The following is a 57671-nucleotide window of genomic DNA, read 5'->3' on the forward strand; positions in this document are numbered from 1 at the left end:
ATGAACGAAGGCGATGCCTTCAATCAGGTCATGGTGCAGCGCGCCAAGCGTCGTCTTGAGGCTCTGGATTTCTTCCAGACGGTCAATATCTCGACGGCTCCAGGCTCCGAGCCGGATCAGGTAATCCTGGTTGTTGATGTTGTGGAGAAGTCTACCGGTGAATTCTCCATCGGCGGCGGCTACACCACCGGCGGTGAAACGCCGGGGCCATCAGTAGAGGCAGCCGTTACGGAGCGCAATTTCCTTGGTCGTGGCCAATACGTCAAATTGAGCGCCGGCCTTGGTACTGACGACGTTCAAAATTACGGCCTGTCCTTTACCGAGCCTTATTTTCTAGGGTCGCGTATGTCGGTAGGCTTCGATGTCTTCCGTCGAACCTACACTGTAAACGATGATTATTACGTCGAACAGACAGGTGGCACCATCCGCGCTGGCTTGCCCATATCTGACAATCTTTCTCTGGGCTTGGCGTATAATCTTGTCCAGGACAAGTATGAATTTGACGACGATGTTGCTGATCCGTCAAGCTATTATGCTCCAGCAATCATTGACGCGGTGGAGAACAGCCCTTGGGTTCGCTCTTCTGTTAGCTATTCACTGACCTATAATTCCATTGATGATATGAAGAACCCCCATGATGGCCTTTATAGCAAGTTCATGCAGGAGTTTGCAGGTCTCGGTGGTGATGCCAAGTATGTAAAGACAACCTTCAAGGGCAACTACTACAAGACGCTTGCTCAGGAAGCCGACATCGTCGGTATGTTGGGTGTCGGTGGTGGCTACATCTATGATTATGATGGCGACGGCGTTCGCATTTTCGATCTCTTCAAGGGCAGCAGCGATATCATTCGCGGGTTCCAGTATAATGGGATTGGCGCCTATCAGGACTCAGCCAGTGGCGAGCGGTATTGGCTTGGCGGTACAACCTATTTCAGTGCCACGGCCGAAGTTCAGTTTCCGATGCCGGCTGTGCCGGAGAGCCTTGGTATTCGTGGGGCTTTCTTCGCCGATGCGGCAACACTTTATGGCAACGAAACGGCCGGCGCCCAGGGCGACGACAAAACGCTTCGAGCCTCCGTTGGCATCAGCCTGATGTGGGCTTCGCCGTTCGGCCCGCTACGTTTCGACTATGCATTCCCGGTCGCGAAAGCTGATAGCGATGAGGTTCAGAACTTCAATTTCGGCGTTTCAACCAAGTTCTAGAGCGCGTTTCAATTTGATTTGGAGATGCGCGCTAGAAGTGGCTCGAACAGACGAACGATCGAAATACAATGAACTCAGCAAGTTGAAAAAGACTCAAAAATATTTGAAATATGAATATAGATAACGCCACATTCAGACATAATTCATTACAATAATCCAATTGAATAGATTTAGAATATGTATATTTTTCTAAATTAGATCAGGCAATACTGATCTAATCAAAGAACAGGTCTTGAACTATGTACTCCCTCATCTGTGCATGGTTCATACGGGAGGCGTCTGGTATCCGAACCTTCGACGCCTCCCGTTTTCATTCCAAGCGGTAGTCCTTCCGGTCACGTGTTACGAATAACTTTTTGCCACCAAGCAAGATGGACTGCCTTGTTTTGTGATTGGCGGTCGTGGAAAATTGCCCACTCGCGACGGAAAAACATGATTTATGCAATCAAGTATAATGAATGTTCATGAACTCATAAAATAAAAAATATTCTCGATAGTCTTTATTTGGAATCGATTTGAGAAAATAATAAAGAAATATAAATGAAATAGAATTCATTTGAAATTTTGATATACTATAGTAATTATCCATCGATAATTTCAGAAAACGCAAATTGGAATGATTGTAAAATATCATTATTGACGTCTTGTTATTGCCATTTAAAGAAGACTCTTAATGTCAACTTTATGTGGAAATGATGATGGTCATCTATTCATCGCAGCGCCTTATGCGAAAGCAGCGCGAAGAGCAACGCTGGATATCGGCTTCCAAAGTTCTTCTAGCCAGTACTTGCTTTTCAACGGCTCTTATTGTGAGCGGTGCAGCTTCGATGGCCCAAACCATATCCGAACAGGAACAACAGGCCGAAGCGGATACGATCGTTCTTGACCAGATCGTCCTGACGGCGTCGTCGATTGCTACGACTTTGAAAGAGGCGCCGGCGAGTATCTCTGTCGTCGATCAGGATCAGCTTCAGCAGCGCGGTGCGCCGGACATTACTGAAGCTCTGCGCACCGTGCCGGGCGTCAATGTTGGATTTGACAGCAGCGGCACACGCGGTATCAGCATTCGCGGAATGGGCAGTGCTTATACACTCCTTATGGTAGACGGAAAGCGGATCAATGCGGGCCTGACCACGCTGCGCGATTATAATGGCGACCTCAGCTGGATTCCGGTTGATGCCATCGAGCGTATCGAAGTGGTGCGCGGTCCGATGTCCACGCTTTATGGTTCCGATGCGCTTGGCGGTGTGGTCAACATTATCACCAAGAAGTCGAGTGATAAGTGGTCCGGCTCGCTGACGACCGAGTGGATCCAGCCTGAAAGCGATGCGACTGGCGTTTCCAAGAAGGTCAGCGCCTATGTCAGCGGCCCGATTGTGCCAGATGAACTGACAATGACCATGTATGGCAGCATAGGCAGCAAGGACCCCGGCAATTCGGCAAAGCTCGGCGATATCACCGCGCCGACCGGCATCGATGATTACGATATCAATGCAAAACTCTCGTGGACGCCGGTCAAGGGTCAGCTTTTCGAGCTTGAAGGCGGCACCGGACGCGAAAAATACCACCCCTATCTGGCGGATGGCGAAATCGATACCAGCAACACCGAGATTACCAGAACGACCGGATCGCTGCGCCATGTCGGTGAATGGGAGTTCGGCACATCCACGATCACCGGCATGATCGAACATGCGGAGAATTTTCACACATCCGCAGACGCCAATGGTTTGCCCGATGACGGTACGTCAATCACTGTCGACACCTATATGCTTGACGGCAAAGTTTCCATGCCGCTGGATTTCTGGTTCGAGCAGAACCTGACGGTGGGCAGCGAGTTCCGTTATGAGGACATGAACGATCCCGAAAATCTCGGTATCGCCAATTCCGTCACCGGAACGACCGGCTCCACCCAAACGAGCATGTGGTCGGCCGCCGTCTTCATGGAAGACCAGATCAAGCTCCGGGACGATTTGAAGCTGACTGCCGGGCTGCGTATCGACCAGCATGAGGAATTCGGCACCCATGCCAGCCCGCGCCTCTACCTGAATTATGATTTGAACGACAATCTATCGTTTAAGGCGGGCTGGGCGCAGGCCTTCAAGGCGCCAAATCTGCGCCAGCTCAACCCGAACTGGGTCCAGACCTCGCGCGGTCAAGGCTGCGGCGCAGTGGGCGGCCCCTGCGAAATGGTCGGCAATCCGGATTTGCAGCCGGAAACCAGCAACAGCTTCGAAATCGGTACCGCCTATACACAGGATATCTGGGAAGCGGGACTGTCTTATTTCTATAACGACATCAAGGACAAGATCACCTCAGCGCGTGAGGCCTCGCTGATTCTGGATGATGGTACGAAATATGTTCAGCAGATCAATGTCGACCGCGCACGCACGCAAGGTTTTGAAGGCAATCTCAAGGTTCAGCTGCATCCGGATGTGACCTGGAGCAACTCCTTCACCTACTTGATCGAATCCATCAATCTGGAGACCGGCGAACCGCTTGCCGCCGATCCGGAATATTCCATCCATACGGAACTTGCCTGGCGGGTACGCGAGAATTTCAGCGTCATCGGTTCGATGGATTTCTATGGCAAGCAGGTGGACTACGTCATGGACGCAACCACAGTAACCGCTCAGAACGTATCAGCCTACAATATGGTCAATGCGTCGTTCAAATATGATCCGAGCGAGAATTTCACGCTGCGTGCTGGCGTGAACAACATCTTTGACGAGCAGCCTAAAGCCGAGTCCAGATATTCTGAAAATGGTAGAAGCTATTTCGTTTCGCTGACCTCGAAATTCTGACCAGAACCAATGCACATTCCGCAAACTGTGAAAGGTTTCGGAATGTGCCGGAGGAATTGAAACCTCATGTATCAAAAGAAATTCATCAGAAATCTGTTTGTACTGCCGTTGTTGAGCATTGCAATGGCGCCGACCTATGTTGCCGCACAAGAGACCGTCATTCATCATGCGCACGGCGAAACCAAACTTTCGACCGTGCCGCAGAAAGTGGCCGTCTTCGATCTGGCGGCTTTGGATATTCTGCATTCGCTGAGCGTTAAGGCCGTGGCAGGCGTTCCGAAGACCAAAGATAAGCCCGCGAATTTTCCCGCTTACCTTGCTGACTATGCGGGATCGTCTTACGCCGCGGTTGGCACCCTGTTTGAACCTGATGAGGCAGCGCTGCAAGCATTGAAGCCAGACCTGATTATCGTCGGGGGGCGTTCTCGCACCAAGTTCGATGCAGTAGCAAAAATCGCACCATCGATCGATATCACCGAGGGCGGAAATGATATCGCGCAAATCGCCATCGACAATACGGAGAAGCTGGCAAAGGTCTTTGGTGCGGAAGATGCAGCGGCCAAGCGCATTGAAACGCTGAAAGCCGCCCTGACGGATTTGAGGACTCAGGGCAAAGCGGCTGGCACCGGGCTTGTGCTGTTTTCGGCGGGCCGAAATGTTTCGGCGCAACCACCCGGCTCGCGCTTCGGCGTGGTCTATGATTTTGTCGGGATCAAATCCGTCCTGCCGCAATCCGATGCTTCGGAAGGCGGCCCGCGTCCGAAACCCGGCTCTCCTGAAGCCGAGGCGCGCCGCGTGGAGCAGGAAAAGCTGCTGCAGAATGCGCTCGCAGCCGGTCCCGACTGGTTGTTCATTCTCGACCGCAGTGCTGCGGTTGGCAGCGAGCCGAGCACTCTCGCTGCGCGTTTGGGTGCAATGCCGGAGGTGACGAAAACCCGGGCCTGGCAGCAGGGGCATGTCGTCTTTCTCAATCCCAAGCTGTGGTATCAGGTGGGAGCCGGCATCGATGCGCTCACCACCAGTGCGAATGAGTTGAGCGCAGCCTTGCGGTCGGCGAAATAAGTTCGCCACACAGTTTGAATGCGAAAAAGGCAGGGGTTTCAGTCTCTGCCTTTTTGATGAGAGCCTCGTGGCGTGGTGAGAGAATGAAGCGCGACAAGTCGGTACCTGACGGTAAAACTCGTGGCACTGTATTGCACTTTAAAACGCGCTAAGCTGATAGGGACCTGATCAGACGGATAACATCAGGGCCAGCGGTATGAAAACCCTGCATCAAAAAGGCCGAAGTGTGGAGTTTCATGAGAGTTTGAACCAGTTTTTCATTTTGTCTTATTCCCAATCCATCACTGATGCGAACGAATTTTCAGGAATTTAAACTCAGCTTGCCGGACCACGTCCCAAAGGAATAGGGAGTCAATTGGTGCCACAAATCAGCAATGAAACGTCTAAAAGCCCAGGGCGATACCATCCTTACGGCTGTCCGAACCACCCTCAAGTACACCGTTTTCGATTCTGATCGCCTGACTACCGCCGATCGGTCTGGTTGCAACTTTGAGAATGTGACCACGACTTTCAAGGTCCGCCCGGACTTCAAGCGGCATTGTTGGCTCAACTTCCAGTATTCCCCCAAAACCAAAATAACGTGGTTCGTCCATCGAAGCTTGTAAGCCGAGGCCGCGATCTATGACCCCTGACAAGAAAGCTGCATGTCCGGCAGCCTGATAATGCCCTCCCATGACGCCGAAGGGCATCAACGTCTTACCATTTTTGGTTACCATACCTGGAATTATCGTGTGCATGGGCCGCTTTCGAGGGCCAATCGCATTCGGATGCCCTTCGATGAGCCGGAATGATGCGCCTCGACTGTGAAACAATACCCCAGTGGCGGGATCAAGGTGGGTCGATCCAAACGCATGGAAGATCGAGTTGATGAACGATAGTGCATTTCCCTGGGCATCCACGACACAGAGATAGATGGTATCCTTGTGTTCCGGCTCATTCCACAAGACAGGTGGGTGCGCCCTCTTCATGTCGATACGTGCGCGCAAGATTGCGATGACCTCGTCCGACAAGAGTTGTTGGGCGACATGCGGGCAATGTTGGGGATCGGCAATCAGTTCGTCACGATGGTGATAGGCGATCTTGGTCGCCTCCGCCTGAAGGTGGATACGATCAGCTTCGCCAAGGGCAGCGACGTCAAACCCTTCAAGAATCTTTAAAATCAGAAGCGCAGCCAGGCCCTGACCATTGGGTGGACATTCGTGGACGTCATAGCCACGATAGCTGGCGCTAATTGGCTCAACCCAGTTCGCACCATTCGTGGCGGAAGAAAAGTCTTCCTCCGTGTGCAACCCTCCGAGCGAACGAAGATGTGCCACCATTTTCCGAGCGGTTTCACCTTCATAAAAGCCCACAGCACCTATTCTGGCAATTTCCTCCAGCCGACAAGCGAGAAGGGGCTGTTTGATAACCTGACCGGCTTTTGGTGCCTTGCCTCCGGGAAGGAAAATGTTAGCTGCATGCTCATCTCCGGAGACGATATTCGCGTTATTCGCCCAATCCATGGCAACGCGCGGGGTTACGGCAAAGCCGTCTTGGGCATAACCAATCGCCTTGATGAAAAGCCGTTCCATCGGGAGCGTACCGAAGTCCGCAAGAAGGCGGCACCATGCGGCGATTGCCCCGGGGACGGTTATCGCATGAGGGCTCGTCTGTGGTATTTCTCCAGAGAGGCCCCGTTCCGCTAACGCCGATACACTTGCAGCCTCCGGCGCTCGCCCGGAGCCGTTAAGGGCCTTAACCTTCCCACCTGCTGGCGCATAAAGCGCAAAACAATCACCGCCAATACCTGTCATCAACGGATCGACGACACATTGGACCGCTACAGCGGCAATGGCTGCGTCCACAGCATTGCCACCATCCTGAAGGATCTCCAATCCCGCTGCGGTCGAAAGTGGATGCGAGGTCGCTATCATCGCTTCGGTAGCAAAAGTTGAGGGACGGCGACCGGAGAAAAAATCAAAATGTGACATTCCGTACCTTTGAACCATTGAGAATTGAGAATTGAGAATGGATGATAGCGTACAACGGCGAGATGCTGTGTCTGGTCTATTGGTTCCGGTTGGTTTCAAGAGAGTTTGAACCAGTTCTTGATTTCGTCTTAACCTCACTCAATCACCAATAATGATGAATTTTCGAGAAGTTGAATACTGCTTGTTGTCTCGTCTTCGAATAAAACAGTGGTCGATACGTTCTACAAATCAACACATTCACGGTCTTAACGTTTGACAGAATGAGGATCGAGCGCATCACGGATGGCGTCTCCAATGTAGTCGACACTTAGAACGGTTAGAGAAATTGCCAGTCCGGGCCAAAAGACGCGTGACGGGGTGAGCTGGAGGAAGTTGGCGCCGTCGAATAGAAGGCGCCCCCAGGTGGGGAAATCGGAAGGGAAGCCAAGCCCAAGAAAGCTCAACGCGGATTCGGTGATGATTGCCGAGGCGATGCCCAATGTTGCGGACACCATGATGGATGACAGAACGTTCGGAAGAATGTGACGCATGATGATGCGATATTCGCGAGTGCCGCCGGATTTTGCCGCGAGCACAAACTCCTGACTTTTCACAGCCAACACGTCGCCGCGCACAATGCGAGCGGTGTGCATCCAGCTGGTGATGCCGATGACGAACACAACCAGAAGAAATATGCCGGTTTCCGGTCCGAAGGCCGAGCGTAACGTGTCACGGAAAAGCATGATGACGACAAGCAGCAACGGCAGCAATGGCAGGGCAAGAAAAAGATCGGCAAGGCGCATCAGTGGCCCATCCAGGCGCCGGAAATAGCCGGATAGCAGGCCGACTAAGGTGCCGACAAACAACGCTAGAAGCATAGCCGTAAAGCCGACTGCGAGCGAAATACGCCCGCCGGCGAGCACCTGCGCCAACATGTCCTTGCCGAGGTTATCCGTTCCAAATGGATGTGCCAGAGATGGCCATTGGTTCCTTGCACGTACGTTGATAGCGTTTGGTGCCACGGAATGGATGAGCGGACCAACATAAACAGCTAGCACGACGGTGGTGAAGACAGCCAATCCAATGACACCGCCTTTATGGGCACTAAATTGATGCCATATTTCTCCTATTGCGGATCGCGTTGCCTTGGGTGGTGCGACAACAAGAGTTGTGTCAGTCATAGCGGATCCTCGGATCAAGAATACCATAGAGAACGTCGGCAATCAGGTTGAAGAGCACGATCAGGACGGCGAAAATGAAGGTTAGGGTTTGTACGAGGGGCATGTCGGCGCCTTGCACAGCGGTGATCAGCAGTTGTCCCAATCCATTCACACGGAAAATCTGTTCTGTGATGATGGCACCGGAGAATACCGTTGGCACGCCGAGTGCGATCACGGTTACGACGGGGATCAGGCTGTTGCGCAACACGTGGATCAACAAAACGGATTTCTCCCGCACACCTTTGGCGCGGGCTGTTCGAACATAATCCTGATGCAGATTATCGAGCATCGAAGCTCGCACAAAACGGGTAATTTGCGATGCGTTATAGAGGGAGAGTACTGCCACCGGCAGAACCATTTGCTTTATCTGCGCCACAAAGCTTGAGAAATCCGTCACGCGGAGGTTGGTATCATAAATCGACGGAAACCATTGCAGATAGGACGAGAAAATAACGATGAGCAGTACGCCGGTAAAAAACGTCGGTACAGAGTAACCGACCATCGATATGAAAGTGCCGATCTGGTCGAAGATCGAATATTGACGATAGGCAGATATGACACCAATTGGAACCGCCAGTAAAATACCGAAGAGATAGGCAAGTCCGACGACCCAAAGTGTCTGTGGCAAACGCTGGACAATCAGATCAACAACCGGGCTGCGGGTAGCCCAGGAAAGAACACGCAGACGTTCTCCATCGCCGAACTGCCATCCTGTCAGGCTTTCCAGAATATTGAGCGGTTCGTTGACGAAGAACTGCTGCAGCCATTTGAGGTATCGAACAATAAAGGGTTGATCGAGACCCAGCGATGCGCGGATCTGTTCTCGCACTTCCGGCGGTATCGTCAATGGCAGATCGCCAGTTGGGTCATTTGGCGCGAGGTCAAGCAGCGCGAAAATCACAAAACTGATGATAAGCAGCGTTGGAATCGCGAACAATAGTCGTCGCAAAGTATATATGAACATCCACAGACTCCAGCCGTAAATCCACCGTATGGATCTACGGCGATGCGGCATTTGTAGCCGCTAAAGCTTCAACGAATACACCCGGGTTGAGGGTGCTCCAATCGTCCAAAGACGGTCATTTCTTGCGATGCCAGTCAGCAATGTTCCAGACCTGTGTATCCCAGGAATTCATCTTGATGCCATCGAGAGTGGCAGAAAATGCGGATTGGTCGCCGCGATATACGAGCGGTATATGTGCGCCTTCTTCAGTGAGCATGTCATTCAATTGTTTGGCAATTTCGGAGCGTTTTTCGAGTTCGGCAGTTTTTGACAAAGTACCGACCAGCCCATCGAATTCTGGATTGCAATAGCGTGGAATATTCTGGCCCTGCCAGCCATTTGCCGGGTTAGGCATCATGTCACATAACCATTCAGCGATATATTTTTCCGGATCTGTGCCGTCGAAGTTGTTCGTATACATTATCACGTCAGCATAGAATTTCTGAAAGGTGTCCGGGCTGGCTGGGTCACCACCAAAAAAAACTGCTGCGGAAGCATTTCTCAGTTCTGTATCGACGCCTATTTCTGCCCACATGGCCTTAACCAGTTCCTGCGTGGCCTGCCGTACGGAGTTAGTTGAGGTTGAGAAGAGGAAGGATAGCCTCACGCCATCCTTGGTACGGATGCCATCACTGCCCTTTTGCCAGCCGGCGTCGTCGAGCAATTTGTTTGCTCCTTCAATATCCTGTTTGAGGCACCAACTGTCGTTCTTGGTGGACGCAAAAGCTTCGGGACCTGGAACGATATTGCAGGTTGGCTTTCCTGATTGGCCGTACCCTGCTTCAACGAGGATGTCGCGGTCGATTGCCAACGACAGGGCGCGACGGACGGCGGGATCTTTCAATGCCGGATGCGGGCCAGCTTCCATTGTGGAGCGTTTGTCGCCCAGCGACGGATCAGGATTGGTCCAATTAAGATTGATACGTTCGACCTGAGTTCCGAATGACGTTTCCAACCGACCTCTGCCGGCAGCCATCATGGCATCCAGCACTTCGGGCTCAACCTGCACATTCCAGGCATAATCATATTCGCCGGTTTCGAGCACTGCACGTGCAGCAGAGGCAGCGTCACCGCCACCCTTTAGCGTGATTGAGGCGAAAGATGGCTTGGTCGCATCTCGGTAATATGGATTTGCTTCAAGCGTAACGACGTCATTCGGTTTGAAATCTTTGACGAAGAAGGCACCGGTTCCAACCGGTGAGAAATTCGCTGAGGTGCAACCGGGAGCTTTTGCACCGATGCAATCCTTGAATTGCGCCGCCTGAATGATCGGAGACTGCGCTCCCACGAAGGCGCTGTAGGGATAGGGCTTCATGTCACTAAAGGTAATCTTTACAGTATATGGATCGAGGGCCTCCACGTTCTTGACCCCCTCATACTGGGCACGTTGAGCGCAACCACCGTCCGGTGCCGTACAATACTTCCATGTGAAGACGACGTCATCCGCAGTGAAGGTAGTACCATCTGACCATTTGACGTCCGTTTTCAATTTCCACGTCATGGTTAACAGGTCTTTGGAAACGCCACCGTTTTCAATCGTAGGTATCTCACTCGCCAACCAAGGCACCAACTCGCCTTTTTCATTGTAACGAGCCAATGGTTCAATGACGATTGATGATGCGAATATCTCCTTGGTGCCGGCCGAGAGAAACGGGTTCATCGTCGAGACGGCTTGCCAAAACAGAATTTTCAGGTCGCCATCGGTGCCGCGTTCTGCATGGGCTGTACCGCTCATCAGAGCTTGTACCACAATCATTGTAGGTAGAAGTTTTTTATAAAATCTCATCTGCCATTCCCCTTTTATACTTTGTTTGATTTATATTCATGCCTTATTCTTCAAATTAAAATTTGGCTATATTTATATTAACGCATCGAATTCCAATTTTAACTAAACAAGAAAAATATACTTTGTTTGTGATGCGTGGCCATATAAGCCATTAATGACCTTGATTAATATTTGATCATAAAAATCGCAAGTTCATTTTTTGATCAAAAATCAAATTTGATGCTTGCAATGAAAAGCTGTTGCATCACATTATTGACGGAATCCGAAAGACAACATCGAAATTCTGAGGTGTGTGGAATGCCTGTAATAAATCGTGTTGCTGAAATGCAGGAAGCTGTTGCTGAATGGCGACGTTATCTTCACGAATATCCAGAACTACTGTACGATGTTCATCAGACCGCTGCTTTTGTTGCCCAAAAACTGCAATCCTTTGGCTGTGATGTTGTTGAAACCGGAATTGGAAGAACCGGCGTAGTGGGCATCATCAAAGGCAAGCTCACTGACGGTCCGGTGATCGGCTTGCGAGCAGATATGGACGCGCTTCCGATCTTTGAAACCAGTGGCAAGCCCTGGGCATCCAAAGTACCCGGCAAAGCCCACTCCTGTGGGCATGACGGTCACACAGCTATGCTTCTTGGCGCCTCACAATATCTGGCTGAAACCCGCAATTTCAATGGGTCTATAGCCTTGATCTTCCAACCGGCCGAGGAAGGTGGAGGCGGCGCCCTCGCCATGATCAATGACGGTTTCATGGACAAATACAGCATCAAAGAAGTCTATGGCATGCACAATGAGCCCAAATTGCCAATTGGCCAGTTTGCAATTCGCAAAGGTCCGGTTATGGCAGCGGCAGACAGTTTTGAGATTACGGTGCGGGGCCGCGGCGGTCACGCTGCACAGCCTCACCGTTCTGTTGACCCGGTTCTGGCGGCAGCACATATTGTTATCGCCTTGCAGTCCATCGTCTCCCGCGAAACTGATCCGCTAAACTCACTCGTCATAACGGTGGCGTCCACAAATGGTGGCGATGCGAACAATGTTATTCCTGATTTTGTGAAGATGACAGGCACCGTACGGACGCTTTTGCCGCAGATCCGTGATTTTGCCGAGAAGCGGTTGAACGAAGTCGCGCAGGCAACCGCAACTGCTCATAGTGCAACAGCGGAGGTTACTTACCAGCGTGGCTATCCTGTGACGTTCAATCACGATCTGGAAACAGACTTTGCCGAAGACATTGCTCGTAAAGTGGCTGGGGATAAAGCAGTCAATGCCAGCATGCCACCCCATATGGGAGCGGAAGATTTTTCGTATATGCTGGAAGAACGACCGGGCGCGTTTCTCTTCATAGGAAATGGTGACACGGCCAATCTGCACAATGCGGCCTATGATTTTAACGACGAAGCGCTTGGGTATGGCATCAGCTATTGGGTGACACTGGCCGAAACTGCACTGCCCATGGTGGTCAATCAGCCACAAGCTTCCGCATTGAACTGAGGGAGATCGGGATGCAGCCTTTGATGCCGGGCTCAAGCGGGAAAGAGCTGAGTTCACCCGTCCTTACAGTTGAGAATCTGACAACGTCTTTCCGAGCAGACGGTGCGTGGAAGCCGGTCATACGCAACATTAGTTTCGAAGTGGCTCCGTGCGAGACTGTGGCAATTGTGGGGGAGTCCGGGTCTGGCAAATCAGTCACTTCACTATCGATCATGAGGCTTCTGCCCAAGGCGACGAGCAATATTGAAGGCAGGATATTGCTGGGGGATAAAGAACTTTTGACATTGCCGGAAGAACAGATGCGACGCGTGCGCGGCAATGACATCGCTATGATCTTTCAGGACCCTTTTGCTTCGCTTAATCCTCGTATGAGCATCGGTTCAGCGGTGAGCAAGCCATTTCTTGAGCACAAACTAGGAACGAAAGCACAGGCGCGTGATAAAGCGGCGGACCTTTTAACCAAAGTTGGGCTATCGCCTGATATGATGCAACGATACCCGCACGAGTTCTCGGGTGGTCAGCGCCAACGGATCGCCATTGCCCGTGCGTTGATGCTGAATCCTAAAATCATTGTGGCCGACGAAGCGGTGTCGGCACTGGACGTGTCAATCAAAACGCAAGTCTGTAATCTGTTGCTGGATTTACAACAGAGCCTCAAGCTCGCGTTTCTGTTCATTTCACATGATATGGCGGTCGTGGAACGGGTAAGTCATCGTGTGGCAGTAATGCATCTTGGCGAGATCGTCGAAATCGGGCCAAGAGCGTCGGTGTTCGAGCACCCTCAGCATCCCTATACACAGAAGTTGATAGCTGCTGTTCCGGTGCCCGATCCTGCACGACGGTCGATCCGGCGCAACATCTCCATCGACGAGATCAAAAGCCCGATCCGTCCGGTCGATTATGTCGTGCCAGTGAGAAAGTACCATGAGGTTTCTGACGGGCATTTCGTGCAGGTTGCCTGAGCTTCAAATGGTTCACGGCGAGGGAACATATTGCTGTTGATAAGGGGTAGCCTCTGACACCTTGACTGGCAATCATGGTCACTAAAGTCGGTTTTATGTCTTCTTTTCGATCGTATGGGCCAACTTTTTTCCTAGCCGAAAGCAGACAGGGCATTCACATCGTGCTGCTCAACGTTGGCGATTGCAAGCTTGCCGATGACAATACCGAGCTGAGCGCAAGCAGCTTTGCAGATCGCCTCTTCCGTCACCAGGGACAGGGCTTTAAAGTCCTCTGTTAAAAGGCTGTCCAGCGATGTTGGGAGGAGCTAGGCGTGACGCTTCGATATCAGATTCTGGCACTGGCGATTGTGCCTTTGATTGTTGCTATCCTGACGGTCACGGCCTTTATCACGTGGCAGTCGGCCAATCTCGTGCAGAGCAGCATTGCGACCTTTGAAAAAAACATGCTGAAGGCGAAGGAGACCGAACTTCTGAACCTCACCAATCTGGCGCTGTCTGCAATCCAGAAAATCTATGATGAAGCCGATCCGAACGACACTGTTGCCATGCAGAAGGTGACGAGCATTCTCACCTCACTCGATTACGGGCGTGACGGCTATTTCTTCGTTTATGATTACGATGGCAATAATGTCGTCCATCCGCGCCAAACCTTTCGTCCCGGGCAGAACTGGCTCAATCTGGTCGATCCCGACGGGGATCATGTCATCGCCAATCTGATCGACAAGGCGAAACAGGGCGGGGGATTGCACCAGTATAAATGGGAAAAGCCGTCGAGTGGAGAGACGGCCGACAAGCTGTCCTTCGCGGTCGGGCTCGACAAATGGAAATGGATGCTCGGAACCGGCGTCTATCTGGATGATGTCTATGCCCAGACAGCGGCAGCCAACGCCGATTTTCGCGCCAATATCCGCAACACATTTCTGGTGGTTAGCCTCATCGCCGTGCCTGCGGTCATGCTGGTTTTTGCGACATGCATGTTGTTGAACCTGCGCGAGCGGCGCATGGCTGACAACAAGCTCAAGGAACTTGCTCAGCGCATCATCGATACGCAGGAGGAGGAACGGGCTCGTCTGGCGCGGGAGTTGCATGATGGCATTTCGCAGAATCTGGTCGGCGTGCGTTATGCTATCGATCTGGCCAGCCGCCAGGTGCATACGGGCAGCGACGGAGCGCCGAGAGCTATCGAGAAGGCCTCGGATGTGCTGAACGGCGCAATCAAGGAAGTGCGGCGACTATCGCATGATCTGCGACCCCGCATTCTTGACGATCTGGGCATGACGGTGGCGCTGAAAGCGCTTTTCGAGCATTTCGCGGAACGGACAGGCATCGAGACCCGTTTTGAAGCCGACACATTGCGGGTTAATTTGAAACCCGAGCCGAGCACGGCGCTTTACCGGGTTGCGCAGGAAGCGCTCACGAATATCGAGCGCCATTCGGGCGCCAGCGTGGTGAAGGTACGTCTTTGGGATGCGAACGCGCGTGTAACGATGACGGTGACCGACAATGGAAATGGTTTTGCCGGGCACGATCTGAAAGGTGCAACATCGGGGCTTGGCCTGCGAAATATGCAGGAACGCATGGCACATTTCGGCGGTGTGCTCTTGGTGGAAACCGGCAGTGATGGTACGCAGTTGACCGCGCGCCTGCCGCTTTCGGCAGTCGAAAGACCGATGACGAAGCCGCCAATGTTGAAGCCTCCACTATTCAACCCGGAAGTCGCATGACGAAAGAATGCAAGATACGCGTATTGCTGGTCGACAACCATCCTCTGGTACTCGACGGATTGCGCGCGGTGCTTGAAACCTATGACGATATTGAAATCGCGGGCGCTGCTTCGAATGCACGTCTGGCACTGGAAACGGCCCAGACGGTCAAGCCAGATGTCGTGCTGATGGATATCAATATGCCGCTGCTCAATGGCATCGACGCCATCGAGCTGTTCAAGCGACAATTGCCGGCTACGCGTATTTTGATGCTCTCCATGCATGACAGTCGCGAATATATTTCGACATCAATCATGCGGGGCGCTTCGGGCTATGTGCTGAAGGATGTTTCGACGAGTGAAATCGTCGCTGCCATCCATGCTGTCGCGTCAGGTGGAACTTATTTTTCGTCCGGCGTTTCGGAAGCACTTCTCGATAATGCCGAGAAGAAGGCGGAAGGCCTGTCTTCGCGGGAAAACGACGTTCTGGTTCTGGTTGCCGAAGGCAGCAGCAATCGTGAAATTGCTTCGACACTGGGTATATCGGAAGCAACGGTCGAGACTCACCGCAAGAATATTAAAAAGAAACTCGGTATTGCCAGCACCGCCGGCCTTACGCGCTATGCCATCGAAAATAGACTCAGTATAGATGGACAGTAAAATAGACCATGTTCTGGACATTTCGGCGGTGAATCGCCCCTTGATTACCCACTAGTGGGTAGCGTGTGCCGCTTGCGACTATCGTCTGCTTGCGGGTGAGTTTCCCCGCACCTATCCTTCAAGAAAACGGCTTGAGGAGGCCGAACAAGGAGGGGAGGAGCAATGTCGGTTTTGCTGGCGTTGTCGCGCGCTATCGACGCGGCCAATGATTTCATCGGAAAAGCAGTATCCTGGTTGATACTCGTGGCGGTGCTGATCAGCGCCATCAATGCGGTTTCGCGCAAGCTTTTCAATCTCAGTTCCAACGCATGGCTGGAAGCGCAGTGGTATCTGTTCTCGGCCGTTTTCCTGATCGCCGCGGGCTATACGCTGCTGCACAGCGAGCATGTGAAGGTCGATCTGCTTTACAGCCGCTACTCGCGGCGCACGCAGCTGCTGGTGGAGATTTTCGGCACGATCTTCTTCCTGTTGCCCTTCTGCTTCATCACGATCTATCTCTCCTGGCCTATCGTGGAAGCGAAGATCGCGAGCGGTGAAACCTCGAACAATACTGGCGGGCTGGTGCTCTGGCCGGTCTGGTTACTCATCCCCATCGGCTTCGGATTGCTCGCCTTGCAGGGCCTGTCCGAACTGATCAAGCGCATTGCCATTCTTCAGGGGCGGATACCCGATGCCGTCGCCACCGAAGATGCTGAAGCGCAAGCGCTCTGAGGGGGATGGATATGGTTGCTTTCTTCGCAGAAAATCTTGCGCCACTCATGTTTCTGTCGCTGGTCGTTGTGCTGTTGCTCGGCTATCCGGTGGCTTTTGCACTGGCTTTCGTCGGCTTTGCCTTCGGCTTTGTCGGCATCGAAATGGGGCTTCTCCCGGTCAACCTGTTCGGCGCTATTCCCGACCGCATATTCGGGCAGATGTCGAACGAAACGCTGCTAGCGATCCCCTTCTTCACCTTCATGGGGTTGATATTGGAACGAAGCGGCATGGCGGAAGATCTGCTCGACACGATCGGGCAGCTGTTCGGCCCCGTGCGCGGCGGTCTGGCCTTCGCGGTGATTATCGTCGGCGCGCTTCTGGCCGCCACCACCGGTGTGGTTGCCGCTTCGGTGATTTCGATGGGGCTCATTTCTTTGCCGATCATGCTGCGCTACGGCTATGATCGCAAGGTGGCGAGCGGCACGATTGCCGCATCCGGCACATTGGCGCAGATCATTCCGCCAAGCCTGGTTCTGATCGTTCTGGCCGACCAGCTCGGCCGGTCTGTCGGCGACATGTATAAGGGCGCGCTGGTGCCGGGTCTGATGCTGGTTGGCGTCTATTGCGCCTTCATCATCGGTATGTCGATCCTGCGGCCGGAAACCGTTCCGGCTCTGCCGCCACACGCCCGCACCTTGAAGGGTTGGAAGCTGGCGCAGCGCGTGGTGGTTTCGCTTGTTCCGCCGCTGGTGCTGATCTTCCTCGTGCTGGGCACCATCTTCATTGGCGTCGCCACGCCTACGGAAGGCGGCGCGATGGGCGCGGTTGGCGCCTTGTTGCTGGCCATCATCAACGGCCGCCTGAACATCAAGATGCTGACCTCGGCGCTTTACGCCACGGCGAAGCTTTCGTCCTTCGTCATCTTCATTCTGTTGGGCGCGCGCGTCTTCTCGCTCACCTTCTATGGCGTTAACGGCCACGTCTGGGTCGAGCATCTGATGACGTCCATTCCGGGTGGTGAAGTAGGCTTTCTGATCGTCGCCAATCTTCTCGTCTTCGTGCTGGCCTTCTTTCTCGATTATTTCGAGCTGGCCTTCATCATCATCCCGCTTCTGGCGCCGGTGGCCGACGCTCTCGGCATCGATCTCGTCTGGTTCGGTGTCATGCTGGCCATGAACATGCAGACATCGTTCATGCATCCGCCGTTCGGGTTTTCGCTGTTCTATTTGCGCTCAGTGGCGCCGTCGCGCGCCTATAAGGACAAGGTGACGGGCGCCACGATACAGCCAGTCACGTCCGGCCAGATCTATATGGGGTCGATCCCGTTCCTGCTGATCCAGCTGGTCATGGTCGCCATCATTATCGCCTTTCCGGGGATCGTTACCCATTATAAGTCGAGCCACCCGGTGGCTGACCCGTCTACGATCCAGATTAATGTTCCCATGCCAGATGCGGGCGGCGGCAACCCGTTCGGCAATGCGCCCGCCCCCTTCGGTGCGCCTTCACCGTCCACGGATCCGCTGCCCGCGCCATCGTTCGGGTCGTCGCCGCCAAGTTTCGGACAACCGGAAAAGCCTGCGCAGTGAGGATAGGGGAGACCAGTCACTGCGCGGGTCATTTATGATCAATCGTCTTAGAGGAGGAAGACATGAAACAGGAATTGAATCGCCGTACATTTCTGACCAAGGGCGCCGCCATTGGTGCCGCAGCCGCAACAAGCGGCGCGGCACTTGCTACGCCAGCCATTGCGGATGAACTGCCAACCTTGCGCTGGCGTCTGACATCGGGTTTTCCGAACAATCTCGACACGATCTATGGCGGCGCTGTCTACATGGCCAACGCCTTGTCGAAGATGACGGATGGCAAGTTCCAGATTCAGGTGTTTCAGGCAGGCGAACTGGTGCCCGGTCCGCAGGCAATCGACGCGGTGCAGGCCAATACGGTCGAAATTGCGCATACATGCGGCTATTATTTCACGGGCAAGAACCCGGCTTTCGCGATCGGCACGGCCATCCCCTTCGGCATGAATACGCGCCTGCAAAATGCATGGCTCTATCATGGCGGCGGCAATGAACTTTATAATGAATTCCTGTCCGATTACGGCGTTGTCGGCATCGTCGGAGGCAACACTGCTGCGCAGATGGGCGGCTGGTATCGCAAGGAAATCAAGAGCCTCGAAGACCTGAAAGGTCTGAAAATGCGCATTGCCGGCGTTGCCGGCGAGGTCATGTCTCGCCTTGGCGTCGTGCCGCAGCAGCTTCCGGGCGGCGACATCTATCCGTCGCTGGAGCGCGGAACCATTGATGCGGCCGAATGGGTCGGTCCCTATGATGATGAAAAGCTCGGCTTCTACCAGATCGCACCCTATTACTACTATCCGGCCTTCTGGGAGGGCGGCGCTTCGGTGCATTTCTTCGTTAACAAGCAGCAATATGAAAGCCTGCCGGAAGCTTACAAAGTGGCGCTGAACACCGCCGCTCAGGCCGCGACGCAGAACATGATTTCGCTCTATGACGTCAAAAATACTGCTGCAATTCGCTCGCTGGTTTCGAAGGGTGTGCAGTTGAAGCCTCTCCCGCGCGATGTGCTGGATGCGGCTTACAAGGTCACTTTCGATCTCTATGCCGAGTATAATGAGAAAAACCCGGCCTGGGCGAAGATCTATCCGAGCTGGAAGAAATTCCGTGACGAGGGCTTCGAGTGGTTCCGCGTTGCCGAATATACCTATGACAGTTATGTCTATGCTGCACAGGCGGCTGGGAAATAAGCAAAGTTGCTCCATACAGGATTACAGGAGGGGTCGGTTTCGGCTCCTTCTGTATATTGAGCACTGTCCAAGGCTTTTCGTGTTCACCCCTTGGATCGCGTGCGTGTCTGGGCTGACGATAATGGTTTCGTCAATCGTTCATTGGCTAGCCGCATATCGCGCCGTAATTGCCGCGAAGCTTTCGCTGAGGCCAGGGCTCACTCCGGGTGGGGCGATGTCATCGTATAAAGCGGACCGCGCTATATATTAGTATTGTGGCACCCCGCCGGTCACATCATGTATTTGTCCCAGAAACCGGCTTGCGGTTCGGTCTGTTCGACAACATCGATCCATAGGCCCGACGGGTCTTCAAATCCAAAACGGCGTTGGCCGAACGGCTCATTAGTGAGCGGGTAAGTAACGGGTAGTCCCCTGGCTATAAGTTCAGCGTGAGCGGCCGTTGCGTCGGCAACCTCCATCTCGAAGCACAGGCCAGTTCCGGTGAAGCTTTCGGGGCCAGGTGGTGACGAAGGATGATCTGGTGTCATGAAGGCAATCGAAGCACTGCCGTTCTCTGCTACAAGCAGGCAAAACCATTGACTATCAAAAGTCACGTCAAACTGTAGATACTTAAGCCAGAAGTCGCGAGCTTCGTCTTTTTTGGCGGTAACAATTATCGGGTAGCGATCGGAAAATCGCATGATCGGACTCCTTGCCAGATTTAAACAAACAGATTATCTGTATGTTATTTGAGCCTATAAACATACAGACTGTCTGTCAATCTCCTAAAGAAGGGCGATTATGAGCAAAAACGAACTGCGTACCATCCAAACAAAAGGGCGATTGGTTGCAGCTGCGCGGAGCTTATTTGCCCGCAATGGCTATGCCATGACCAGCACGGATGCGATTATAGCGGAGGCGGGAGTAACACGCGGCGCACTCTATCATCATTATCGCGATAAGGCCGACTTGTTTGAAGCTGTATGCCGCGACCTTGCTGCCGGGGCGGCAGAGGCGATCCAAATCGCAACGAAGGATGTGGTCAATTCTATTGAGGCGTTGGAAAAGGGCTCGATGGCGTGGATCGATTTTATGGTTCAACCGGAAAACCGCCGTATACTCGTTGTCGATGCACCAGGTGTACTCGGGCGAGAGCAGTGGGAAGCGCTTGATCGCGAGCTTTCTTTTGATCTTCTAAGGATCGGCGTGGAGGAGGCCATCAGCGAAGGTGCCATCCGCTTCTCGTCTGGCCCCACAGCACTGGCTGTGCTGCTCAACGGGGCAATGAACGAGATTGCATTGCGCGCGGAAGACGATGATGTCGCTGCATTGAAAGCTGGGTTACTGGAGCTGTTCCACGCTCTCAAGCCTTGATTGCAGCTGCATCTCCTAACAACTCCATCAATCAAAAGTATCCGATAAAGGTGACGAAGTGAATAGATTGGCATCTTCATCAGAATTCGTGTCACCGGTTCGTTTGAGGCCGTGCGCATAAACAATGCTGTGCATTAGAAGCAAAGGCAGGCTAGTCGGCACAATACAGAATAATAGCTCACCCCTATCGTCACTCTTCTGTATTAGAGATATTTAGGCTTCAGACGGAGCAGAACACAGCGCGTGCTCGAATGTTCCATTCGCGGGAACTTGAGCCACGGCTCGGCAACGGTCTATAGAAAACGCGATATCCGTATTCTTTCGTAATAACTGGCCCGAATGGCAAACAGAATCTTTGATGGCCGCTTTTCTCTCACAATACTGTTTCCAGAAGTGGAAGAAGGGCCGCACCGAGAGCGCTTGGAGCCTCCGTTACTTCGGCAACGACCAGACGAGGATTGGAGCGCGGCACGCCGTGCCGTGGCATATTGTTGAAGAGTGTCCTCTCAATCAACATGCGGGCGAGGGTGTGCGGCAGTTCGCCTCCAAGAACAATCATTTCCGGATCAAAAACAGCACAAAGCGCGTTGATTGCTCGATTATGGGCAGGCGTTACTCTTTCGATCCACTCACTAAGTCCTGTCCAGTCAGGGGTGATGGTCCGTACCAGTTCGCCAAGTGTGAGCTCTGGCCGACCTTGCAGGCGCATGGCTTGTAGGAGGAGGTGCAGAGCGGGTCGGCTATTGCTTTCCTCAAGTGTGAACATGGCCGATAGTTCACCAGCATTACCAAAGCCGCCGCGAAAAGGTCGGCCATCGACTATCAACGCACCGCCGTAACCGTAATTATGCGCAATATAGGCAAAGTTCTTCATATTGCGCCCAACGCCGAATACCGCCTCTGCAAGACCTGCCATATTGGCGCTGTTATCCACCCAGACAGGGTGTCGAAGCCGTTTGCTTATAAGAGGCGCAAGGTCGGTCAAAGCCCATCTGTAAAGCGGTTGAGGCGGATTGAACTGAGAGCCCGACATACGATATCCAGCAACGGCAAGGCCAATTCCGAGTATATCAAGGCGTGAGACTCGCCGTTTGGCCAGCATTTCGTCCACGGTTGCCTCGATCAACGTGATATCCGTGTCGAGATCCACGTCTTGTTCGGGAAGCTCACATATTTCAAGCAAACCACTGAAACCCATTAATGCGACACTGATCGAGCCGACATTGACCGAAATGCCGACCGTCAGACACCAATCTTGATTGGGAGCTAGGCCGGGGCTGCGTGGGCCTGAGCGACCAATACCGCCCTCCGTAAAGACGACCATGCCACGGTCATGTAGTTTCTCAACAATGCGGTGAAGCGATTGCTGAGTGAGACCAAAGGGTTCGGTCAGGGCGGAGCGTGTGATGCCTGGATTGTCCCATATCAGACGCAGCAAGTCTCGTTCGTTGCGTGAGGCAACACAGCGGTTACGGCCTTCACGCAGGAAGCGGTCAGCTATGTGATCGAAGGGGTCATATGTCATCGCGCTTTTCCGCCGTCACAAAATATATACACACAAAGTGTACATCAGAATTACGCACAAAGTGTACATATTGCCGCGGTGGCCAGCAAGCGGAAACGGCCTACCGCCACGTGTATCCAGAGAGGATATTCTGATGAAAGCCATTTTTGCATCTGCAATGATTTCGGCAGCGCTGATATCGCCGCAAGCGAATGCCGCAGAAATCGAGTTCTGGCATGGGGTGACGGGTGTCGCGGAGACGGCCATTGAGTCTGCCTGCAAGGCGTTTAATGAAAGCCAGTCCAATCATCACGTTAAATGTGTAAGCCAGGGTGAATATACGGTCGCCTCGCAAAAGATGATTGCTGCTGTTCGCGCAAAACAACATCCGGTTCTTCTGGCTTTTCCCGATGCGGGAACGCTGGACCTCATGCTCTCTGGTGCCGTTGTGCCAGTAGTCGAAGCCATGCCTGATGTGGACTGGAGTAACTATCTCGAGGGCGCGCGCTCTTTCTACGAAACTTCCAAAGGTGAGCTTTATTCACAGCCCTATAATTCGTCGACGCTTATTCTCTTCGGCAACAAAGAAATGCTCGCAAAAGCAGGCATCGACACACTTCCGCAAACCTATGAAGAACTAGCCGAGGATGCAAGAAAGCTTAAGGCAGTCGGTATTGCATGCCCTTATGTAACTGATGCTCATCCCTGGCGCGTGCTGGAACAAGTTGCGGCCCGTCATGGTGAACCGATTGCCAGCCGCGCAAATGGCTATGAAGGTCTCGATACCGAATATGTCTTCAACAAGGGCGTTATTGCGAAGCACATTGCCAATATTGTCGAATGGCAGAAGGAAGGCATCCTCAAGCTGGAGCGTGATACTAGAGCAGGCAAGTTTCCGGATGCCTTGAATTCTGGTGAATGCGCGATGACGGAGAATTCTACCGGTGGTTATGGTGCCTCCTACACGGCACTCGGTGACAAACTCATAGTTGGCATGGTGCCTGTCTATGATGGTTACAAGCGTTACAACACGCTGGTTGGTGGTGCCTCTATCTGGATCATGAAGGGTCATAACGAAGCGGAGATTACTGCGGCAAAGAAGTTTCTGAATTTTCTGCGTCAGCCTGGCCAGCAGATCGCCTTTACGCGTTCTACCGGCTATCTGCCAGTTACCAAGGATGTCCAGAAAATCATGCAGGACGCGGGCATGTTGAATGATGCGCCATTCGCGTCTTCGCGGGTCGGCACCGAGTCGCTCGGCATGCCGCAGAATGATAACAGCCGTGGTCTGCGCCTCGGTTTCAGCCTACAGTTTCGCGACATTTTCAAAGAAGAATTGGACAAGGCCTTTGCTGGTCAGCAAACGGCACAGGCTACGCTCGATAATGCTAAGTTGCGGGGTGACGCGTTGTTACGCCGCTTTGCGCAGACCTACAAAAATGCCAAGCTGCCATGATCTCTCTCATTCCGTCATCGGGGCTAACAGGTCTCTCATATAGCTCGTTCGATTTCCTTTTAAGAGAAAACCCATGTTTCCATCATTTTCAAGCCGATGGATGCCCTTCTGGCTTACCTTGCCAATGCTTATCATCGTCGTGATTTTTTTTACATTCCTGTCTATCTCTCCTTCTGGTGGTCATTCACGTTGGAACAACCTTTCGGGGGCGATGCGGAATTTGTCGGCTTGCAGAATTACGCGCGGGTACTCTCTGACCCGGTCTTCTGGGATGCGTCCGTAAGGACACTGGTCTTTATGCTCTTCGGCTCTAGTCTGGCGATCATCGTGCCTCTCATTCTTGCGCTTGCGGCGGACCGCAAGGTGAGGCTTTCGGTATCCGCACGAAATATCCTGATCTGGCCGAAGGGGATAGCTGGGGCTTCTATCGGCGTCGTCTTTGCCTTTATCTTCAATCCATTTGTCGGTGTTTTCTCGCCGATCAATGCCGTATTCCCTGGCCTATGGAACCCTGGCGTGAACGGAACGGATGCATTCATCATGCTTCTGGTTGCGCATGTGTGGAATGGCATTCCTTTCAATTTTGTTATCTTGCTGGCTGGTCTTCAAGCCGTACCGCGTAGCATGATGCAAGCTGCCGCCATTGATGGTGCTTCGCCTTGGCGGCGCATTTGGGATGTGCAATTGCCAATGCTGGCACCACAGCTGTTTCTGACATTCGTGCTGGAATTCACTGAATCTGTCGTTTCCGCTTTCAGTCTTATTGATACAATGACCCAAGGCGGACCAGGCGGAGCAACAAGGCTGCTTGTCTACAAGATCTACCAGGATGGATTTCTGGGCTTTGATCTGTCGGGAGCTGCGACGCAATCCACTATCCTCATGGCTTTTGTCGTTTGTCTTGCGGCATTCCAATTCTTCATTCTTGAAAAGAGAGTGCGCTATGAACGGTGATATCGTTGAAGACACGAAGGGCATCGATCATGTTGCAAACACAGTGCTTGCCGTAGGAATGATCTTCATTCTGGGCCCGTTAGTCTTACCGATACTGACGGCAAGTGTGAGCTACGAAGATTTCGTTCGTAACGGTGTTTCGTTGGTTCCTGGTAGCGCTCTGTTGGACAATATTGGTCGCGTCTTTACGACCACCAAACTTCCTGGCCAGTTGTTCAACAGTTTCATCGTTGCGCTGGCTGTGGCTGGGCTGAAATGTTTGTTCGCTTTTCTGGCAGCTTTCGGGCTGGTGTTCTTCCGGGTGCGGTACGCGCCGATTTTGTTCGGCATAATCATGGCCAGTATCATGCTGCCGCTGGATCTGCGAATTGTCACAACCTACCAGATTGTTGCCAATATCGCCTTGCCACTCAATACTTTTTTGAATGTGTCGGGGCTGAATGAACTGATCGAACGAGTGTTTGGAGCTCCAGCGACACTGGAAATAAACTTACTCGATACCTATGCGGGTTTGATACTGCCAGCGCTTGCCACCGGTACCGGTGTTTTTCTTATGCGACAGTTCTTTCGCACTATTCCATCTGATATCGTTAAGGCAGCGCAGATGGATGGAGCGGACTGGTTCCGCTTCATGATAGATATTGCGCTACCTCTAGCTCGCACCAACCTAATAGCGCTCTTCATTTTGATGTTTCTCGGCGGCTGGACCATGTATCTATGGCCACTTCTTGCCTCGTCAACATCCGAAATGCAGACCGCTGTCGTTGGCCTGGCCAAACTCAATAACGCTTCAAGCGGTGATGTTCCTAATTTTCCATTGATCATGGCCGGCACACTGGCCGTATCCATCTTGCCCTTAGTCATGATTGCCTTCTTGCAACGCTTTATCGTTCGCGGGCTGACTCTGACGGAGAAGTAAAATGAGCGCAGAAATCCGTTTGGATGCAGTAAACAAATTCTATGGCGATACCCATGTCATCCAGGAAATGAATGCTCGTTTCGAGGCTGGCGCATTTACGGTTATTCTCGGCCCCTCAGGTTGTGGAAAGTCGACACTTCTCAACATGATTGCCGGGTTGGAGCATGTCAGCAGCGGCCGCATTCTGATGGATGCTCGTGCAGTTCAAGACTTGCCACCTAAAGAACGAAATCTTGCAATGGTGTTTCAGAACTATGCGCTCTATCCGCATATGACGGTGGCTGAGAATATAGGTTATGCGCTCAAGATCGCCGGTGTTGGTAAAAAAGAACGTGTAGCACGGATCACCGATGCTGCCCGTGCGGTGGCGCTGGATGATTATCTCCACCGGCGGCCGGGAGAGCTTTCCGGTGGTCAGCGCCAGCGCGTCGCGATCGCTCGTGCAATCGTTCGCGAGCCGTCAGTGCTGTTATTTGATGAACCGCTCTCCAACCTTGATGCGCAATTGCGCCATGGCACACGCATGGAACTTGCCCAGTTGCACCGCCGTATCGGAGCGACCAGCATATTCGTGACCCATGATCAGGTTGAGGCTATGACACTCGCGGATCGGATCATGATCCTCAACAAAGGTAAAATCGAACAATACGATACGCCCGATGTAATCTATCGCCGCCCCGCTACACGCTTTGTTGCCGAATTCATTGGAATGCCGCCGATGAACCTTCTTAATGCGAATATCACCGAGGGACGGATCATCTTAGATGGGTTCGGTTTGGCCGAAACCACAAGAGAACCGGGCGCGACGGCACTTGGCATTCGCCCGGAAGCAATCCGGATAAAAGCCAACGGTATCCCTGTTAGGGTAGATTATGTGGAGGATCTTGGTGGCCATTATGTCCTCGTCACCAGCCTTTCTGACGGGCAGCGGCTACAAATTTCAGCTGTGCTCAATCAGCGCCCTGTAAGTGGCGAAACATTGTCTGTCGAGCTTCCAGCCGACGCCCTTCATCTCTTCGATGCAATTTCTGGCAAGCGGATCGACTGTGAAATCTGTTCTCTTGCGAAGGCAAAGCATGAAACCCTATATTGAATTTCTAAGAGATTTGAAGCAGCCTCCCGCAATCGTTGCGCATCGTGGTGCTTGGCGACAGCAGGCGGAAAACTCCGTTCCCGGGCTTCTCGCAGCTGCTGATATGGGGTGCGAAATCGGCGAGATCGATGTCCAGCTTTCCGCTGATGGGCATCTTTTTCTTTTGCATGACGACGATCTTGCGCGCATGACGGGACACTCGGCCACAGCCCAGGAACTACCAATTTCCGAGATTGTCGGGCGGCGTTTGCGCCATGGCATGGGAGAGGGAAAGGACAGCATCGGCTTCAGCGATGCTGTTCTGCCGCGTTTCGAAGAGCTTCTGGAGGCTGTTCGTGGGCGGATCTATCTAGATGTGGATGTCAAGCATGGTCGCAATCTCGCGGCGGTGGCAGAAGCGATTTCCGAGGCCGGAATGAGCAGCCAGGCAGCGATAAAAACTGATGTCACGAATGAACAAGATGCGATTCATCTCCAAATGCTGCGCGATGAACATTGCCTTTTGGTCATGCCAAAGATCTATTTTGAAGAACACAATACCGACGATCTTCTTGGTATATTGGCGGGACTTCAGGTGCCTGTTTGCGAAACCAAGTTTGACCAGCTGGAGACCATAACAAGTCGTCGTGAGCAATTTGAACGCCTGGGTATTGCGGTGTGGGTCAATACGCTCGATATCGTGGAATGCTGCGGCTTTAAAGATAGTATAGCCGTTGAATATCCTGACGAAATCTGGGGAGTTCTTGTAGAAGGCGGGGTCTCATTGATACAAACGGACTACCCCGAGAAGCTCCACGCTTGGCGGCAGCGGAAGGCAAAGATCTGACTGCAAAGCAACACTTCGGTGTAAGCCTATATGACGTTGGTTGGTCTCTGATCGGTTCCGGAAAACCTCGGCGTTCTGTTCGAAAACGCAGGTACGACTGTGGCCATTTGCAAGCGTAGGTAACCCGTCATTTCCATATGAGAGCTGCTCCTATGCTAGGATGCTGGGTCAGTGTTGTCACGGTAACAGCTTGTTGGGACCCGCTGGGATAGACGCAGGCGTATGAAGAGCTTGCCCATCTGCTACAAACGCTACCGTTTTCCGCCAAGATCATCACCGAGGCGGTGTGGCTCTACTTTCGCTGTCCGCTGAGCCTGCGCGTGGTCGAGGAAATGCTGCTGAAGCGTGGTATTGTCGTTTCGTATGAGACCATCCGTCGATGAGGACTGAAATTCGGCCCGGACTATGCCCGTCGGCTCCAAAGGAAGCGTCCCGGCCCAAACCATATCTGGCATCTGGATGAAGTCGTCGTCAGCATCGCTGGTAAGAAATATTGGCTTTGGCAAGCCGTCGATCAGGACGGATACGTCCTTCATGAGATAGTCCAGAACCGCCGCAGCACCAAGGCCGTCAAGCGATTGCTGATACGCCTATTGAAGAAACAGTACGTCGCGCCAAAGCGCATGATTACAGACAAGCTGCGATCCTATGGAGCAGCCCGGCGGAAAGTGATGCCGGCAATCGAGCGCCGGTCGCACAAGGGCTCAACAATCGAGCTGCGAAAGCGGGAAAGGACGATGCAAGGTTTCCGATCACCAAGAAGCCTCCAACACTTTATTTCGATCTTCTCGGCTGTTCGCAATCTGTTTGTCCCGCTCCTCAAGACAGTGTATATGCGGTGTCGGGGTCTGTCGGCTTCTTATACGCAGACTTGACCGTTCCGCTTTGCGTTCGAACACAGATCGCTGTCTCTTCCTTTGATACGTCCAGACCAACAAAAAGCGGTTCTATTTTGCTCTCCTGTGTTTAACGTGGCCATAGTAGCGGCGGGAGAGCGCTGACGATCAATTACTCCGAGTCTCGTCAACGCGCCAGGACCTGGGCGTGGGTCGTTTGTGTATCTGGGCTTGTGCGGCGATCTGAGGATAGTAGCGAACAACCCATCGGTTCAAAGTCGCATGATCGACTGTTGTGTCCCGCTCAGCCACAATTTCCTGAAGCTCGCGATAGGAGACGGGGTAGTGCACGTAAAGGAAGACGGCATGCAGGATGGCGCTTTTGGGAAAATAAGCCACTTTGAAATCGACCGTCGTCCGCTTTCGCCTCAATCAATGACAGACACAGACTGGGACATAACCTGACAGGAGTAAAATGTCTGCGACAGAACCGAAATCGCAGCATAGTTGCGTTCAGAGATAAGGCTGCTTTTTGACCAGCTAAAGCTTTGGATATAATTCCGTCGTTATTCATCCTCCCTCACACAGGGATTCCTTTCCACTGAAGCACCAGACTTTGGAATGGCTGCCTTTGATACTTTACTAAAACCATAGACAATATGCTCTACAAGGAGTGGTTCTATGAAGGTTTTAGGCATCTATGGCAGCGTCAAGCGACCGTCACGCACGGCGCGGCTAGTCGATTCAATTCTCGCAGGCATCGTGCGCGGCGCTGATGTTGAGATTGACAGGATCGATCTGGTCGATGCCGCACCGGTTCTGTTCCGGGCGCTGCGCGCAGATCAACTGGATGCGGCCGGTCGAGCCATTGTCGATGCCGTAGAAGCGGCGGATGTCCTCGTGGTTGGTTCGCCCGTCTATCGTGCGTCCTATACCGGCGCGCTGAAACATCTCTTCGATCTTGTTGATTTCCGCGCCTTGCAAGGAAGGAGCGTTGTTCTTGCCGCGACGGGCGGCTCGGCCTTGCATGGCCTCATGCTCGAACACCAGTTTCGCCCATTATTCGGTTTTTTTGGTGCGGTTACCATTCCAACGACGGTCTACGCAGTGGAAGCGGACTTCACGGAATATACCTTGTCCAATCCAGCCGTTGAGGCGCGTATCGAGCGCGCCGTTTTGGAGCTGTTCGATCTTTTGCCCGCCATTTCCCGTATCGATGCGACCGCTGGTGTCGGCGAGCGGGCTTTTCGCATCATATCCGACGAAGCCACGACCAATTGATGATTACCTAAGGAGTTGAGCCATGACAGAACACAGCAAAAATCCCGTGAAATTCGCCTATTGGGTCCCGAATGTTTCTGGCGGCCTCGTTATCTCGAATATTGAACAGCGCACCAGCTGGACGATTGACTATAACCGCAAGCTCGCGCAGATCGCTGAGGCGAACGGCTTCGAATATGCGCTGAGCCAGATTCGTTTCACGGCGGGTTACGGTGCAGAGTTCCAGCATGAATCGGTGTCATTCAGCCATGCCCTTCTCGAATCCACCAAAACGCTGAAGGTGATCGCCGCCATTCTGCCTGGACCTTGGAACCCGGCGCTTGCCGCAAAGCAGATTGCCACGATTAATCATCTCACCAATGGCCGTGTGGCGGTCAATATTGTCAGCGGCTGGTTCCGTGGCGAATTCCATGCCATTGGCGAGCCGTGGTACGACCATGACGAGCGCTATCGCCGTTCGGAAGAATTCATCCGCGCGCTGCGGGGTATCTGGACTGAGGAAAGCTACACGTTCCATGGTGATTTTTATCGCTTCAACAACTATTCCCTGAAGCCCAAGCCACTCGATCCGCAGCCGGAAATCTTTCAGGGCGGTTCGTCGCGCGCGGCGCGCGACATGGCATCGCGCGTGTCCGACTGGTATTTCACCAATGGCAATACCCCGGAGGAAATTGCCAAGCAGGTTGACGATATCCAGACCAAGGCAAGAGAAAATAATCATTCGGTTCGCGTTGGCGTGAACGCCTTTGCCATTGTGCGCGACACGGAAGAAGAGGCCAAGGCTGTTTTGGCCGAGATCATTGAGAAGGCCAATCCCGAAGCGGTCAATGCCTTTGGTCACGAAGTGAAGAATGCAGGCAAATCCTCACCGGAAGGCGAAGGCAACTGGGCGAAGTCCAGCTTCGACGATCTTGTACAGTACAATGATGGCTTCCGTTCCAACCTCATCGGTACGCCGCAGCAGGTGGCAGAACGTGTCGTCAAGCTGAAGCGGGCTGGCGCTGATCTTATTCTGCTTGGCTTCCTGCATTTCCAGGAAGAGGTCGAATATTTCGGCAAGCATGTCATCCCGCTGGTGCGCGAGCTGGAAGAAGCGGAAGACAATGCGGCGCTAGCCGCCGAATAAAGCAGCAGATTTAGGGAGCGGCGTTGATCGCCGCTCCAGCCCAACGCGGACACAATCGTGTTTGCGAAAGGATTGTTGTGTCCATTCGACTACCGGAATGCCCCTATTGAATTCGAGTAAACACGGAACGAACAATGTCGGCATTGCATTTCCTGATCGCAGATTTTGATGCGGAAACGGCTGCGCACCAACAGGCGGCAACCGAGATCCCTGCTACGCGCCCGCAGTCTGATCTGGCGCTTGACTTGCGCGGCATTGGTCTGTCGTTCGGTGGCGTCGTTGCCTTGCAGGATGTGGATCTCGGTGTCCAGCATGGAGAAATTCGTGCGATTATCGGACCGAATGGTGCCGGTAAAAGTTCGCTCATCAATGTGATTTCCGGGGTTTATCGGCCAAGTCATGGTCAGGTCGCTATTGGCGGCAAGAGCTACGATCCGGTGCCGACGCAGAAGTTGGCGCATCTCGGTGTTGCGCGGACCTTTCAAAACCTTGCCCTTTTCAAGGGCCTGAGCGTTCTCGACAATGTCGCGGCGGGGCGGGCTTTTGCAAACCGCTCGAATTTTCTGAGCCAGATTGTCGGGTTGCCGCAGGCTCGTCGTGCACAGGCGGATGCCCGCGATCGCGCAAGCCGCGTCATCGATTTTCTGCATCTGTCGCACTATGCTGACCGGTTGGCGGGCACTCTGCCCTATGGTCTGCAAAAGCGGGTAGAACTTGCCCGTGCTTTGGCGGCTGCACCGCGCATTCTCCTCCTTGATGAACCGATGGCGGGCATGACTGCCACCGAGAAGAACGAGCTTGCCGATTATGTTCGGCTGGCACGGGACGAATACGACATCACGGTTGTTCTGATTGAGCACGATATCGGCGTGGTGATGGGCCTTTCTGACCGCATCGCGGTGTTGGATTACGGGCGCAAGATTGCCGATGGCACGCCACAGGACATTTTGTCTGATCAGCGTGTCATTGATGCCTATCTCGGTGTGGCGCCGGAAAATGAAGATGGGGAGGGCATCTGATGGGTGATTTTGATTGGATGTTCTTCACGGAAGTGCTGATCGGCGGACTCTTGTCGGGCGTGATGTATTCCCTCGTCGCAATCGGCTTTGTGCTTATCTACAAAACATCAGGCGTGCTGAACTTCTCGCAAGGGGCGTTATTGCTTTTTGCTGCCCTGACTTTTGTAAGCCTCACGGAGCGGGGCGTGCCGTTCTGGGCTGCCTTCGCCATTACATTTGCAGCCATGGTGATCATCGGGATCGCCATTGAACGTAGTGTATTGCGGCCACTGACCAACAAGCCGCCGATCACCCTCTTCATGGCGACGCTCGGCCTATCCTATATCATTGAGGGCGCAGCCCAGCTTCTATGGGGCACGCAGGTTCATGCTCTTGATCTCGGGATCGAAGATGTGCCCTTCGATGTCGGTGGCATCTTCATCAGCCAGTTCGATATTTTTGCCGCTGTTGTTGCGGCGGGCATGGTGGCGCTGCTGTCTGTATTCTTCCGCTATACGCGGATCGGTCTCGGCTTTCGTGCGGTCGCTGATGATCAGTTTGCCGCCCTTGCCGTTGGACTGAGGCTGCCGTGGATATGGGCCAGTGTCTGGGCCGCTGCAGGTCTGGTCGCACTGGTTGCTGGCCTCTTATGGGGTGCGCGCCTCGGCGTGCAATTCTCGCTGTCGCTGGTCGTGTTGAAAGCCTTGCCGGTTCTGGTGCTCGGGGGCTTCGATTCCATACTTGGCGCGATTGTCGGTGGATTGTTGGTCGGTGCGTCGGAGAAGCTCGCCGAGGTTTATATCGGCGAGTATTTCGGCGGCGGCATTGAGAGCTGGTTTGCCTATGTGGTGGCGCTCACTTTTCTCCTCATCCGCCCGTCTGGCCTGTTCGGTCAGAAGCTTGTGGAAAGGGTATGACCATGTCCGCTATAGCCGTCAGTCCTTCCGGTCACAATACACTGCCGCGTTATGCTGCTCCACTTGCGGTGCTGGTGGTGGCCTATCTCATCATTCCCTTTATCGGCACGAGCTATCTCTTTGAGGCTATTCTTCTGCCGTTTCTGGCCTTGAGTCTCGCCGGTGTTGGTCTCAATCTTCTGACTGGTTATGCAGGTCAGGTTTCACTTGGCTCGGCCGCATTCATGGCGGTGGGCGCTTTCGCGGCTTATAATTTCAATCTGCGAATTGACGGATTGCCTTTACTTGTCTCCATCGTTTTTGCAGGACTGGCTGCAGCGGCGTTTGGCGTTGTTTTCGGTCTGCCAAGCCTGCGCTTGCGCGGCTTCTATCTCGCCGTTTCCACGCTTGCGGCGCAGTTCTTCGTGCAATGGGCGCTGACAAAGTTCGGATGGTTCTCAAATAATTCGGCCTCCGGTGTTATCGATGCTCCGGCGCTGTCCATTGGGGGCATCCCGTTCGAGGGACCAGTTGGACGCTATCTCTTCGCGTTGACAATTGTGGTCGTCGTCACTTTTCTTGCCCATCGTCTGGTGTCGTCGCAGACCGGGCGTAATTTCATCGCTGTAAGAGATAATGAGACGGCGGCGCGTATCATCGGTGTGCCTGTTTTGCGGACAAAGCTGCTGGCGTTTGCCGTTTCGTCCTTCATCATCGGCGTTGCCGGTGTGCTCTGGGCCTTTGCCTATCTGCGCACGGTGGAACCGGCGGGCTTCAATCTCGACCGGTCGTTCCAGATATTGTTCATCATCATCATCGGTGGTCTCGCATCGATCCGCGGAGCGTTTTTCGGGGCGGCGCTGATTGTCGTTTTCCCGCTGGTCTTGTCGCGGGCAGGAGCGTTCATCCTCGGTGATGTATTTGACTCCGGCGTCCTGGATATGACGCAGCGCATTGTGGTCGGCATCTTTATCATCCTGTTTCTGGTCCTTGAGCCTGACGGGCTCGTATCGCTCTGGGACCGGTTGAAAACAAGCTTTACGGCAGCCGTCTGGCGGCCACTCAATCCGGGAAGCCCGTAAAGGCTTCCCGCTATCCACCAAACCAGAACTGAATCCTGAAACGAACCCGGATGACAATCATTGCATCCGACAGACGGAGTGCGTCCAGAAATGACCTTATATACAAAGATCAAGGCTTTGGCGGTTGCTACCGGTATCGGCCTTACCGCCTTCGCGCTCCCGGCCCAGGCCGACGAGCAGTATTTTCCGCTCCAGAGCTATCGGGTCGGCCCTTACGCCGCTGGTGGTACGGGTTTCTTTGGCGGCTTTATCGATTACCTCAACCTGATCAATATCCGTGATGGGGGTGTTAATGGGGTCAAGCTGACATGGTCGGAAGCCGAAACGCAATATGAGGTCGAGCGTGGCGTAGAAGCCTATGAGCGTCTGAAAAGCAATCCGGGCATTGCTGCCTGGAATCCGCTTTCGGTAGGCATCGCCTATGCGATGATCGACCGTATCACGCAGGACAAGGTGCCATTGATTACCATCAATCATGGCCGTACGGATTCCACGGATGGTCGGGTGTTCCCCTATGTTTTCCCGCTGCTGCTCAATCCTTACTCCGAAACCTCGGGCATCGTGAACTACATCGCCTCCAAGGAGGGCGGTCTTGATAGTCTCAAAGGCAAGAAGATCGTGGTGCTCTATCATGGCTCGCCTTATGGCAAAGAGACCATTCCGATCTATGAACTGCTGGCAGAAAAATATGGCTTCGAATTGCAGCAGATTGAGGTTCCGCATCCGGGCAACGAACAGCAGTCGCAATGGCTGACGATCCGCCGAACCAAGCCCGATTATGTCGTGTTGCGTGGCTGGGGCGTCATGAACCCGGTCGCCCTCAAGACAGCGGCAAAAACCGGCTTTCCGGTCGATCATATCATCGGTAATGTCTGGTCGAATTCCGAAGAGGATGCCATCCCGGCAGGTGACGCCGCCAAGGGCTATACGGCAATCACAACACAGGCTTCCGGTGCAGAATATCCTGTCGTGCAAGAGATTGTGAAGACTGTCTATGATGCAGGCAAGGGCAATCTTGAGGACAAAAAGCGCATAGGTTCTGTCTACCACAATCTGGGTATCGTCAACGGTATCTTGAACGTCGAAGCTATACGCATTGCGCAAGAGAAATTTGGCAAGCGGACGCTGACCGGTGATGAGGTGCGATGGGGCTTTGAACATCTGCAACTCGATCCAGCTCGCGTCGAAGCTTTGGGTGCAAAAGGCTTGTTTCACTCCATCAATGTTACCTGGGACAACCACGAGGGTAACGGCTACGTGACATTCCAGCAGTGGGACGGCAAAAAGTGGAATGTCGTTTCCGACTGGATTGCACCGGACTGGGCTTTGTTGCGTCCGATCATTGAAAAGTCCTCGGAAGCCTATGCGGCGGAAAAGGGCATCAAGCTTCGCACTGCCGCCGATGCGGACGTGGCGACAAACTGACGTCTGCAAGCACATAATGCGGGCGGCGATAATGCCGCCCTGGATTACTCGTTTAGGGGGTTTATCATGACGCTCGGAAGCAAGCTTTTGACTGTCGAAGGGCTCTACGCGACCTATAATCACTCGATCGCGGCTCTCCATGGTGTGGATTTGTCGATCAAGCGCGGCGAAGTCCTCGCTATTCTGGGTGCCAATGGTGCGGGAAAATCCACAACGTTGAAGGCTGTCTCGAACCTGCTTCCGGCAGAGCGCGGGCAGGTCAATGCCGGGCGCATTGTCTTCGACGGTCGGGATGTGACCCGGGAACCGCCAGCGAGACTGGTGCGTCTCGGTCTTGTTCAGGTGCTGGAGGGTAGGCATTGCTTCAAGAGCCTCAATGTCGAGGAAAACCTTATTTCAGGCGGGTTGGGTCGAGGCGGATCACGCTTGGAAATCGCCGCTGATCTGGAAAAGGTCTATGAGTATTTTCCGCGACTGCGTGATAAGCGCCGTGCGCTTTCGGGCCTCACGTCTGGCGGAGAACAGCAGATGACGGCCATCGGTCGCGCCTTGATGTCCCGTCCCCGGCTTCTGGTGCTTGATGAACCCTCAATGGGACTGGCTCCGCTTGTCGTTCAGGATATTTTCCGCACCCTGCGTCGGCTCAATCGTGAGGAAGGACTTTCCATTCTTGTCGCCGAACAGAATTCGGCGGTGGCGCTCACTTATGCCGATCGAGCTGTCATTCTTGAAAATGGGGTTAGCGTGCTTTCCGGCACGGCAGCCGATCTCAAGACGCGCGACGATGTGAAGGCGTTCTACCTTGGACAAAAGCCAGTCGAAGGTTCCGCAACTCTTGCCCATCTGGCCCATTGAAACCGAAAAGCACAAGAGGAGACATGAAATGACTGTTGCAAATCTAAACACCAAAGATGTGAGCCGTGGTGTCCCAGCGGTTCCGCGTCCGAGCGAACCGGCTCACATTATTCACAGTGATGCAGAAGCCATTGAGATTGCGCATAAGCTCGCAGCGGAAATAGCGCCGGGTGCCGCAATCCGTGACCGGGAACGTATCTGGCCGGTCAAGGAGCTGGACGCCTTTTCCCAAAGTGGCCTGTGGTCGATCAACGTACCAAAAAAGTTCGGAGGACCGGAAGTTTCCTACGCAACGCTCGCCAAAGTGATTGAGATCGTTTCAGCGGCCGATTCCTCGATCGGACAGATCGCGCAGAACCACCTCGGTGTTATCGCCGCTGTGCGCACCGTCTCCGACGAAGCACAGCAGAAACTGCTGTTCGGGGAAGCGCTGCGGGGCACGCGTTTCGGAAATGCTTTCTCTGAATTCGGGTCCAAACGTGCGGCGGATTTTGAGACCAAATTCGTCGATGCCGGTGACCATGTGATCGTCAACGGCCAGAAGTTCTATTCATCAGGTGCCTTGCTGGCCCATCTGGTGCCGATCGTGGCTCTCGATGAACAAGGTCGAGCCTGGTATGCAATTGCTGAACGGGATGCTCCGGGTCTGACCGTCATTGATGACTGGTCTTCCTTCGGTCAACGCACGACGCTGTCTGGAACGGTTATCCTCAATAATGTGAAGGTTCCCAAAACCCATCTGGTGCCGGGCTATAAGGGGTATGAGGTGCCGACAGCCGACGGAGCGATTTTCCAGATTATCCAGGTTGCTGTTGATACGGGCATTGCCAGGGCAGCTATCGATGAAACTGTCTCTTTCGTGCGGACCAAGAGCCGCGCTTGGGTAGATAGTGGTGTCGATCAAGCATGGGATGATCCTTATACGATTCAGGCAGTTGGCGATCTTACACTACGTCTACATGCCGCGCAGGCGCTGCTTGAAAAGGCGGGTTATGCCATTGATCGCGCTATTGACAACCCTAATGCCGAGACGGTCGCAGAGGCACAAATCGTGACGGCTGAAGCCAAGATATTATCGACGGAAATTGCGATAGCTGCCACGAACAAGCTGTTCGAGCTTGCCGGTACCCGGTCAACACTAGCCGAGCACCAGCTCGACCGACATTGGCGCAATGCCCGCACCCATACGCTGCACGATCCGGTGCGCTGGAAATATGCAATACTCGGCAAGTATTTCCTGAACGACGAGAAGCCGCCCCTTCACGCCTGGAGCTAAAGGCTAGATGCTAGATGCAAGGTGGAGAGCCTCTTATGGTTCTCCACGCATACCTGCTTGAAGGGTTCTTTCGGTTCTGTCGCAAACATATTATGCCTGTCAGGTTGTGTCCCAGTCAGTGTCTGTAATTGATTGAGGCGGAAGCGGATGGCGGTCGATTTCAAAGGGGCTCATTTTCCCAAAAGCATCATCTTGCATGCCGTCTTCCTTTACGTGCGCTACCCCGTCTCCTATTGCGAGCTTCAGGAGGTTGCGGCTGAGCGAGGCATAACAGTCGACCATGCGACTTTGAGCGGAACGGTCAACTCTGCGTATAAGAAGCCGACCGATCCCGACACCACATATACCGTGCCTTGATGAGTGAACTGGAGCATATCCGATGCGTCGTCCTGGAAACGGGCCGGATGGCAAACTCAGCCTGCGTGGCTTGCCGATTGTCTGTATTGATGCCCGTCAGGCACACGCCGTACTAAGCCAGATGCACAATAAAGCCGATAAGAATGATGCTGGCAGAGCTTGCTCGTACCGGGTTCTACAAACGCATTGAAGTTAAAAGTCGTGTTTCTCAGAAACGCAGAGCCTTGCTGCGCGCGCGATGTTGCCCGTGAAGGCTCTATCACGCCATCCATGATGATCAGCGCGACATGGGTCCCCATGGGCTAGAGGCTTCGTGCGAGGGACTCGGCTAAACTGCGTTGGGTAGCTTTAGCAGCAGCAAACGCAGTGGTCATCTTGCCGCCTCGATGCGAAGCCGTCACGCAGACGATGATGAAATTATCCCGGCCAGTTACTTCCATGTTGATGCGAAACCATTCCTTGCAGAGAAAGGCACCCATCGCATTCACCCGCCACGCTTGTTCGAAATCCATTGTGCTCGTGTCCAACAGTTCTCTGAAAACCCCCGTCACTGCATTGAAAAGTATTGTGTCGACTGATCCAAAGCGGCCTTCGATCTCCGCAAAGGCACCAGAAACGGATTTGAGGTCGGTCACATCGCGGGCTATTCCGACCGCTTCAGGCACGTCTCTCACGACGGCCTGAAGCGTATTGTTATGCCATGCAATCGCGATTGCGCGGTATCCGTTATCAGAGAAACGACGCGTGAGCGCAGTCGCCTGCTCCAATGACAACAGCTAATGGCTTATTATCCGACATGGTCACCTCTCCGTCTCAAGCCCGCCGCAAGTTAAGGCGGGATTCAAAAATGATCCCGATCTGGCCTGACAAGATCAACATGGCACATGCAGACAGAATCCAACTGTCCTCGATCCATGGCTTATGGAGCTCAAACGTACCCTGTAACATCATCAGTCAGCCGAAGGTAAAGTTCTGCATGAGTGCAACACCGCAACCGAAGCCACCACTTGCTAACGACAGATGTCAAGCGATGAAAACGTTGATATGAGGCCGGAGAAGTATCATTATGCTGAGAAGCCTGATCGCTGTACGCTCAATTCGGCAATAAGGGCATGCATAGACGAGATGGGAAAAGTTCATCACCCAAACGCCTGCTCTGATGATGATCGAGACGACCCCAAAGAATACAAGATGCTTATTGATGTCGATGAAGGGCAGAGTAATGGGTGCGGCCTCGTGGCTTGCTGAGGTAAATAGCATGGCGTCCTCCTATTTGTGTTTGAGTAGTATCAACATCGACCGCTGTTTAGAGCCTTGTAGGGACGCATTATGCCGTTGATCACCGGAGGTTTTCGCTACTGATACTCAATGAGTATAGAGCGGAAGACGCAATCATTCGTTCCCAATATTACATTGATATTATTATTATTTTGTATCAACTCTCCGGTGCTTGCACTCTTGAGCCAGACCTGAAGAGTGTCGTTTCCTCACGGAAGACGTTGCGCTGCCTCCTCGTCCGATATTTTTTCTCCAGCTCTATAGCTCGTTGGTTCGTAACCGGCACCATAACCTTAACTTTGATGTAAGTCTCAACGGTGGATAAGAGGGTATGCACGACAATTACTCCTCGCTTTGTTACCGCCATCGCTTTCCGCTGAGCTTTCGCATGGCCGAAGGCATGCTGGCATACTGAGGGATTATCGTCACCCACTAGACAGTGCGCCAATGGGCTGAGAAGTTCGGATGAGACTATGCCATACAATTCGTCGCCGCACACCGCGCCTTGGAGGCAAATGGCACCTTGATGAGGCTGTCGTGACAATCAACGGCAAACGACGTCTTCTGTAGCGCGCCGTTGATCAGGATGTCTTTGTGCTTGAAGTTCTGGCCCAGAAACGCCGCGATACCAAGGCGCGCGAGGCGCTTCATTCGGAAGTTGCTGTCATGTCAGGGCGCAGTTCCCCGTGTCATGGTCACTGATAAGCTCGGCTCTATGCTTCGGTCAATCGGGAGATCGGTCTCACGATCTGTGACCCTCGCCAGCACAAAAGTTTGAACAATCGGGCCGAGAATTCTCATCAACCGATAAGAGGGCGAGAACAGGGCATGAAACGCTTCAAGTCAACGCGACGCTTACAGCGTTTCGCGTCCATTCACGACGCGATCAACAACATTCATCATTTCCCCCGCGACCGCTTCACCTCTACGATTCATCGCGAACTGCGCAAAGTCGCCAATACTATCTGGCGCGATATCGCTGGCCTGTAATCCGCGCAATCATTAGATCATAGATCAACACGCATCTGCACAGGTTAAGGGTACAGTACCGGCACAACCTCTACCAATATGGCGACCACGTCGGCGCGCAGTTGCTCCATCGCACCACACGTCACGTCTCACCGATCTAGGACGGCGCAGCTTTTTACGAGCGTTGCCTGCGTGCTATCGCCGAGATCGAGGGCGCGGAAAACCTGTTCCAGCAGACTGAAGATCGACGTTCCCGGTCGTATTGGGCGGCTCATCATTGCGCCGGCACGTCCTCAATTCCTCGACCGTTACCCTCAAATGGATATCGATCTCGGCGTCACTGACCGCGCGGTGAATCTCTTAGAAGACGGTGTAGATTGTGTGCTGTGTGTTGGGCCTTTAAATGACTTGGGACCGATAGCGCGACCTATCGGCAAGCTGGCGCCGATCAATGTCGCAAGCCACGCCCATCTGAAACGCTATGGTGCTCCTCAAAGTCCCAGTGATCTCGGATCCCCCTGGGCCGTCAACTACGCTTTCCCCTCCAGTGGCCGGGTCGACGACTGGGAATGGATCGAGGATGGCAAGCAACGCACTCTGCCGGTGCGAGGCCGCGTCACCGTCAATAGCGCTGAAGCATATATCGCCTGTTGCCTGTCAGGACTCGGCTTGATCCAGATTCCTGCCTACGATGTCAGACGGCACCTGGAAGCGGAGAAACTGGTTGAGGTGATGTTAAACCATCGTACGGAGCCAATGCCCATAACGCTGCTTTACCCGCATCGTCAGCATCTCTCGCGGCGATTGCAGGTCTTCGCCGATTGGCTTGAAGCACTACTCAAGAGCGATGTTCTATGTTTTCCGAGAGTATCAAGCCTATTCCCTCATATACCAACCAATGCATCCCAATGTTGTCAGGCTGTGCTCCGCACGTGGCATTGCCGATTAAAGCTGGCTCCTTCTGACTTTGCAAAGGTCCGCTTTGTCGCTTTTAGGGATGGCTGGGAACAACTGAGGCGAAGGTCAGAAACTGTCATAGAGATTTTTCTAGCACCATAACGGTTATTTTTTCTGCGACCTTCGAAACCGGACGGACTGGTTCGACGCATAGTTGGTCGTGAAGATAGGGCTCTCTGACATCTAACTCGTCAACATCAGGCCCTGCTGTGCCCATATAAAATGGGGCGGCTGGGCATATCTGCGTCTAACAACAAAGTATTTCTAAAGCCTCTTGACAGTTTGACGGTTTCAATCAATCATTTAAATAAATAAAACAATGTTTCATTATTTGAAACGACTGGGGATGAAAAAATGGATGAGGCTTCCGGCAAAACCGGGAAGGCTGGTGCTGGCACCAGCACGCTCGATATGGCCTTGCGCGTATTGGAGTTCCTTTCGGGGCAAGATCAGCCGATGACGCTGGCGCAGATCGCGAAGGCTTTTTCTGCAAACAAGGCTACGGTTTATCGGCATCTCGTTACCCTGCAGCGCCATGATTTCGTGCGTCAGGACCCGGAAACCAGCCGTTATGAAGCGGGTATTAAGCTGCTGATGCTGGGCGAAGCGGTGCGCAACCGTTTTCAGGTGGCGACAGCAGCGCGCGACGAGCTTTCGGCTTTGCGCGAACGCACCGGCCAAGCGGTGACGATCTGCGGTCTGGTCGACAACAAGCTTGTTGTGCTGGACCTGCTGCACGGACGTACCGTGATTGAGTTCGGCACGCGGCCTGGCACGGAATTGTCCGTCCATGCCACGGCGCATGGCAAGGTCTGGCTGGCTTTTGGTGCAGCCTCCTTGATGGACCAGATCCTGGCTGCGCCTTTGCATGTGTGGACTCCGAAGACGATCACCGATCCGGCTCGGTTGCGGGCAGAAGCCGCAGAAGTTCACGCCAAGGGCTGGGCTATCGCTGCCGATGAACTTCTGACTGCGGTTAATGCGTTGGCAGCGCCCGTATTCAATCACCGTGGAGAAATCACCGGCTCCGTCGCCATTGTTGGCTCGACGCAATTCATCGGTGCTCCACCGGAAGATGCACAGGTCAGTGAGGTCCTAGCGACGGCGCGTCGGATCTCGGAACGTTTGGGATGGAGAGAACAATAATGACTTATTCGCTTGCAGTGGATATCGGCGGAACATTCACCGATATCGTGCTTCGTAACTCTGACGGTCGTCTGTCGGTCGACAAAACCCTGACTACGCATGAAGATCTGCTTAGCGGGTTCTTCGGTGGCGTCAACGCTGTATTGAAAAAAGCTGGCATTTCGTCCGATGCGATTGATGGTGTCATCGTGCATGCGACAACGGTGGTCACCAATGCGCTGATCGAGCGGAAGGGCCCGCCAACTGCGCTTGTCGTGACTGAGGGGTTCCGCGATGTATTGTCGATCCGTAACGAGCATCGTTACGACATGTATGATCCGCAGATTGAGTTTCCTGAGCCGCTGGTCGCACCGGAACTCACCTTCGGCATCAAGGAGCGCACGCTTGCCGATGGATCAATCGCCGAAATGCCCTCCGATGCAGAAATTGAGGCGCTTGCTTCCGAAATTCGCAAGAGCGGTGCGCAATCGGTTGCTATTTGTTTCCTCAACTCTTTCGTCAATGCAGCCAATGAAGCGCATGTGGCTGCACGTTTGTCGCGGTCGCTCAATGATGTGTTCATCTGCACCTCGTCCGATGTCGCTCCGCAGATCCGTGAATATCCCCGTGCATCAACGGCCGCCGTCAACGCTTACACCATGCCGATCTCGCAGCCCTATCTGCGTCGGCTAAGCGACCGGCTGCGGGATGAGGGATTTGGCAATACACCGCTGATCATGCTCAGCTCGGGCGGAGTTGTCGGCGCGGAGACTGCGGGGCGCAACCCAGTGCGCATGATCGAGAGCGGACCTGCCGCCGGCGCACTCGCTGCCTGCCATTACGCTGAGGTACTCGGTATCGACCGGCTTATGTCCTTCGACATGGGCGGTACGACGGCCAAGGCGTGTCTGATTGAAAACCGGACGCCGCTGGTGACTGGTCTGTTTGAAGTGGATCGTCGCTATCGCTTCAAGGAAGGCAGCGGTCTGCCGGTCACGGTGCCTTCAATTGACCTGATTGAAATCGGTGCCGGTGGTGGCAGCATTGCGCATGTCGATGAACTGGGCCTGCTGAAGGTCGGTCCGGAGAGTGCCGGGTCCAATCCGGGCCCCGCCTGCTACGGCCGGGGTGGAGCGAATGCGACCGTAACCGATGCCGATCTGATGCTCGGCCTCATCGATGCGGAGAATTTCCTCGGTGGAGAAATGCAGTTGGATCGCGTAGCCACCGAACGGGCGATGCAAAAGCTTGCCGACGGTCTGGGAACAACCCCCGTTCAGGCGTCGCGCGGCATCTATCGCGTGGTTACGGAAGCCATGGCTTCAGCCGCCAGAGCGCACGCAACTGATCGGGGCGTCGACTATCGCGGTTTACCGTTATTTGCCTTTGGCGGCGCTGGTCCGCTGCACGCCTGCGGCGTTGCTGAGCTTTTGCAAAGCGCGTCAGTGATTGTGCCCCCGCGCTCCAGTGTACTTTCCGCATTTGGAACGCTGGTGACGCCGCTGCGTCTTGATCTCGTTCGCAGTGATCTCGTGCGGCTCGATGCAATCGACTGGGACCGTACGCAAAAGCTCCTGGGCGAACTGGAAAAAGAGGGCCGCATGGCGCTCATGGAAGCCGGTTGCGCGGCCGCTGATGTTGAAATTCACGTCGGTGCAGATCTGCGTTACTTCGGACAACAGCACGAAGTCACCGTCACGTTCGATCAGGATCCGCGCGAGACACACGATACACAGTCTATTGAGGCACTGTTCTCGGAAGCCTATCGCACGCTCTATGGGGTCAATCCATCGCACGTTCCTGTAGAGGTCGTCAGCTGGCGCATTACCGTCAACGGTCCGGCGATCCACTTTCACCCCGCTGGTCAACCAGCCAGCGCAGCTGGCGAGCCGAAGGGTTTCCGCCCGGTCCATGCCTGGCAGGACGGTGAGATGGTGGCGGTTTACGAGCGCAGCGATCTTGCCGTTGGGCAGGTTGTTGATGGCCCGGTGATCATCGAGGAACGCGAAACCACGACAGCCATTCCGCCGCACTGGGTCGCAACAATTGATGCATTTGGATGCATCGTTGCGACCAGGAAAGCAGCACAGGCTTGAGGAATTGACGCTCTGGTCTCTGGCGCCTTGACGGGCAATGCCAGAGCCAGCGCAACGGTTGGGAGGAAGAACCGTGGACGGCATCGAACTTGAGATTCTCTGGTCAAATCTGATCGGAATTGTCACCGAACGCGCAAAGGCGCTGCAACGTATCGCATTCAGCCCTATCGTCCGTGAGGCTGGCGATCTAGCCTGCGCGCTGTTCGATCAGCGCGGGCGCATGGTGGCGCAAGCCAATACCGGCACACCGGGCCATATCAATTCGCTCGCTTTTGCGGGACAGCATCTTGTACGTGAATTCAGTGGTCGGTGTGAACCGGGCGATGTGCTTATCACGAACGATCCGTGGCTTTCAGCAGGGCATTTCTTCGATATCACGATCCTGACGCCGATCTTCAATGGTGAGCGCCTTATTGCCTATATCGGCTCGACCATCCATCACACCGATATCGGGGGCTATGGCATTGGCGCTGGCGCCCGTGACGTGCATGAAGAAGGGCTGTGGATTCCACCGCTCAAGTTCTATGAGCGTGGCGTGATGAATCCTGTCTTGCAGGCTATGATCCGCCGTAATGTTCGCACGCCTGATGCCGTGTTTGGCGATCTGGCCGCACAGGTTTCAAGTGGTCAGGCTGCCGCCGAGCATCTGATCGCACTGTGCGAGCGTCAGGGCGTTGATGATATCGAGATGTTGTCGGATGAAATCATCGCTCGTTCCGAAGAAGCCACCCGCGCGGCTATCCGCAAGTTGAAGGGGGGCACTTATCACGGCGAATCTCAGTTTGATGTCCCCGGTGGCGAGGTTATCACGCTAAAGACTGCCGTGACCGTTGATCCGGATGCAGGCAACATCATTGTCGATTTCGACGGTAGTTCGATGCAGACAGCGACGGGTATTAATGTGGTGTTGAACTATACCCACGCCTACTCGACTTTCGCCATCCGCAGCTGCCTCAATCCCGAACTTCCGAATAATTCCGGTTCACTGGCGCCGATTGAAATCCGCGCCCCGGAAGGTTCCATCGTGAATTGCAGCTATCCGGCTCCCGTCAACGCGCGCCACGTTGTTGGTATGTATGTGCCGATGCCGATTTTGAAGGCGCTCTATCAGGTCATTCCAACCCAGGTACTCGCCGAAGGATCGGGCGCCGTTTGGACGATCCAGATCCAGGGTCGCAACGATGCAGGGCAGGCGTTTACCTCGTCGATGTTCAATTATTCCGGCGGGATGGGCGCGCGCGCCGAAAAGCACGGACCCAGTGCCACATGCTATCCGACCGGCGTCGCCGCCGTTCCGATAGAAATTCTCGAAGCAGCAATGCCGATTGTCTTCGACCGCAAAGAACTGCGCCGGGGTTCGGGAGGAGCAGGACGTATGCGCGGTGGCGATGGCCAGACCATCGGGTTCCACATGCGCACCGATGTGCCATGGCTTCTGAATGCTGTGCCGAGCCGGCTCGACAAGGGACCGGAAGGGCTTGGTGGCGGGTCCGACGGCGCCGCGGGGCGGTTCCTCGTCAATGGCAAGTCGGTCAGCGAAGCAAAGAAACTCACCATGCAGCCTAATGACAGGGTGGTACTGGAAACGCCAGGCGGCGGAGGGTTCGGCAAGCCTGCCTGACGGTTAAGAGAGTGAAATAACAGACGAACTTATGGGAGGAGTTCATGTCTTACATATCCAAGAAAATGGCCGTCGCAGCGATTGTCTTCAGCGCGTTCGCTGCAGGTCCTGCCGCATCGGAAGAGGTATACAAGATCGGCATTTCGGCGGGTCTGACGGGTTATGCTGCAACTGTTGACCGTGCTTGGCGCGACGGCGTTGAAACAGCGGTTGAAACGGTCAACGCTAAGGGCGGCGTATTGGGGCGCAAGCTCGAAGTCGTTGTTGAAGATAACCGCTCGCAACCACAGGATGCCGTTACCGTCTACCGCAAGATGATGAGTTCGGATGGGGCGAACATCTTCATCAGCGGTTGCGTTTCAGCAGGTAATGCTGCGGCTGCGAGCATGACGGCGCGTAGCGAAATACCGATGATCCTGTGCTCCATTTTGCCGAAGCAGCCGAAGGAGATTGAGTGGGCATTCACTACCTTGCCGCCTGCCGGTTTCGAAGTCGAAAAACGTCTGGAATATCTGCGTGACAAGACAGATATCCGCAAGATTGGAGTTCTGCATGATCCGACGCCCTATGCATTGCTGCAGAAGGCCGTCGCTGAAAAGGCCGCTGCTAAATACGGCATCGAAGTTGTGGGTGTCGAAGCCTACAAGCAGGATGACGCCGATCTCAGTGTACAGTTGAACAAGATGCAGGCGGCAGGTGCTGGTGCAATCATCAAGATTGGCCTTGGCGGTACCACACTGACAGCAGCCAAGAACCTGAAACAGCTTGGTTCGAACATGCTGCTTTTGACCAGTCTGGAAGATCTGGCCGTCTTCAAGCCAGTCGCGGAGGTTCTCGGTGACAGGTTCTTCTTCGTTGCATCGCCGTCTCAGGTATTCGAAGCCTACCCGGACGGTCCGCTCAAGCAGGCCATCGGCACCTTCCTTGATCCGTGGCGCAAGAAATTCGCTGATCGCGATCCGAACTGGGCGTCGCGTGGCTGGGACGGTGTGATGCTCACGGTGGCAGCAATCGAAAAGGGTAAGTCCTTCGAAGGTCCATCGGTACGCCAGAACCTGGAGCAGATCACCAATTTTCAAGGCACAACAGGCACCTATAATTTCGCGGTCGACAATCATCAGGGCATTGCCGTCAATCCCTTTGTGATTGCCCAGATCATCGATGGCAAGGTGAGGATCGCGCAATGACGTCTGAGCTGCCGCACCGTGCAGCGCCGGTGCTCGAAACCCGCGGACTGAAAGCGCATTATGGACATGTTCAGGCGCTCAAGTCAGCCGATCTTTCCGTTGGGAGTGGCGAGCTGGTCGCTGTCCTCGGGCCGAACGGTGCGGGTAAATCGACACTGTTGCGGGCAATCATGGGTCTCACCCCCAATGAGGGGGAGGTCCGGTTCATGGGTACCCCGCTTGGGCGGCGTGACCCTGTGGGTGCGGCGGCTAAAGGCGTTGTCCTGGTGCCGGAGGGGCGCGGTATTTTCGGTCCAATGACGGTACTCGAAAACCTTGAACTTGGCGCCTATCGGGTGCGCGACAAAGCAGAGTTGCAGCGTCGCTATACGCGTGTCTTCGATCTATTTCCAAGGATCAAGGAGCGGCTTTCGCAGGTCGCTGGCTCCATGTCCGGCGGCGAGCAACAGATGGTTGCTGTCGGTCGCGCCATGATGGCCGATCCCAAGGTGCTGCTTCTCGATGAACCGTCGCTTGGGCTTGCACCGCGTGTAACCGGGGAGATTCTTGAAACTCTCGGCCGATTGGCCGCGGAGGGCTTGCCAATCATCCTCGTTGAGCAGAAAGCGCCGCTGGCGCTGAAACTCGCCTGCCGTGCTTATCTTCTTTCGCTTGGGCGCATCGTCGCCACACTTGATCCTCGCGAGGTAAAATCTCATGACGAACTCGCACAATATTATTTCGCGTGATCCTTCAATGACGGGCAGCGGTAGCGGTCTTCTCGGAAACTGGCTGACAGCATCCGCCGGTATCTGGGTGCTGTCGGCAGCGATTGTCGGCTATGCTGTGATTTTCGGCGGCTATCTTTCCACTATCGTCGCTTTCGGACTGATCTATGCGATCTTTGTATCCGGTCTCAATGTCTTTATGGGGCTGACGGCTCAGGTCTCCTTTGGTCAAAGCGCTTTTGCAGCTATCGGCGGCTACAGCTCGGCTGTGTTGACCACAACCTATGAATGGGCGCCATTGCCAGCCATGATGTTTGGGCTCGTCGCTGCTATGGTGGCGGCTTGTATCATTGGTCTTCCAACACTTCGTCTCAAGGGCCATTATCTCGCGATGGCAACGCTGGCGATCGGCTTGATCGTCTACGAAATCGCTGTCGAATGGGAATCCGTAACGCAAGGTTATCTCGGGATTTCGGGCATTCCACCGCTTGGCATTGGATCGTTTGAGGCTGCGAGCGACAGACAAATTCTGCTGACCCTTTCAATGCTGACAATTCTCGTCGCTTTCGCCATGTCGCGCATTCGCAAATCGCGTGTGGGGCGAGCATTTGCAGCTGTCGCGGGCAGCGAAGAGGCTGCAAGCGCGCTTGGTATTAATGTGGCGCGGTACAAGTTACTTTCTTTTCTGCTATCTGCAGCTCTGGCTTCGATTGCGGGTTCGCTTTTTGTCCATGTGGTTGGCTTTGTCAGCCCGGAGGTGTTCGGCCTCCATATGGTCGTGCTCGCTTTCACGATGATCTATATCGGCGGGTTGGGCACTGTTGCTGGGCCGATTATCGGAGCGCTTATCGTCAGCCTTTTGCCGGAAATATTCCGCGGCTTGAGTGAAAGTCAGGACCTGGCCTACGGCGTCACGCTGATTATCATTCTCATCTACGCGCCCAAGGGGCTGGTCGGGTTGGCTAAGTCTCTTGATGCGCGCAAGGCGCCGTCAAAAACCTCGGGGAGGGCGCAATGAACGCTATCCTGCAAGTGCGTGGCGCCACGCGCCGGTTCGGTGGGCTGACGGCTGTCGATAATGTTTCATTTGATGTTCCGGAACGGGGTGTCACGGCTGTCATTGGGCCCAATGGCGCCGGCAAGACGACGCTCTTCAATCTCATCGCTGGCAGCATGCCGCCAAGTGAGGGCGAGATCATTTTGTTGGGGTCGAATGTGACCAACTTGCGGACGGAAACGAGAGCAGGGTTGGGGTTGGTACGCACGTTCCAGCTCGTCAAGCTGTTCCAGGATCTGACCGCGCTGGAAAACGTCAAGGTCGGTTTCCACCTGCGGACGAAAGGCGGCCTGTTCGCCGCGTTGTTGCGCCCCGGCTGGCAACGACAATCCGAACGCGAGGTGGAGGAGAAGGCGAAGGCGCTTCTCGATCTTGTGGGACTGTTGTCTGTCGCCGACAGCCCCGCCGCAACCTTGCCCTATGGTCAGCAGCGTCTTCTCGAAATTGCCCGTGCCATGGCGGCTCGTCCGCGTGTGCTGCTGCTGGATGAACCGGCGGCTGGTCTCAACGCCGAAGAAAGCGAACGTCTGGCCGAAACCGTGCGTATGATTGCCGCCGACGGGATCGCGGTGCTGCTCATCGAACATGACATGAAGCTGGTCATGGATATAGCCGACGAAGTGGTTGTGCTCGACTATGGCCGCAAGATCGCCCAAGGCACGCCGGAATCGGTGCGCCAAGACCCGGCCGTCATCGCGGCATATCTGGGTTAGGAGCTTATGATGGATGTGCTTTTTCAAAGTCTGATCAGCGGCGTCAGCATTGGCTGCGTTTATGGTCTGATCGGCATTGGTTTCTGTGTCATCTATAATGCAAGTGGCATTGTCAATTTCGCGCAGGGCGCATTTGTGATGCTGGGCGGCATGGTCACCTATATCTTCCTCGAACAGTATCATCTGCCGTATTTTCTGGCAGCTGTGTTGGCGATAGCGGTGGTGGCCGTCGTTGGAGCACTTCTGGAGCGACTGGTGGTGCGCCCTCTCTGGAAGCGCAGCGCTGCCATGTTCGTGATGATCCTCGCGACGCTTGCTGCACAGATCGTGATTGAGCGGCTGACTTTTTTGGTGGTCGACGACCAGCCAAAGACCTTGCCGGTATTTCTTGATCTGCCCCCGATCATGATCGGCGGGGTAGCGATTAATTATCAGTCATTGTGGATCATGGCTGGCTCTTTACTCATCGTTGCGGCTCTTGGCCTGTTCTTCAAACGCACCCGGTTTGGCAAAGCGATGCGCGCCTGCTCGATCAATGCCGAAGCAGCAGCGCTTCAAGGAATCCCCGTATCGGCAATGCTGACCGGCGCTTTCGTGCTCAGCGCAGTGCTGGGTGCTCTGGCTGGAATTCTGGTTACTCCGACGCAGTATACAGCGTTCAACATGGGCGTGCCGTTTGCGATATCCGGGTTCATCGCTGCAATCATCGGCGGTTTCGGCCGCCCGTTTGGGGCGTTCCTCGGCGGTATCATGCTTGGTCTCGTTCAGGCTCTTGCCATCCTGTCACTGGGCGCTGGTTTCAAGAATGTTGCGGCACTGTCGATCCTGCTGCTCTTTCTGTTCATTCGGCCTTCCGGCCTTTTGGGCAGCGCCCGCTGAACTCAAATATGCGAGACATTTCGATGAACATTCATAAAGTTGACTGGAACAGCATTCCCTGGACGCTCGTGCGCGACGGTGTCGAGCGCAAGGCCTTCTCAGGTGAGGGCGCCACGCTCGCGCTCCACCGGCTGAAACCGGGCCACGAGCCGAAGCCGCATTCGCACGAGAATGAGCAGATCGCCTATATTCTCGCCGGAACCATCCGTTTCACGGTGGGTTCGGAAGAACATATCGTCGGTCCCGGCGGCCTGCTGGTCATTCCACCAAATGTGGTTCACTGGGGGGAGGTCATTGGTGATGAAGATGTGCTCAATCTCGATGTGTTCACACCGCGTCGCCCTGAATATGCCTGAGATGCAAAGGCCAGAGAAGGAAGGGAGAAAGCAGCGATGAACATGGCATCGTGGCTTGCCCGAAATGGACGGGCAAATCCGGCATTGCCAGCTGTGGGTTACGGCCGTCGCGTGGTGGCTACCTATGGTGAGCTGGCTGAACGATCAGCCCGTCTGGCAGGCGGATTGGCGCAGCGCTTTGGTCTGCAACCCGGAGACCGCGTTGTAATCGCAGCCAAGAACGAGGCCGACTATGTCACCGCGCTTTACGCGACATGGTGGGCGGGGGCTGTCGCGGTTCCCGTCAATGCCAAACTTCACGCGCAGGAGATTGCTTTTGCGATTGATGACTCCGGTGCCACCGTCGTGCTCGCATCGAGAGATATTGCTGAGGCAATAGCTGTCGTTGCACCGCAGCGAATGCGTTATCTGGTTGCGCTTGGCGGGCAAGACTGGCGCAATCTTCTGCAATCGGATCCGCTGGCGCTTGCGTCACAAAACGACGACGATATGGCCTGGCTGTTTTATACCAGTGGCACGACGGGCAAGCCCAAAGGAGCCTGTCTTTCCCATGCCAATCTGGCTGCCATGTCTTATGCCTATCTGGGGGAGGTCGATCCGACCGTGGTTGGGGACACAACGTTGCATGCTGCACCTATGAGCCATGGAGCAGGTCTCTACATGATGGCGCATATATTGCGCGGTGGTGTCAATGTCGTTCCGGAATCCGGTGGCTTCGATGCGCAGGAAGTTTTCGAATTGGCTGCACACTGGCAGCGGATGTCGCTCTTCGCGGCCCCCACAATGGTCAAGCGCATGGTTGCCGAAGCGGATAAGGCCGATCCGGCGGCTTTTCGCACCATTATTTATGGCGGCGGGCCGATGTATGTCGAGGACGCTATTGCTGCGCTGGACGCGTTTGGGCCGCGCCTTGCCCAGATTTACGGTCAGGGCGAAACTCCGATGACCATTACCGTGCTCGATCGCAAGACGATAGCCGATCGCACGCGCGCAAACTGGCGGGCAGTACTGGGCAGTGTCGGCGCACCGTTTGGCATGGTCGATGTCATGGTTTGCGACGATGAAGGCAAGGCACTGCCTGCGGGCATGTCGGGTGAAATTCTGGTGCGCGGTCCCACAGTCATGAGCGGATACTGGCAAAATGAGACTGCGAGCGCTGCAACATTGAAAGAGGGCTGGTTGCATACCGGTGATATCGGTGCCTTTGGTGAAGATGGGTATCTGACACTGAAGGATCGTTCGAAGGACGTCATCATTTCGGGCGGCAGCAACATCTATCCGCGCGAGATTGAGGAAGTGCTGCTGGTGCATCCAGATGTCACTGAAGTGTCGGTCATCGGTCGACCCGATCCCGAATGGGGCGAAGTCGTTGTTGCTTATGTGGTCGGCAAAGCAGCGGCCGTCGAACTCGACAATTTGTGTCTGGATCGGATCGCAAGGTTCAAACGTCCGAAGGATTATATCTTCATCGACGCTTTGCCCAAGAACAACTATGGCAAAATCGTCAAGACGATACTGCGCGATATGGATGTACAACGCCGCGCTTCGTGACAGGTGCGCCATCAGGAGTTGAGAATGAGCAATCCTCTCATTGTAGGCTGGTCTCACACGCCGTTCGGTAAGCACGAGGGCAAGGACGCGGAAGCGTTGATCGCGGATGTTGCAGGTGCGGCCATTGCGGATGCGGGTCTTGAGCCTGGTGACATTGATGCCGTCTTCATTGGCATGTTCAATAATGGTATGGCAAAGCAGGACTTTCCGGCCAGTCTGGTTCTGCAATCGCTTCCCGAGCTACGTTACAAGCCGATGGCGCGGTGTGAAAATGCCTGCGCATCTGGGAGTGCGGCAATTCACGCCGGACGCAATTTCATCCGCAGCGGCGATGGCCGAACAGTGCTGGTTATTGGTGCCGAGAAAATGACTGGCGGTACCACAGCGAGTGTTGGCGACGCTTTGCTTGGCGCGAGTTATCGCAGGGAAGAAAACGAGATAAAGGCTGGCTTTGCAGGCGTATTTGCTCGGATCGCCGAGGCTTATTTCCAGCGCTACGGTGACCAGTCCGATGCGTTGGCGCAGATTGCGGCCAAGAACCATCGCAACGGTGTCGATAATGTCTATGCGCAGATGCGTAAGGATCTGGGCTATGAGTTCTGTCGAACAGTCAGCGACAAGAACCCGCTCGTCGTGGGTCCGCTGCGTCGAACGGATTGTTCGCCCATTTCTGATGGGGCAGCGGCGCTCGTCCTGACAAGCGATGATAATGCAGGCAGTTTTGCACGCGCTGTGCGGTTCCGCTCAGCGGTGCATGTCAGTGATTTCATGCCGCTTTCCAAACGAGAAATTCACCGTCTGGAAGGGGCGGAGCAAGCCTGGGCTGGCGCGTTTGAAAATGCTGGTGTCAGCATTGATGATCTTTCCTTCGTCGAAGTGCATGACTGTTTCACCATTGCCGAGTTGTTAGCCTACGAGGCTATGGGACTTGCCGCGCCGGGAGAGGGGGCACGCGCCGCTCTAGAAGGCTGGACAACGGCGGACGGGCGTCTGCCGGTCAACCGTTCGGGGGGCCTGAAGGCCAAGGGCCATCCCGTGGGCGCAACAGGCGTTTCCATGCATGTCATGTCGGCCATGCAGCTTGTGGGTGAAGCAGGAGCTTTGCAGTTGCCGCGTGTCGATCTTGCAGGCGTTTTCAATATGGGTGGGAGTGGCGTCGCCAACTACGTGTCTATTTTGGAGGCAGTCAACTCTTGAACTCCATGGCATTTTCGAGGCCGTTTATCAGTCTGGAAGATTTACCGCAGGACAGGCTTATTCTTGGCGAGACTTCCTCAATGGCAAACTCACAACGTTATGGATTTCTCCCCAACTTTCAGCACAAATGCACCCAGAGAATAATGCGCTTCAGATCGCAGCAAATTTGATTCTGTCAAACTCTTGGAAATAGACAGGTTTTCAGACTGGCAATCACATTCCGTTTGTGCACCACGGTTAGACTGCTATGGCGGCGCGGTTTGACGATGTTTTGCTCCGTTCTTCGATCTAGGGCCGCTTCTTATGAAGAAGCTCTGGCCTATTTGATGCCTTGAAGTCTATATGGCTCGACCTCCCAACAGTAGTTCAATGCTACTCTTCAACCCATCGGCGCTCGGATGCAGTGAGGTGTGCATGCATAGCGACTTGCGCCGCAAAAGGGTCTTTCGCCCGTAACGCAATTAAGATGGCGTGATGTTCTTCAACCGCTGATCGCCACGTATTCGGACTCTCCGTACGCCGTTGCATCCGTTCGGAGATCGGGCTGTGTCTTTCATCGAAAAGCGTGATCACCATATTGGTCAGAACGCTGTTTCCCACCACTGATGCGAGGCCAATATGAAATTGTCTATCGTGTTCGACAGGCTTTCGATTGGCTTCGATTTCTCGCGTCATTGCTTCAAGAACGCTTTCCAATTCTGTTAAGGCTTGCTCGCTGATTTGTGCCGCGCATTGCGCGATCAAACCACATTCGATCAAAACTCGGGCCTGCATTAATTCAACAGGGCTTTCTCCCAATGACTGATCGTTCACATCTGTTTCGGCGGGAGTCCGCACATAGATGCCGGATCCAGATCGAATTTCAATGACGCCTTCAATTTCGAGCGCGATTAGCGCCTCGCGAAGCGATGGACGGGAAATACCCAGTTGCTGCGCAAGATCACGCTCAGCCGGCAGCCTCGATCCGGCTACCACTGAACTTGCATCGATGAATTCGCGGATTTGATCCGCTATCTGCTGGTAGACACGTCTGGTTTCAATCATTTGGTAAGACCAAAATTGCTGAGAGTGATCATTTTCGATGTCTTTTCTTCCATTCTAACACAGTTCTTAATAAATTTCGAGAAAGCGGCTTGACCAAATTTCTATTTTACCCCATCAAGTGGCAACTTTTGTCAGAGCTTTAGGAGGAGGAGCGCGATGAGAGGTCTTTCTGCAAAGAAGTCATCTGAAACAGCTCCTGCGCTGTTGAAGCTCGACAACGTATCGAAAGAATTTCCAGGAGTGAAAGCTCTTTCGGGCGTTAGTTTCGATCTGCGCGCCGGTGAGGTTCATGCTGTCTGCGGAGAAAATGGCGCCGGCAAATCGACGCTGATGAAAATCATCAGCGGTGTATACCAGCCAAATTCAGGTTCGATCACCTATAAGGGTGCGCCCGTTCGGTTCGCTTCGACGCTGGAGTCGGAAGCGGCTGGCATCGCCATCATCCACCAGGAACTTAACCTTGTGCCACATCTGAGCGTTGCAGAGAACATCTATCTCGCGCGGGAACCTCGGCGGGGCTTTCTGGTCGATCGAAAGAAGTTGATCGCAGATGCCAAGCGTTGCTTGGATCGGCTCGGAGTTCGTATCAATCCAAATGTGCAGGTGCGAACGCTTTCGGTCGCCCAATGTCAGATGGTGGAAATCGCGAAGGCACTTTCCCTGAACGCAAATGTGCTGATTATGGACGAGCCGACCTCGTCTCTGACAGAACAGGAGGCGCAGCTTCTCTTCAAGGTGATCCGTGACCTGAAAAGCCAGGGCACCGGCATTATTTATATCTCGCACCGGCTGGATGAGATGCAGGAAATTGTTGATCGTGTTACGGTTTTGCGCGATGGACGATATGTCTCGACCGATGATTTTGCTGACCTCACTGTCGATGAGATCGTTGCGCGAATGGTTGGGCGCTCATTGGAAGACAAGTTTCCCGAGCCGACCCGTCAGCCTGCTGACGATGTCATTTTTTCGGTGAGAGGCCTGACAAGACGCGATGTCTTCGAAAACATAAGCTTTGATATTCGTCGTGGTGAAATTCTCGGCTTTGCCGGCCTGATGGGCGCGGGACGAACGGAAGTAGCGCGGGCAATTTTCGGTGCTGATCCGCTTGATGCGGGCACGATTATGCTCGACGGCAGAGAACTGAAGGTATCAGATCCACGTAGCGGGATCGATGCAGGCATCGCTTACCTGTCTGAAGATCGCAAGGCTCAAGGTCTGGCCATCGCGATGCCCGTCGATGCCAATCTGGTAATGGCGCGCATGCAGGCGGTCAGTAACAGTCTCGGCGTCATCGACCGAAAGCAGCAACGGGACGCGAGCCAGCATTATGTTGATCTCCTGAACATCAAGACGCCGAGTCTCGATCAGCCGGTTCGCCTTCTGTCTGGTGGCAATCAGCAGAAGATTATCATTGGCAAATGGCTGTTTCGTGAGCCGCGGGTCATGTTTTTCGACGAGCCGACTCGTGGCATCGACGTTGGAGCGAAATTCGCAATCTATCAGATCATGGACGAGCTTGCGGCGCGTGGTATCGCGGTCGTTTTGATCAGTTCTGAATTGCCGGAAGTACTTGGGATGTCTGATCGCATCGCGGTCTTTCATGGCGGGCGCATCGCTGCGACGCTCACGACGCGAGAAACCAATCAAGAAGAGATCATGCATTACGCGTCCGGCAGTGGTCGGCGCGGCGAATAAGGATAATCAGCATGGTGGGCGTAATCAGCGACAAACCGGAAGAGCAGCCACAAGTCCCGGCAGGGAAAGGACGGCGTCTCAGTGAACGGCAAAAGGATATTATTCAGAAGTTTGCTGCACTCGGCAGTCTTGTCGTGCTGGCTGCGATCTTTTCCGCAACGAGCAGCGCTTTCTTTACTGTCGGCAATGGGATGACAATTGCGCTTCAGGTTACTTCGATTGCATTGCTTGGCATCGGTGCGACCTATGTGATCATCACCGGTGGTATTGATCTGTCTGTTGGTTCGGTACTTGCGCTTGCCGGCGTTGTCGCCGCGCTGGCTGTCAAGGAATTACAGCTGCCCATTTGGATATCAATGCTGCTCGGCATTCTGACAGGATCGCTTTGTGGACTTATCAACGGGCTCGTTGTCATAAAGTTGAAGTTACCTCCCTTTATCGCCACGCTCGGCATGATGCTGATTGCCCGTGGTGTTGCGTTGCAGATAACCGGCGCCCGCGCAGTGTCGGGATTGGGAGAAAGCTTCGGTGTTTTGGGTAATGGTTCGCTCTTCCGGTTCGAATCTATCGATGAACAGGGATTTCCGGTCGTTACCTTTCCGGGCATCCCCTATCCCGTTGTCCTGATGATATTAATTGCGGTTATTGCTGCATACGTTCTCAATCGGACTGTGTTCGGTCGACATATCTATGCCATTGGCTCCAACGCTGTTGCCGCGCGTCTGTCGGGCGTCAACGTCTCGCGGATAACCGTCTATACCTATCTGATTTCAGGCACGCTCGCAGGATTGACCGGCTGTGTGTTGATGTCGCGATTGGTTACGGCACAGCCGAATGAGGGCGTCATGTATGAACTTGATGCCATCGCCAGTGCGGTTATCGGCGGGACATCATTAATCGGCGGGGTAGGTACGATCTCCGGAACCTTCATTGGTGCGTTCGTCATCGGCATTTTGCGCAACGGTTTGAACATGAATGGCGTTTCCGCCTTCACTCAGCAAATCATCATCGGCCTTGTCATTCTGGTCACCGTTTGGATCGACCAATTGCGCAATCGCCGCTGAAGAGGAGGACGGGAAGGGTAGGGCCTTCCCCCGTTTCGAGCTCCGGTCGGGTTCGGTTAGTTGGAGGAAAAAATGGGTAAATTCAAAACTGCGCTTCTCGCTTCGGTTATGGTCTTTGGCGGATTGTCCACTGCTTCGGCTGGTGAAATTGCTGTTATCGTCAAGACGGTCAATTCGACCTTCTGGCAGAACGTTCAGAAGGGTGCTGATGCTGCCATTGCCAACGCAAAGGGTGAGCACACGATGACTTTCCAGGGACCTGCATCGGAGTCGGCTATCGCCGATCAGGTCAATATGGTCGAAAATGCAGTCAACCGTAAAGTCGACGCCATACTCCTTGCACCTTCCGATCCTGATGCGCTCGTGCCAGCTGTGAAAAAGGCTTGGGAAGCGCGCATCCCGGTTGTCATCATCGACAGCCAACTCGCCGACGGTGCCGAGAAATATTATCAGTCCTTCCTGTCAACGGACAATAAAAAGGCTGGCGAGCTCGCTGCTAAAGCTCTGATCGACAAGGTCGGAACCACCGGCAAAATTGCGGTTATGTCTTATGTTGCTGGAGCTGGGTCAGAAATCGGTCGCGTGGGCGGCTTTACCGACTACATTAAGGCCAATTCGAAACTGGAAATCGTCGGT

The 57671-nt window shown here is 54.1% G+C and carries 44 protein-coding genes and 7 pseudogenes (1 of these 51 running past the window's edge); 42 read left to right on the forward strand and 9 right to left on the reverse strand.

Translation table 11 applies throughout. The annotated features are described in order from the left end of the window. The 3 genes from bamA to FHW00_RS19050 form a co-directional block, all read left to right on the forward strand. Positions 1 to 1203, forward strand: a 1203-nt coding sequence (gene bamA / locus FHW00_RS19040) for an outer membrane protein assembly factor BamA (RefSeq protein ID WP_182514681.1), incomplete at its 5' end; no start/stop codon positions are given. An 827-nt stretch (positions 1204 to 2030) separates the two neighbouring features. Then, positions 2031 to 4004: a TonB-dependent receptor domain-containing protein gene (locus FHW00_RS19045; RefSeq protein WP_445557966.1), complete on the forward strand. Its 1974-nt coding sequence runs from the start codon at positions 2031 to 2033 to the stop codon at positions 4002 to 4004. A gap of 66 nt (positions 4005 to 4070) precedes the next feature. After that, on the forward strand, positions 4071 to 5066 hold the full coding sequence (locus FHW00_RS19050; RefSeq protein ID WP_078339971.1) for a siderophore ABC transporter substrate-binding protein: 996 nt from the start codon (positions 4071 to 4073) through the stop codon (positions 5064 to 5066). A 383-nt stretch (positions 5067 to 5449) separates the two neighbouring features. On the opposite strand, the gene FHW00_RS19055 is transcribed toward FHW00_RS19050, so the two are convergent. The 4 genes from FHW00_RS19055 to FHW00_RS19070 form a co-directional block, all read right to left on the reverse strand. Further along, positions 5450 to 7036 carry a gamma-glutamyltransferase family protein gene (locus FHW00_RS19055; RefSeq protein ID WP_445557967.1) on the reverse strand — a complete coding sequence of 529 codons (1587 nt, stop codon included), beginning with the start codon at positions 7034 to 7036 and terminating at the stop codon, positions 5450 to 5452. A gap of 245 nt (positions 7037 to 7281) precedes the next feature. Then, on the reverse strand, positions 7282 to 8196 hold the full coding sequence (locus FHW00_RS19060; protein ID WP_078339972.1) for an ABC transporter permease: 915 nt from the start codon (positions 8194 to 8196) through the stop codon (positions 7282 to 7284). Then, positions 8189 to 9199 (reverse strand): ABC transporter permease, encoded by a 1011-nt coding sequence (locus FHW00_RS19065; protein ID WP_078339973.1) that lies wholly within the window; start codon positions 9197 to 9199, stop codon positions 8189 to 8191. Before FHW00_RS19065 ends, FHW00_RS19060 begins: the two co-directional genes overlap by 8 nt. 115 nt (positions 9200 to 9314) lie before the next feature. Continuing rightward, on the reverse strand, positions 9315 to 11024 hold the full coding sequence (locus tag FHW00_RS19070) for a peptide ABC transporter substrate-binding protein (RefSeq protein ID WP_078339974.1): 1710 nt from the start codon (positions 11022 to 11024) through the stop codon (positions 9315 to 9317). Between the two features lie 297 nt (positions 11025 to 11321). Between FHW00_RS19070 and FHW00_RS19075 the strand changes: the two genes are divergently transcribed. From FHW00_RS19075 to FHW00_RS19105, 7 genes and pseudogenes are all read left to right on the forward strand, one after another. After that, a complete protein-coding gene (locus FHW00_RS19075; RefSeq protein WP_078339975.1) occupies positions 11322 to 12518 on the forward strand; it encodes a M20 aminoacylase family protein in 1197 nt (398 codons plus the stop codon). Positions 12519 to 12574: 56 nt separating this feature from the next. Further along, positions 12575 to 13480, forward strand: a pseudogene (locus FHW00_RS19080) (ABC transporter ATP-binding protein); the annotation flags it as partial. Between the two features lie 311 nt (positions 13481 to 13791). Continuing rightward, the gene (locus FHW00_RS19085; protein WP_078339977.1) at positions 13792 to 15204 is read left to right on the forward strand and encodes a cache domain-containing protein; all 1413 of its coding nucleotides are present in this window, start codon (positions 13792 to 13794) and stop codon (positions 15202 to 15204) included. Next, complete coding sequence (locus FHW00_RS19090) at positions 15201 to 15842, forward strand: response regulator transcription factor (RefSeq protein ID WP_078339978.1); 642 nt, start codon at positions 15201 to 15203, stop codon at positions 15840 to 15842. The genes FHW00_RS19085 and FHW00_RS19090 overlap by 4 nt, the downstream gene beginning before the upstream one ends. A gap of 162 nt (positions 15843 to 16004) precedes the next feature. Continuing rightward, positions 16005 to 16553 carry a TRAP transporter small permease subunit gene (locus FHW00_RS19095; RefSeq protein WP_078339979.1) on the forward strand — a complete coding sequence of 183 codons (549 nt, stop codon included), beginning with the start codon at positions 16005 to 16007 and terminating at the stop codon, positions 16551 to 16553. 11 nt (positions 16554 to 16564) lie between these two features. Next, a complete protein-coding gene (locus FHW00_RS19100; RefSeq protein ID WP_078340066.1) occupies positions 16565 to 18121 on the forward strand; it encodes a TRAP transporter large permease in 1557 nt (518 codons plus the stop codon). A gap of 62 nt (positions 18122 to 18183) precedes the next feature. Continuing rightward, entirely contained in the window at positions 18184 to 19302 is a 1119-nt protein-coding gene (locus FHW00_RS19105; RefSeq protein WP_078339980.1) for a TRAP transporter substrate-binding protein, read from the forward strand. A 269-nt stretch (positions 19303 to 19571) separates the two neighbouring features. On the opposite strand, the gene FHW00_RS19110 is transcribed toward FHW00_RS19105, so the two are convergent. After that, positions 19572 to 19982: a VOC family protein gene (locus tag FHW00_RS19110; protein WP_078339981.1), complete on the reverse strand. Its 411-nt coding sequence runs from the start codon at positions 19980 to 19982 to the stop codon at positions 19572 to 19574. Positions 19983 to 20082: 100 nt separating this feature from the next. Between FHW00_RS19110 and FHW00_RS19115 the strand changes: the two genes are divergently transcribed. Then, positions 20083 to 20655 (forward strand): TetR/AcrR family transcriptional regulator, encoded by a 573-nt coding sequence (locus tag FHW00_RS19115; RefSeq protein WP_078339982.1) that lies wholly within the window; start codon positions 20083 to 20085, stop codon positions 20653 to 20655. 373 nt (positions 20656 to 21028) lie between these two features. On the opposite strand, the gene FHW00_RS19120 is transcribed toward FHW00_RS19115, so the two are convergent. Then, on the reverse strand, positions 21029 to 22180 hold the full coding sequence (locus FHW00_RS19120) for an ROK family transcriptional regulator (RefSeq protein WP_078339983.1): 1152 nt from the start codon (positions 22178 to 22180) through the stop codon (positions 21029 to 21031). A 133-nt stretch (positions 22181 to 22313) separates the two neighbouring features. Here FHW00_RS19120 and FHW00_RS19125 point away from each other — a divergent pair, with 133 nt between their 5' ends. The 6 genes and pseudogenes from FHW00_RS19125 to FHW00_RS19150 all read left to right on the forward strand — a co-directional run. Continuing rightward, a complete protein-coding gene (locus tag FHW00_RS19125; RefSeq protein ID WP_078339984.1) occupies positions 22314 to 23615 on the forward strand; it encodes an extracellular solute-binding protein in 1302 nt (433 codons plus the stop codon). Between the two features lie 73 nt (positions 23616 to 23688). Next, positions 23689 to 24569 (forward strand): annotated as a pseudogene (locus FHW00_RS19130) (carbohydrate ABC transporter permease). Further along, positions 24559 to 25488: an ABC transporter permease subunit gene (locus FHW00_RS19135; RefSeq protein WP_210276591.1), complete on the forward strand. Its 930-nt coding sequence runs from the start codon at positions 24559 to 24561 to the stop codon at positions 25486 to 25488. The pseudogene FHW00_RS19130 and the gene FHW00_RS19135 overlap by 11 nt, the downstream one beginning before the upstream one ends. Position 25489: 1 nt before the next feature. Continuing rightward, the gene (locus FHW00_RS19140) at positions 25490 to 26581 is read left to right on the forward strand and encodes an ABC transporter ATP-binding protein (protein ID WP_078339985.1); all 1092 of its coding nucleotides are present in this window, start codon (positions 25490 to 25492) and stop codon (positions 26579 to 26581) included. Then, positions 26565 to 27407 carry a glycerophosphodiester phosphodiesterase family protein gene (locus FHW00_RS19145; protein ID WP_176168346.1) on the forward strand — a complete coding sequence of 281 codons (843 nt, stop codon included), beginning with the start codon at positions 26565 to 26567 and terminating at the stop codon, positions 27405 to 27407. The genes FHW00_RS19140 and FHW00_RS19145 overlap by 17 nt, the downstream gene beginning before the upstream one ends. Before the next feature lie 257 nt (positions 27408 to 27664). Next, positions 27665 to 28222: pseudogene (locus FHW00_RS19150) on the forward strand (IS6 family transposase); the annotation flags it as partial. A 201-nt stretch (positions 28223 to 28423) separates the two neighbouring features. Here the strand turns inward: FHW00_RS19150 and FHW00_RS19155 are convergent. Further along, positions 28424 to 28675 (reverse strand): annotated as a pseudogene (locus FHW00_RS19155) (IS6 family transposase); the annotation flags it as partial. A 249-nt stretch (positions 28676 to 28924) separates the two neighbouring features. Here FHW00_RS19155 and msuE point away from each other — a divergent pair. From msuE to FHW00_RS19200, 9 genes and pseudogenes are all read left to right on the forward strand, one after another. Next, a complete protein-coding gene (gene msuE / locus FHW00_RS19160) occupies positions 28925 to 29524 on the forward strand; it encodes an FMN reductase (RefSeq protein WP_078339987.1) in 600 nt (199 codons plus the stop codon). Between the two features lie 22 nt (positions 29525 to 29546). Further along, positions 29547 to 30650 carry a dimethylsulfone monooxygenase SfnG gene (gene sfnG, locus FHW00_RS19165; protein WP_078339988.1) on the forward strand — a complete coding sequence of 368 codons (1104 nt, stop codon included), beginning with the start codon at positions 29547 to 29549 and terminating at the stop codon, positions 30648 to 30650. 134 nt (positions 30651 to 30784) lie between these two features. After that, the gene (locus FHW00_RS19170) at positions 30785 to 31669 is read left to right on the forward strand and encodes an ABC transporter ATP-binding protein (protein WP_078339989.1); all 885 of its coding nucleotides are present in this window, start codon (positions 30785 to 30787) and stop codon (positions 31667 to 31669) included. Further along, positions 31669 to 32565 (forward strand): branched-chain amino acid ABC transporter permease, encoded by an 897-nt coding sequence (locus FHW00_RS19175; RefSeq protein WP_182514682.1) that lies wholly within the window; start codon positions 31669 to 31671, stop codon positions 32563 to 32565. The genes FHW00_RS19170 and FHW00_RS19175 overlap by 1 nt, the downstream gene beginning before the upstream one ends. Positions 32566 to 32567: 2 nt before the next feature. Then, positions 32568 to 33626, forward strand: coding sequence for a branched-chain amino acid ABC transporter permease (locus FHW00_RS19180; protein ID WP_078340068.1), 1059 nt, complete (start codon positions 32568 to 32570; stop codon positions 33624 to 33626). Positions 33627 to 33716: 90 nt separating this feature from the next. Next, positions 33717 to 35051 (forward strand): ABC transporter substrate-binding protein, encoded by a 1335-nt coding sequence (locus tag FHW00_RS19185; protein WP_078339990.1) that lies wholly within the window; start codon positions 33717 to 33719, stop codon positions 35049 to 35051. Between the two features lie 66 nt (positions 35052 to 35117). After that, positions 35118 to 35906 carry an ABC transporter ATP-binding protein gene (locus FHW00_RS19190; protein WP_078339991.1) on the forward strand — a complete coding sequence of 263 codons (789 nt, stop codon included), beginning with the start codon at positions 35118 to 35120 and terminating at the stop codon, positions 35904 to 35906. 28 nt (positions 35907 to 35934) lie between these two features. Next, the gene (locus tag FHW00_RS19195) at positions 35935 to 37182 is read left to right on the forward strand and encodes an SfnB family sulfur acquisition oxidoreductase (protein WP_078339992.1); all 1248 of its coding nucleotides are present in this window, start codon (positions 35935 to 35937) and stop codon (positions 37180 to 37182) included. A 147-nt stretch (positions 37183 to 37329) separates the two neighbouring features. Further along, a pseudogene (locus tag FHW00_RS19200) lies at positions 37330 to 37476 on the forward strand (IS6 family transposase); the annotation flags it as partial. Between the two features lie 365 nt (positions 37477 to 37841). On the opposite strand, the gene FHW00_RS19205 reads toward FHW00_RS19200, so the two are convergent. Then, entirely contained in the window at positions 37842 to 38306 is a 465-nt protein-coding gene (locus tag FHW00_RS19205; RefSeq protein WP_176168347.1) for an SDR family NAD(P)-dependent oxidoreductase, read from the reverse strand. 878 nt (positions 38307 to 39184) lie between these two features. On the opposite strand from FHW00_RS19205, the pseudogene FHW00_RS19210 reads away from it, so the two are divergent. The 13 genes and pseudogenes from FHW00_RS19210 to FHW00_RS19270 form a co-directional block, all read left to right on the forward strand. Continuing rightward, positions 39185 to 39807 (forward strand): annotated as a pseudogene (locus FHW00_RS19210) (IS6 family transposase); the annotation flags it as partial. A gap of 89 nt (positions 39808 to 39896) precedes the next feature. Further along, positions 39897 to 40641: pseudogene (locus tag FHW00_RS19215) on the forward strand (LysR substrate-binding domain-containing protein); the annotation flags it as partial. Positions 40642 to 41097: 456 nt separating this feature from the next. Continuing rightward, positions 41098 to 41889: an IclR family transcriptional regulator gene (locus tag FHW00_RS19220; protein ID WP_078339995.1), complete on the forward strand. Its 792-nt coding sequence runs from the start codon at positions 41098 to 41100 to the stop codon at positions 41887 to 41889. Beyond that, positions 41889 to 43964 (forward strand): hydantoinase/oxoprolinase family protein, encoded by a 2076-nt coding sequence (locus FHW00_RS19225; protein ID WP_078339996.1) that lies wholly within the window; start codon positions 41889 to 41891, stop codon positions 43962 to 43964. Before FHW00_RS19220 ends, FHW00_RS19225 begins: the two co-directional genes overlap by 1 nt. Positions 43965 to 44037: 73 nt before the next feature. Continuing rightward, on the forward strand, positions 44038 to 45585 hold the full coding sequence (locus FHW00_RS19230) for a hydantoinase B/oxoprolinase family protein (RefSeq protein WP_078339997.1): 1548 nt from the start codon (positions 44038 to 44040) through the stop codon (positions 45583 to 45585). Positions 45586 to 45629: 44 nt separating this feature from the next. Next, a complete protein-coding gene (locus FHW00_RS19235; RefSeq protein ID WP_078339998.1) occupies positions 45630 to 46772 on the forward strand; it encodes an ABC transporter substrate-binding protein in 1143 nt (380 codons plus the stop codon). Beyond that, positions 46769 to 47500, forward strand: a complete 732-nt coding sequence (locus FHW00_RS19240; RefSeq protein ID WP_078339999.1) for an ABC transporter ATP-binding protein — start codon at positions 46769 to 46771, stop codon at positions 47498 to 47500. The genes FHW00_RS19235 and FHW00_RS19240 overlap by 4 nt, the downstream gene beginning before the upstream one ends. Further along, complete coding sequence (locus FHW00_RS19245) at positions 47469 to 48497, forward strand: branched-chain amino acid ABC transporter permease (protein ID WP_078340000.1); 1029 nt, start codon at positions 47469 to 47471, stop codon at positions 48495 to 48497. Before FHW00_RS19240 ends, FHW00_RS19245 begins: the two co-directional genes overlap by 32 nt. Beyond that, on the forward strand, positions 48494 to 49249 hold the full coding sequence (locus FHW00_RS19250; RefSeq protein WP_078340001.1) for an ABC transporter ATP-binding protein: 756 nt from the start codon (positions 48494 to 48496) through the stop codon (positions 49247 to 49249). Before FHW00_RS19245 ends, FHW00_RS19250 begins: the two co-directional genes overlap by 4 nt. A gap of 6 nt (positions 49250 to 49255) precedes the next feature. Continuing rightward, entirely contained in the window at positions 49256 to 50128 is an 873-nt protein-coding gene (locus FHW00_RS19255) for a branched-chain amino acid ABC transporter permease (RefSeq protein WP_078340002.1), read from the forward strand. A 23-nt stretch (positions 50129 to 50151) separates the two neighbouring features. Then, positions 50152 to 50484 carry a cupin domain-containing protein gene (locus FHW00_RS19260; protein ID WP_078340069.1) on the forward strand — a complete coding sequence of 111 codons (333 nt, stop codon included), beginning with the start codon at positions 50152 to 50154 and terminating at the stop codon, positions 50482 to 50484. Between the two features lie 36 nt (positions 50485 to 50520). Beyond that, complete coding sequence (locus FHW00_RS19265) at positions 50521 to 52035, forward strand: AMP-binding protein (protein ID WP_078340003.1); 1515 nt, start codon at positions 50521 to 50523, stop codon at positions 52033 to 52035. A 24-nt stretch (positions 52036 to 52059) separates the two neighbouring features. Continuing rightward, complete coding sequence (locus tag FHW00_RS19270) at positions 52060 to 53232, forward strand: acetyl-CoA acetyltransferase (protein WP_078340004.1); 1173 nt, start codon at positions 52060 to 52062, stop codon at positions 53230 to 53232. A gap of 372 nt (positions 53233 to 53604) precedes the next feature. Here the strand turns inward: FHW00_RS19270 and FHW00_RS19275 are convergent, their stop codons facing one another. Further along, a complete protein-coding gene (locus FHW00_RS19275) occupies positions 53605 to 54276 on the reverse strand; it encodes a FadR/GntR family transcriptional regulator (RefSeq protein WP_078340005.1) in 672 nt (223 codons plus the stop codon). 156 nt (positions 54277 to 54432) lie between these two features. On the opposite strand from FHW00_RS19275, the gene FHW00_RS19280 reads away from it, so the two are divergent. The 3 genes from FHW00_RS19280 to FHW00_RS19290 all read left to right on the forward strand — a co-directional run. Continuing rightward, the gene (locus FHW00_RS19280) at positions 54433 to 55971 is read left to right on the forward strand and encodes a sugar ABC transporter ATP-binding protein (RefSeq protein ID WP_078340006.1); all 1539 of its coding nucleotides are present in this window, start codon (positions 54433 to 54435) and stop codon (positions 55969 to 55971) included. 11 nt (positions 55972 to 55982) lie between these two features. Next, complete coding sequence (locus FHW00_RS19285; protein ID WP_078340007.1) at positions 55983 to 57035, forward strand: ABC transporter permease; 1053 nt, start codon at positions 55983 to 55985, stop codon at positions 57033 to 57035. Between the two features lie 72 nt (positions 57036 to 57107). Beyond that, positions 57108 to 57671: the 5' portion of an ABC transporter substrate-binding protein gene (locus FHW00_RS19290; RefSeq protein WP_078340008.1), read on the forward strand. 381 nt of this gene lie beyond the right edge of the window; the window shows 564 of its 945 coding nt (coding positions 1-564); it begins with the start codon at positions 57108 to 57110; its stop codon lies beyond the right edge, outside the window.

It is taken from the genome of Ochrobactrum sp. P6BSIII (assembly GCF_014138065.1).
Taxonomy (GTDB): Bacteria; Pseudomonadota; Alphaproteobacteria; order Rhizobiales; family Rhizobiaceae; genus Brucella.

Bases quoted from the DNA above. Each gene is read 5' to 3' on its own strand.
- sfnG (WP_078339988.1), top strand. From the start codon at position 29,547: ATGACAGAACACAGCAAAAATCCCGTGAAATTCGCCTATTGGGTCCCG.
- FHW00_RS19065 (WP_078339973.1), bottom strand. From the start codon at position 9,199: ATGTTCATATATACTTTGCGACGACTATTGTTCGCGATTCCAACGCTG.
- FHW00_RS19175 (WP_182514682.1), top strand. From the start codon at position 31,669: ATGGGTGATTTTGATTGGATGTTCTTCACGGAAGTGCTGATCGGCGGA.
- FHW00_RS19050 (WP_078339971.1), top strand. From the start codon at position 4,071: ATGTATCAAAAGAAATTCATCAGAAATCTGTTTGTACTGCCGTTGTTG.
- FHW00_RS19145 (WP_176168346.1), top strand. From the start codon at position 26,565: ATGAAACCCTATATTGAATTTCTAAGAGATTTGAAGCAGCCTCCCGCA.
- FHW00_RS19070 (WP_078339974.1), bottom strand. From the start codon at position 11,024: ATGAGATTTTATAAAAAACTTCTACCTACAATGATTGTGGTACAAGCT.
- FHW00_RS19055 (WP_445557967.1), bottom strand. From the start codon at position 7,036: ATGTCACATTTTGATTTTTTCTCCGGTCGCCGTCCCTCAACTTTTGCT.
- FHW00_RS19120 (WP_078339983.1), bottom strand. From the start codon at position 22,180: ATGACATATGACCCCTTCGATCACATAGCTGACCGCTTCCTGCGTGAA.
- FHW00_RS19255 (WP_078340002.1), top strand. From the start codon at position 49,256: ATGATGGATGTGCTTTTTCAAAGTCTGATCAGCGGCGTCAGCATTGGC.
- FHW00_RS19090 (WP_078339978.1), top strand. From the start codon at position 15,201: ATGACGAAAGAATGCAAGATACGCGTATTGCTGGTCGACAACCATCCT.
- FHW00_RS19235 (WP_078339998.1), top strand. From the start codon at position 45,630: ATGTCTTACATATCCAAGAAAATGGCCGTCGCAGCGATTGTCTTCAGC.
- FHW00_RS19105 (WP_078339980.1), top strand. From the start codon at position 18,184: ATGAAACAGGAATTGAATCGCCGTACATTTCTGACCAAGGGCGCCGCC.
- FHW00_RS19220 (WP_078339995.1), top strand. From the start codon at position 41,098: ATGGATGAGGCTTCCGGCAAAACCGGGAAGGCTGGTGCTGGCACCAGC.
- FHW00_RS19225 (WP_078339996.1), top strand. From the start codon at position 41,889: ATGACTTATTCGCTTGCAGTGGATATCGGCGGAACATTCACCGATATC.
- FHW00_RS19185 (WP_078339990.1), top strand. From the start codon at position 33,717: ATGACCTTATATACAAAGATCAAGGCTTTGGCGGTTGCTACCGGTATC.
- FHW00_RS19095 (WP_078339979.1), top strand. From the start codon at position 16,005: ATGTCGGTTTTGCTGGCGTTGTCGCGCGCTATCGACGCGGCCAATGAT.
- FHW00_RS19125 (WP_078339984.1), top strand. From the start codon at position 22,314: ATGAAAGCCATTTTTGCATCTGCAATGATTTCGGCAGCGCTGATATCG.
- FHW00_RS19135 (WP_210276591.1), top strand. From the start codon at position 24,559: ATGAACGGTGATATCGTTGAAGACACGAAGGGCATCGATCATGTTGCA.
- FHW00_RS19115 (WP_078339982.1), top strand. From the start codon at position 20,083: ATGAGCAAAAACGAACTGCGTACCATCCAAACAAAAGGGCGATTGGTT.
- FHW00_RS19190 (WP_078339991.1), top strand. From the start codon at position 35,118: ATGACGCTCGGAAGCAAGCTTTTGACTGTCGAAGGGCTCTACGCGACC.
- FHW00_RS19075 (WP_078339975.1), top strand. From the start codon at position 11,322: ATGCCTGTAATAAATCGTGTTGCTGAAATGCAGGAAGCTGTTGCTGAA.
- msuE (WP_078339987.1), top strand. From the start codon at position 28,925: ATGAAGGTTTTAGGCATCTATGGCAGCGTCAAGCGACCGTCACGCACG.
- FHW00_RS19265 (WP_078340003.1), top strand. From the start codon at position 50,521: ATGAACATGGCATCGTGGCTTGCCCGAAATGGACGGGCAAATCCGGCA.
- FHW00_RS19285 (WP_078340007.1), top strand. From the start codon at position 55,983: ATGGTGGGCGTAATCAGCGACAAACCGGAAGAGCAGCCACAAGTCCCG.
- FHW00_RS19250 (WP_078340001.1), top strand. From the start codon at position 48,494: ATGAACGCTATCCTGCAAGTGCGTGGCGCCACGCGCCGGTTCGGTGGG.
- FHW00_RS19100 (WP_078340066.1), top strand. From the start codon at position 16,565: ATGGTTGCTTTCTTCGCAGAAAATCTTGCGCCACTCATGTTTCTGTCG.
- FHW00_RS19180 (WP_078340068.1), top strand. From the start codon at position 32,568: ATGTCCGCTATAGCCGTCAGTCCTTCCGGTCACAATACACTGCCGCGT.
- FHW00_RS19045 (WP_445557966.1), top strand. From the start codon at position 2,031: ATGGCCCAAACCATATCCGAACAGGAACAACAGGCCGAAGCGGATACG.
- FHW00_RS19140 (WP_078339985.1), top strand. From the start codon at position 25,490: ATGAGCGCAGAAATCCGTTTGGATGCAGTAAACAAATTCTATGGCGAT.
- FHW00_RS19170 (WP_078339989.1), top strand. From the start codon at position 30,785: ATGTCGGCATTGCATTTCCTGATCGCAGATTTTGATGCGGAAACGGCT.
- FHW00_RS19275 (WP_078340005.1), bottom strand. From the start codon at position 54,276: ATGATTGAAACCAGACGTGTCTACCAGCAGATAGCGGATCAAATCCGC.
- FHW00_RS19240 (WP_078339999.1), top strand. From the start codon at position 46,769: ATGACGTCTGAGCTGCCGCACCGTGCAGCGCCGGTGCTCGAAACCCGC.
- FHW00_RS19280 (WP_078340006.1), top strand. From the start codon at position 54,433: ATGAGAGGTCTTTCTGCAAAGAAGTCATCTGAAACAGCTCCTGCGCTG.
- FHW00_RS19245 (WP_078340000.1), top strand. From the start codon at position 47,469: ATGACGAACTCGCACAATATTATTTCGCGTGATCCTTCAATGACGGGC.
- FHW00_RS19060 (WP_078339972.1), bottom strand. From the start codon at position 8,196: ATGACTGACACAACTCTTGTTGTCGCACCACCCAAGGCAACGCGATCC.
- FHW00_RS19110 (WP_078339981.1), bottom strand. From the start codon at position 19,982: ATGCGATTTTCCGATCGCTACCCGATAATTGTTACCGCCAAAAAAGAC.
- FHW00_RS19260 (WP_078340069.1), top strand. From the start codon at position 50,152: ATGAACATTCATAAAGTTGACTGGAACAGCATTCCCTGGACGCTCGTG.
- FHW00_RS19195 (WP_078339992.1), top strand. From the start codon at position 35,935: ATGACTGTTGCAAATCTAAACACCAAAGATGTGAGCCGTGGTGTCCCA.
- FHW00_RS19270 (WP_078340004.1), top strand. From the start codon at position 52,060: ATGAGCAATCCTCTCATTGTAGGCTGGTCTCACACGCCGTTCGGTAAG.